This window comes from Arthrobacter arabinosi, assembly GCF_054511115.1.
The window spans coordinates 57,672-115,342 of sequence record NZ_JBTNDF010000006.1 but is presented as its reverse complement, the minus strand read 5'-3'; the positions used below and the strand labels follow the sequence as shown (position 1 = coordinate 115,342).

48 protein-coding genes and 1 tRNA gene (2 of these 49 cut by a window edge) are annotated in these 57,671 nt (G+C 72.0%); 27 read left to right on the top strand and 22 right to left on the bottom strand.

Going from position 1 to position 57,671, the window contains the following annotated elements; genetic code table 11:
* The 3 genes from ACX80P_RS14650 to ACX80P_RS14640 form a co-directional block, all read right to left on the bottom strand.
* On the bottom strand, positions 1-1,484 hold the 5' portion of the coding sequence (locus tag ACX80P_RS14650; RefSeq protein WP_459278841.1) for a DEAD/DEAH box helicase. It extends 298 nt beyond the left edge of the window; 1,484 of the gene's 1,782 nt are visible here — the first part of the coding sequence; its start codon is at positions 1,482-1,484; the stop codon falls past the left edge of the window.
* A 258-nt stretch (positions 1,485-1,742) separates the two neighbouring features.
* Positions 1,743-3,263 carry an RNB domain-containing ribonuclease gene (locus tag ACX80P_RS14645; RefSeq protein WP_459278840.1) on the bottom strand — a complete coding sequence of 507 codons (1,521 nt, stop codon included), beginning with the start codon at positions 3,261-3,263 and terminating at the stop codon, positions 1,743-1,745.
* 67 nt (positions 3,264-3,330) lie between these two features.
* Positions 3,331-3,777, bottom strand: a complete 447-nt coding sequence (locus ACX80P_RS14640; protein ID WP_459278839.1) for a YdeI/OmpD-associated family protein — start codon at positions 3,775-3,777, stop codon at positions 3,331-3,333.
* A gap of 170 nt (positions 3,778-3,947) precedes the next feature.
* Here ACX80P_RS14640 and ACX80P_RS14635 point away from each other — a divergent pair, with 170 nt between their 5' ends.
* Positions 3,948-4,745, top strand: a complete 798-nt coding sequence (locus ACX80P_RS14635; protein WP_459278838.1) for a ferritin-like fold-containing protein — start codon at positions 3,948-3,950, stop codon at positions 4,743-4,745.
* Positions 4,746-4,830: 85 nt separating this feature from the next.
* Here the strand turns inward: ACX80P_RS14635 and ACX80P_RS14630 are convergent, their stop codons facing one another.
* Both ACX80P_RS14630 and ACX80P_RS14625 read right to left on the bottom strand, forming a co-directional pair.
* The gene (locus ACX80P_RS14630) at positions 4,831-5,055 is read right to left on the bottom strand and encodes a DUF3107 domain-containing protein (RefSeq protein WP_459278837.1); all 225 of its coding nucleotides are present in this window, start codon (positions 5,053-5,055) and stop codon (positions 4,831-4,833) included.
* Positions 5,056-5,103: 48 nt separating this feature from the next.
* Entirely contained in the window at positions 5,104-5,724 is a 621-nt protein-coding gene (locus tag ACX80P_RS14625) for a TetR/AcrR family transcriptional regulator (RefSeq protein ID WP_459278836.1), read from the bottom strand.
* A 96-nt stretch (positions 5,725-5,820) separates the two neighbouring features.
* Between ACX80P_RS14625 and moeB the strand changes: the two genes are divergently transcribed.
* Positions 5,821-7,083, top strand: coding sequence for a molybdopterin-synthase adenylyltransferase MoeB (gene moeB / locus ACX80P_RS14620; RefSeq protein WP_459278835.1), 1,263 nt, complete (start codon positions 5,821-5,823; stop codon positions 7,081-7,083).
* Positions 7,084-7,094: 11 nt separating this feature from the next.
* Here moeB and ACX80P_RS14615 read toward each other — a convergent pair whose 3' ends face one another.
* Entirely contained in the window at positions 7,095-8,450 is a 1,356-nt protein-coding gene (locus ACX80P_RS14615) for a glutamyl-tRNA reductase (protein WP_459278834.1), read from the bottom strand.
* A 183-nt stretch (positions 8,451-8,633) separates the two neighbouring features.
* Between ACX80P_RS14615 and hemE the strand changes: the two genes are divergently transcribed.
* The 8 genes from hemE (at position 8,634) to hemL (ending at position 17,383) form a co-directional block, all read left to right on the top strand.
* Positions 8,634-9,695: a uroporphyrinogen decarboxylase gene (hemE, locus tag ACX80P_RS14610; protein ID WP_459278833.1), complete on the top strand. Its 1,062-nt coding sequence runs from the start codon at positions 8,634-8,636 to the stop codon at positions 9,693-9,695.
* A gap of 2 nt (positions 9,696-9,697) precedes the next feature.
* Positions 9,698-11,218, top strand: coding sequence for a protoporphyrinogen oxidase (gene hemG, locus ACX80P_RS14605; RefSeq protein ID WP_459278832.1), 1,521 nt, complete (start codon positions 9,698-9,700; stop codon positions 11,216-11,218).
* Positions 11,219-11,304: 86 nt separating this feature from the next.
* Positions 11,305-12,021: a hydrogen peroxide-dependent heme synthase gene (gene hemQ / locus ACX80P_RS14600; RefSeq protein ID WP_459278831.1), complete on the top strand. Its 717-nt coding sequence runs from the start codon at positions 11,305-11,307 to the stop codon at positions 12,019-12,021.
* A 44-nt stretch (positions 12,022-12,065) separates the two neighbouring features.
* Positions 12,066-13,220, top strand: a complete 1,155-nt coding sequence (locus ACX80P_RS14595) for a ferrochelatase (RefSeq protein ID WP_459278955.1) — start codon at positions 12,066-12,068, stop codon at positions 13,218-13,220.
* 44 nt (positions 13,221-13,264) lie between these two features.
* Positions 13,265-14,167, top strand: coding sequence for a hydroxymethylbilane synthase (hemC, locus tag ACX80P_RS14590; RefSeq protein ID WP_459278830.1), 903 nt, complete (start codon positions 13,265-13,267; stop codon positions 14,165-14,167).
* 6 nt (positions 14,168-14,173) lie between these two features.
* Positions 14,174-15,055: a uroporphyrinogen-III synthase gene (locus ACX80P_RS14585; RefSeq protein WP_459278829.1), complete on the top strand. Its 882-nt coding sequence runs from the start codon at positions 14,174-14,176 to the stop codon at positions 15,053-15,055.
* Entirely contained in the window at positions 15,052-16,035 is a 984-nt protein-coding gene (gene hemB / locus ACX80P_RS14580; protein ID WP_459278828.1) for a porphobilinogen synthase, read from the top strand. The genes ACX80P_RS14585 and hemB overlap by 4 nt, the downstream gene beginning before the upstream one ends.
* A 10-nt stretch (positions 16,036-16,045) precedes the next feature.
* Positions 16,046-17,383, top strand: a complete 1,338-nt coding sequence (gene hemL / locus ACX80P_RS14575) for a glutamate-1-semialdehyde 2,1-aminomutase (protein ID WP_459278827.1) — start codon at positions 16,046-16,048, stop codon at positions 17,381-17,383.
* Between the two features lie 77 nt (positions 17,384-17,460).
* Here the strand turns inward: hemL and ACX80P_RS14570 are convergent, their stop codons facing one another.
* Positions 17,461-18,231, bottom strand: coding sequence for a 3'-5' exonuclease (locus tag ACX80P_RS14570; RefSeq protein WP_459278826.1), 771 nt, complete (start codon positions 18,229-18,231; stop codon positions 17,461-17,463).
* Positions 18,232-18,303: 72 nt separating this feature from the next.
* Between ACX80P_RS14570 and ACX80P_RS14565 the strand changes: the two genes are divergently transcribed.
* From ACX80P_RS14565 to ACX80P_RS14555, 3 genes are read left to right on the top strand one after another with little or no spacing between them, the layout of a single operon-like run.
* Positions 18,304-18,750 carry an MGMT family protein gene (locus tag ACX80P_RS14565; protein WP_459278825.1) on the top strand — a complete coding sequence of 149 codons (447 nt, stop codon included), beginning with the start codon at positions 18,304-18,306 and terminating at the stop codon, positions 18,748-18,750.
* Positions 18,751-18,807: 57 nt separating this feature from the next.
* Positions 18,808-22,185, top strand: coding sequence for an ATP-dependent helicase (locus tag ACX80P_RS14560; protein WP_459278824.1), 3,378 nt, complete (start codon positions 18,808-18,810; stop codon positions 22,183-22,185).
* The gene (locus tag ACX80P_RS14555; protein ID WP_459278823.1) at positions 22,182-25,610 is read left to right on the top strand and encodes an ATP-dependent helicase; all 3,429 of its coding nucleotides are present in this window, start codon (positions 22,182-22,184) and stop codon (positions 25,608-25,610) included. Before ACX80P_RS14560 ends, ACX80P_RS14555 begins: the two co-directional genes overlap by 4 nt.
* Before the next feature lie 72 nt (positions 25,611-25,682).
* On the opposite strand, the gene ACX80P_RS14550 is transcribed toward ACX80P_RS14555, so the two are convergent.
* A complete protein-coding gene (locus ACX80P_RS14550) occupies positions 25,683-27,041 on the bottom strand; it encodes a phosphotransferase (protein WP_459278822.1) in 1,359 nt (452 codons plus the stop codon).
* Positions 27,042-27,203: 162 nt separating this feature from the next.
* On the opposite strand from ACX80P_RS14550, the gene nudC reads away from it, so the two are divergent.
* From nudC to ACX80P_RS14535, 3 genes are all read left to right on the top strand, one after another.
* Entirely contained in the window at positions 27,204-28,160 is a 957-nt protein-coding gene (gene nudC / locus ACX80P_RS14545; protein WP_459278821.1) for an NAD(+) diphosphatase, read from the top strand.
* A complete protein-coding gene (locus ACX80P_RS14540) occupies positions 28,160-30,268 on the top strand; it encodes an ATP-dependent DNA helicase UvrD2 (RefSeq protein ID WP_459278820.1) in 2,109 nt (702 codons plus the stop codon). Before nudC ends, ACX80P_RS14540 begins: the two co-directional genes overlap by 1 nt.
* Before the next feature lie 70 nt (positions 30,269-30,338).
* The gene (locus ACX80P_RS14535) at positions 30,339-30,830 is read left to right on the top strand and encodes a M48 metallopeptidase family protein (RefSeq protein ID WP_459278819.1); all 492 of its coding nucleotides are present in this window, start codon (positions 30,339-30,341) and stop codon (positions 30,828-30,830) included.
* On the opposite strand, the gene ACX80P_RS14530 is transcribed toward ACX80P_RS14535, so the two are convergent.
* Positions 30,827-32,245 carry a zinc-dependent metalloprotease gene (locus ACX80P_RS14530; RefSeq protein WP_459278954.1) on the bottom strand — a complete coding sequence of 473 codons (1,419 nt, stop codon included), beginning with the start codon at positions 32,243-32,245 and terminating at the stop codon, positions 30,827-30,829. The genes ACX80P_RS14535 and ACX80P_RS14530 overlap by 4 nt on opposite strands.
* 359 nt (positions 32,246-32,604) lie before the next feature.
* Here ACX80P_RS14530 and ACX80P_RS14525 point away from each other — a divergent pair, with 359 nt between their 5' ends.
* From ACX80P_RS14525 to ACX80P_RS14515, 3 genes are all read left to right on the top strand, one after another.
* Positions 32,605-33,699: a YlbL family protein gene (locus ACX80P_RS14525; RefSeq protein ID WP_459278818.1), complete on the top strand. Its 1,095-nt coding sequence runs from the start codon at positions 32,605-32,607 to the stop codon at positions 33,697-33,699.
* Between the two features lie 232 nt (positions 33,700-33,931).
* Positions 33,932-36,973, top strand: coding sequence for a UPF0182 family membrane protein (locus ACX80P_RS14520; RefSeq protein ID WP_459278817.1), 3,042 nt, complete (start codon positions 33,932-33,934; stop codon positions 36,971-36,973).
* Positions 36,974-37,019: 46 nt separating this feature from the next.
* Positions 37,020-37,093: transfer RNA gene (locus ACX80P_RS14515), tRNA-Met, on the top strand.
* An 88-nt stretch (positions 37,094-37,181) separates the two neighbouring features.
* Here the strand turns inward: ACX80P_RS14515 and ACX80P_RS14510 are convergent.
* The 6 genes from ACX80P_RS14510 to ACX80P_RS14485 form a co-directional block, all read right to left on the bottom strand.
* Entirely contained in the window at positions 37,182-38,585 is a 1,404-nt protein-coding gene (locus ACX80P_RS14510; protein WP_459278816.1) for a hypothetical protein, read from the bottom strand.
* Between the two features lie 47 nt (positions 38,586-38,632).
* Positions 38,633-38,929 (bottom strand): SHOCT domain-containing protein, encoded by a 297-nt coding sequence (locus tag ACX80P_RS14505; protein ID WP_459278815.1) that lies wholly within the window; start codon positions 38,927-38,929, stop codon positions 38,633-38,635.
* A 12-nt stretch (positions 38,930-38,941) separates the two neighbouring features.
* The gene (locus ACX80P_RS14500) at positions 38,942-39,421 is read right to left on the bottom strand and encodes a DUF6325 family protein (RefSeq protein ID WP_459278814.1); all 480 of its coding nucleotides are present in this window, start codon (positions 39,419-39,421) and stop codon (positions 38,942-38,944) included.
* 100 nt (positions 39,422-39,521) lie between these two features.
* On the bottom strand, positions 39,522-40,913 hold the full coding sequence (locus ACX80P_RS14495; protein WP_459278813.1) for a cryptochrome/photolyase family protein: 1,392 nt from the start codon (positions 40,911-40,913) through the stop codon (positions 39,522-39,524).
* 141 nt (positions 40,914-41,054) lie between these two features.
* A complete protein-coding gene (locus ACX80P_RS14490) occupies positions 41,055-41,852 on the bottom strand; it encodes a PspA/IM30 family protein (protein WP_459278812.1) in 798 nt (265 codons plus the stop codon).
* Positions 41,853-41,911: 59 nt separating this feature from the next.
* The gene (locus ACX80P_RS14485; protein ID WP_459278811.1) at positions 41,912-44,029 is read right to left on the bottom strand and encodes a TPM domain-containing protein; all 2,118 of its coding nucleotides are present in this window, start codon (positions 44,027-44,029) and stop codon (positions 41,912-41,914) included.
* 301 nt (positions 44,030-44,330) lie between these two features.
* On the opposite strand from ACX80P_RS14485, the gene ACX80P_RS14480 reads away from it, so the two are divergent.
* From ACX80P_RS14480 to ACX80P_RS14465, 4 genes are all read left to right on the top strand, one after another.
* Positions 44,331-45,770 carry a S1C family serine protease gene (locus tag ACX80P_RS14480; protein WP_459278810.1) on the top strand — a complete coding sequence of 480 codons (1,440 nt, stop codon included), beginning with the start codon at positions 44,331-44,333 and terminating at the stop codon, positions 45,768-45,770.
* 190 nt (positions 45,771-45,960) lie between these two features.
* Positions 45,961-46,791 carry an electron transfer flavoprotein subunit beta/FixA family protein gene (locus ACX80P_RS14475; protein WP_459278809.1) on the top strand — a complete coding sequence of 277 codons (831 nt, stop codon included), beginning with the start codon at positions 45,961-45,963 and terminating at the stop codon, positions 46,789-46,791.
* Positions 46,792-46,835: 44 nt separating this feature from the next.
* On the top strand, positions 46,836-47,783 hold the full coding sequence (locus ACX80P_RS14470) for an electron transfer flavoprotein subunit alpha/FixB family protein (RefSeq protein WP_459278808.1): 948 nt from the start codon (positions 46,836-46,838) through the stop codon (positions 47,781-47,783).
* 3 nt (positions 47,784-47,786) lie between these two features.
* Entirely contained in the window at positions 47,787-48,539 is a 753-nt protein-coding gene (locus tag ACX80P_RS14465; RefSeq protein ID WP_459278807.1) for a PIG-L deacetylase family protein, read from the top strand.
* A gap of 19 nt (positions 48,540-48,558) precedes the next feature.
* Here ACX80P_RS14465 and ACX80P_RS14460 read toward each other — a convergent pair whose 3' ends face one another.
* The 7 genes from ACX80P_RS14460 to folP all read right to left on the bottom strand — a co-directional run bounded on the left by ACX80P_RS14460 (position 48,559) and on the right by folP (position 54,454).
* Positions 48,559-49,428 (bottom strand): anti-sigma factor, encoded by an 870-nt coding sequence (locus ACX80P_RS14460; protein WP_459278806.1) that lies wholly within the window; start codon positions 49,426-49,428, stop codon positions 48,559-48,561.
* A gap of 16 nt (positions 49,429-49,444) precedes the next feature.
* A complete protein-coding gene (locus tag ACX80P_RS14455; RefSeq protein ID WP_459278805.1) occupies positions 49,445-50,062 on the bottom strand; it encodes an ECF RNA polymerase sigma factor SigK in 618 nt (205 codons plus the stop codon).
* Positions 50,063-50,206: 144 nt separating this feature from the next.
* Complete coding sequence (locus ACX80P_RS14450) at positions 50,207-51,055, bottom strand: class I SAM-dependent methyltransferase (protein WP_459278804.1); 849 nt, start codon at positions 51,053-51,055, stop codon at positions 50,207-50,209.
* Positions 51,056-51,074: 19 nt separating this feature from the next.
* Positions 51,075-51,542 carry a tRNA (cytidine(34)-2'-O)-methyltransferase gene (locus ACX80P_RS14445; protein ID WP_459278803.1) on the bottom strand — a complete coding sequence of 156 codons (468 nt, stop codon included), beginning with the start codon at positions 51,540-51,542 and terminating at the stop codon, positions 51,075-51,077.
* A gap of 9 nt (positions 51,543-51,551) precedes the next feature.
* The gene (locus ACX80P_RS14440) at positions 51,552-52,541 is read right to left on the bottom strand and encodes a J domain-containing protein (protein WP_459278802.1); all 990 of its coding nucleotides are present in this window, start codon (positions 52,539-52,541) and stop codon (positions 51,552-51,554) included.
* Positions 52,542-52,769: 228 nt separating this feature from the next.
* Positions 52,770-53,513 carry a pyrimidine reductase family protein gene (locus ACX80P_RS14435; RefSeq protein ID WP_459278801.1) on the bottom strand — a complete coding sequence of 248 codons (744 nt, stop codon included), beginning with the start codon at positions 53,511-53,513 and terminating at the stop codon, positions 52,770-52,772.
* Entirely contained in the window at positions 53,510-54,454 is a 945-nt protein-coding gene (gene folP, locus ACX80P_RS14430; RefSeq protein WP_459278800.1) for a dihydropteroate synthase, read from the bottom strand. The genes ACX80P_RS14435 and folP overlap by 4 nt, the downstream gene beginning before the upstream one ends.
* Positions 54,455-54,559: 105 nt before the next feature.
* Here folP and ACX80P_RS14425 point away from each other — a divergent pair, with 105 nt between their 5' ends.
* The 4 genes in view from ACX80P_RS14425 to ACX80P_RS14410 are tightly spaced (at most 43 nt apart) and all read left to right on the top strand, a layout consistent with a single transcriptional unit that may run on beyond the window.
* Complete coding sequence (locus ACX80P_RS14425; protein WP_459278799.1) at positions 54,560-55,783, top strand: cysteine desulfurase family protein; 1,224 nt, start codon at positions 54,560-54,562, stop codon at positions 55,781-55,783.
* Positions 55,780-56,916: a tRNA 2-thiouridine(34) synthase MnmA gene (mnmA, locus tag ACX80P_RS14420; RefSeq protein WP_459278798.1), complete on the top strand. Its 1,137-nt coding sequence runs from the start codon at positions 55,780-55,782 to the stop codon at positions 56,914-56,916. Before ACX80P_RS14425 ends, mnmA begins: the two co-directional genes overlap by 4 nt.
* A gap of 43 nt (positions 56,917-56,959) precedes the next feature.
* The gene (locus tag ACX80P_RS14415) at positions 56,960-57,409 is read left to right on the top strand and encodes a chorismate mutase (protein WP_459278797.1); all 450 of its coding nucleotides are present in this window, start codon (positions 56,960-56,962) and stop codon (positions 57,407-57,409) included.
* Positions 57,402-57,671, top strand: partial view of a uroporphyrinogen decarboxylase/cobalamine-independent methonine synthase family protein gene (locus ACX80P_RS14410; RefSeq protein WP_459278796.1) — the start only. 762 nt of this gene lie beyond the right edge of the window; 270 of the gene's 1,032 nt are visible here — the first part of the coding sequence; its start codon is at positions 57,402-57,404; its stop codon lies beyond the right edge, outside the window. The genes ACX80P_RS14415 and ACX80P_RS14410 overlap by 8 nt, the downstream gene beginning before the upstream one ends.

Genomic DNA, 57,671 nt, shown 5'->3' with positions numbered 1-57,671 from the left:
CCGCCGTCGTTCCTGCCGCCGTCGTTCCTGCCGTCCGACCGTCCGTCGGGACGCCCGCCGCGCTTGCCGGTCTCACCGAGGTCCTCGAGCACTTCGGCGTTGATGCCCGCGAGCTTGCGGTCCTTGCGGGGGAGGCGCCCCTTGGTGCCCTCGGGGATGTCGAGTTCCGTGTAGAGGTGCGGCGACGAGGAGTACGTCTCGACGGGCTCGGGGGCGTCGAGTCCGAGGGCCTTGTTGATCAGGCCCCAGCGCGGGAGGTCGTCCCAGTCGACGAACGTCACCGCGGTGCCCTTCTTGCCGGCGCGGCCGGTGCGGCCCACGCGGTGCAGGTAGGCCTTCTCGTCCTCGGGGCACTGGTAGTTGATGACATGCGTGATGTCCTCGACGTCGATGCCGCGCGCGGCCACCTCGGTGGCGACGAGCACGTCGATCTTGTCCCCGCGGAAGGCGCGCAGCGCCTGCTCGCGGGCGCCCTGGCCGAGATCGCCGTGGATGGCACCGGCCGCGAAACCGCGGTCGATCAGTTCCTCGGAGAGCTTGGCGGCGGTGCGCTTGGTCTTGCAGAAGATGATGGTGCGCCCGCGGTGGCGGGACTGCAGGATACGGGCCACGACCTCGGCCTTGTCCAGGTTGTGCGCGCGGTAGATGACCTGACGGATGTCCTTCTTGGTGATGCCCTCGTCCTCGGGATCCGCGGCCCGGATATGCGTGGGCTGCGTCATGTAGCGGCGGGCCATCGCGATGACGGGGCCGGGCATGGTCGCGGAGAAGAGCAGCGTCTGGCGTACCGGGGGCGTCGCGGCGATGAGCGTCTCGACGTCGGGCAGGAAGCCGAGGTCCAGCATCTCGTCGGCCTCGTCCAGCACCACGATCTTCACGTTCTTGAGGACGAGCAGCTTCTGCTTGTACAGGTCGATCAGGCGGCCGGGCGTCCCGACCACGATCTCGACGCCGTTCTTGATGGCCTCGATCTGGGGCTCATACGCGCGTCCGCCGTAGATGGTGACGATGCGCGCGTTGCGCTTCTTCGCCGCCGTCGTGAGGTCGCTCGCGACCTGCACCGCGAGTTCGCGGGTCGGCACGACGACGAGCGCCTGCGGGGCGCCCGGGACAGGGAGCCGGTCGTAGCCCTCGTCCTCGGGGCCGACGACGCGCTGGATCGCAGGGATGCCGAAGCCGAGGGTCTTGCCGGTACCGGTCTTGGCCTGGCCGATGATGTCGTGGCCGCCGAGGGCGATCGACAGGGTCATCGCCTGGATGGGGAAGGGGTGGGTGATGCCCGCATCGGCGAGCGACTCGACGATGTCGGGGCGGACGTTGAAGTCCGCGAAGGTCTCCGCAACGGCCGCGTGCGGCTCCGCGGTGGTGACCAGCGTCTCCTCGACGTCGATGACGTCGGGGGAGTTGTCGGCGACGAGGTGGTGGCCGTCGGCTGCCGCGGTGTGGCCGGCGCCTGGGTTCGTATCGTGGTCTGTGTTCTGCACGTTCTACCGTTCATTCAGGCCGAGCGGCCGCCGAGGCTCGACGCAGCGGATGGGGTTCATCCGCTGCGGAGCGGATCGGCGGGCGCAGGGCGTCCAGTGGAAGCCGATCGCGGGCTTGCGACTGCGTGCGGGCGGCGGAGTGAGACCTGCGCCTGCGGGGGAACTCGGGATCGAGTAGGTACTGCGGGTTATCGAGGGATAACGACCGGGCATCCATGACTACACCGCAAGACTACCCTGCCCGCCCCCTGTGCGGCGTCATCGCGGGCTCCGTGCGGGCGCGTCCGTGGGCTTCACCTCGAAGCGGATGCGCCTGCGTGCGATGTCGGCCTCCAGCAGGACCACCGTGACGCGTTCCCCGGCCAGCAGTTCCCCGTAGCACGTCGCCTCGAGCGCGGGTTCGGTGATCTGCACCGTCCCGGACAGGCGGGGCGCCTGCTTCCCCGGGGCGTCCTCGATTGCCGGCGGCGAGCCCTGCAGCACGACGGCGGAGAAGGCCTCGCCGATCCGGTTGCTCAGCAGCGCGGCCTGCACCGCGTCCATGGCGCCCGAATCGAGCCGGGATGCGGTCTGGTTGGAGGACGCCATGAGCGCGTTCAGGTCCGGTAGGGCCGCCCGGACCCAGCCCGGCACGTCCGTGCCGCTGCAGAGCGATTCGCACGTCACGAGCACGAAACGGTCCACGAGCCGCCGCAGCGGAGCGGTGGCATGCGCGTAGGGCGCAGCGATGGCCGACTGCACGACGGCGTCCGGCACCGCGCCGTCGAACGCCGTGTAACCTGCCCCGCGGAAGAGCGACGCCGCCGCGTGCATCAGGGCGAGCTGCCGGGGGACGGCGACGTCGAGGGTGCGGAGGAAGGCTCCGTAGGGCAGATGCTCCGGCCACGGGTGGTCGAGCGCCTCGGACTGGCGCCGGAACTTCCCGAGCGCGACGTCGTCCGGCGCCGGCATGGTCCGCAGGATGCCGATGCCGCCGTCGATCATCATGCGCGCCGCCGCCATGCCGGTCATGAGCGAGATCTGGGCGTTCCAGTCCTCGCAGGGCAGGGCCGGCTCCGTGAGGATGCCGTAGCTCCCTTCGGCATAGGTGATCTCCTGTCGCGGCAGGTTGAGGCTCGCGCCCCCGCGGTCGAGCTCCTGCTGGATCCGGAGCAGGCCGATCTCCTTGAGGAGCAGGAGCTGCTCGTCGGCGGTGCCGCCGTCGATCTCGGCCTGCACCTGCGCATACGTGAGCTGGCGGCGGCTGCGGATCGTGGCACGGCTGACGGTCGCGGAGCGGACCTCCGCTGCGGCGTCGAGCAGGAAGTGCCACACGAAGGCGGGGCGGTCCCGGTCCGGGAGCAGGCTCGCTGCGTCCTCGGAAACGATCTCCGGATGGAGGGAGATGCGCCCGTCCGGCGCGTAGAGGGTCTGCCCGCGGAGCCTGGCCTCGACGTCGATGGCTCCGCCTGCGCTCACGAACAGCGGTACGTCGGCGATGGCGTACCAGACCTCATACCCTGCGGGGACTCCGGTTGCCCCATCTCCGCCGCCCTGGCGGCGCGTGAGGTGCACGGCCTGGTCGAGGTCGGTGGAGCCGGGCGGGTCGATCGTCAGGAAGGGCAGGGCGCGGAGGTCGGTCGCGGGCAGGGTGTGGGCGGCCACCGAGGCCTCGGCCTCCCGCAGGACGTCCTCGGGGAACTGCTCCCGGACGCCGAGCTCCTCGCGGAGGGATCGCAGCGACTCGGTGAGTCGCTGCTGGGATTCCCGGTTCCTGAGGTCCATATGCTGTGCGGGCACAGGCAATACGGTAGTGCACGTCACAGACATCGGGCAGTCGCAGCGCGGGACCGTCGAGGGAGGAGCGTCAGGGCTCCCGGGGGCGGAGCGATTCCACCGCCCTGGCCACCCGGCGTTGCCGCGTGTCCTGTCCCTTCGCCTGCTCGATCGGCACGACGAGCGCTTTCCGCCGGCTGACGGACAGTGCGCCGAACGCGGCGACGAGCGCCGGATCGGCCGAGAGCGCGACGGCGAGATCCTCCGGCACGTCGACGACGCGCTCCTCGTGGTCCAGGTCGAGGCGCACGGCGACCGTCTGATGGGCAGCGAGCCCCGCTTCCTTCCGGTGCTCAGCGCTGACGGGGATCATGGCGCGCCCGTTCATGGATCCGATGGTGGTGCGGTAGGTGTGGGCACCCAGCGTCACGGTCACGGCGGGTCGCCTGCCCCCACCGAGCGCCGTCAGCACCTCCTCGGGCACCGCGATGCCCGTGGCCGTGCGGCCAGCCAGTTCGAGGACCCCGGAGAACTCCATGCGTTCCTGCCTTCCGTCCGGTCTCCGCCCGACTCGGCGGGGTCCGGCAGTGTGCGCCTGATCCCTCCGGTCGGAGGGCACCGAGCATAGACCCGCGGCGGCGCCGGGCGACAGGCCCCGGCCGGAAGGGGCAGGTTGCCGCGCCCCCCGGAGTGCGTACTCTTAGCAGAATGAACAACGGCTCCTCCGACAGCACGGCCCTCCCGGCGACCGCACGGGATCGCACCGGATCTGTCCGGCCCCCGACGGCCGCGCCCCTGAGCCGGCCTCCCGCGACGGCCCCGGTGGGCGCCGCCCCTGCCCCGGAGGACCCGCTGGCGAACCCCGTCTACGCGCGCTTCGTCACCGATCTGCTCGGCATCGTCGCGTACGGGGAACTGTCGGGATTCGAGCGGCTGTCCTCGGACGCCCGGTTCTCGCCCAGCCTCGCCGATCGAGCGGGTCTGGGCCGGCTTGCGGTGCAGGAATTCGAGCACTTCGAGCTGGTGGCCGCGTTCCTCGTGGACCTCGGCATCACGGTCGAGGACGCCATGGCGCCGTTCCAGGCTTCCATCGACGCCTTCCACGAGCGCACCCGCCCGGGTGACTGGTACGAGTCGCTCATGAAGGCCTACGTCATCGACGCCTTCTCCGGTGACTTCTACCGCTCACTCGCCGACACCCTGGACCCGCGGACGCGGGAGCTCATCAGCACCATCGACTCCGGGGAGGGTGCCGCGCATCTGCACCGCCGCCTGAAGGAGGCGGTCACCGATGATCCCCGCCTCGCGTCGCGCCTCGCCCTCTGGGGGCGCCGGCTCGTGGGCGAGGCGCTGACCCAGGCACAGCGCGTGGGCATCGAGCGCGAATACCTGGCGGGGCTCCTGTTCGCCGACGAGCCGGACCACACGCAGCACACGACGGCGCTCTTCTCCGAACTCACCCGTAATCACTCACGGCGCATGAGCGCGCTGGGCCTCACGGCATAGACCGGTCCCGACACGGCAGGAGGACCCGCGGCCGTGGCCGCGGGTCCTCCTGTCACTGCTCGTCCTGCTGGATACTGCTTCGAGGCTAGAGGGCACCGAATCCGACGCGCCGGGTCTCCTCGGCGCCGATCTCCACGTAGCCGAGGACGGCCGTCGGGACGATCACGAGACGGCCCTTGGAGTCCTTGAGCCGGAGCTCCGTGCCGCCGCCCAGGGCCTGCCCCACGAGCTCGGCGATGGCGTCGGCGCTCTCGGAGGATTCGAGGATGATCTCCCGGTTGACGTTCTGGATACCGATCTTGACTTCCACGGCGCGTTCCTCCTGTTGTGTGAGCCGGTTGCTGCTTCGAAACCTACTCTAGATCTCCTTGGGGAAACGGCTGATTCCGCGCCAAGCTAAACGGTAGATCAGTTCCGCGGCGGCATCGATGTCGAGGCTGCCGTCGGTCTCGAGCCAGTAGCGTGCGCTGATCTGCGCCATGCCGGCGAGGCCGCGGCCGAGCAGCGTCGCCTCCACCATCGACAGCTGCGTGTCGCCGGCGATCACCCCGGCGATCGCGCCCGCGAAGTGGGCGTTGAAGGCTTCCAGCCGGCTGCTGACATCGGGCTCGTTGCTGATGTCCGATTCGAACACGAGCCGGTGCGCCTTGCTGTCCTGGGCAATGAACTGGAAATAGGCACGCATGGTCGCGTGCACGCGCAGCTTGTTGTCGTCGGTGGACCGCAGCGCGTCGACCAGCAGCTGCGTCAGCTCGGCGAGGTGGCTGTCCAGCAGGGCGAGGTAGAGGTCCCGCTTGCCGGGGAAGTGCTGGTAGAGCACGGGCTTGCTCACCCTGGCCGCCACCGCGATGTCGTCCATGGCGGCCCCGTGGTAGCCGTTGCCGACGAAGACCTCCTGCGCTGCGGCCAGCAGTTGGCGACGGCGCTCGTCCCGCGGCAGCCTGACGGCCTTTCCTGCGGCGGTCGGTTCAACACTCACGTGGGCGATCCTCGGTTCTGCGGTCGGGCGGACGCGGTCCAGTGTACCCACGCGCCCCGGCTGGCCCGGCCTCGCCGGGGCGGAATACCCTTGGGCATGACCGCTTCCACTCCGCCCGCGCAGGGCCCCGGCAGCAGCCCGGCCTCAGCGGACGCCCCGCCCGTCGCCCCGGCGGGCCTGCCGCCCCTGGTCGACGCCGTCGGGAGCCTGACCCGGGAGGAGACACTGCGCTACTCCCGGCACCTGATCATCCCCGGCTTCGGGACGGAGGCTCAGCTGCGGCTGAAGAACGCACGCGTCCTCGTGATCGGTGCAGGCGGGCTCGGATCGCCCGCCCTGCTCTACCTGGCGGCGGCGGGCGTCGGCACGCTGGGCATCGTCGACGACGACGACGTCGAGCTCTCCAACCTGCAGCGCCAGGTCATCCACGGCGTCCCGGACCTCGGCCGGCCCAAGGCCGAATCCGCGCGGGACAGCATCCTGGCGCTGAACCCGCTGGTCGAGGTGGTCCTGCACGAGGAGAGGCTCGACGCTTCGAACGCCCTTGCGCTCTTCGCCGGGTACGACCTCATCCTCGACGGCACCGACAACTTCGCCACGCGCTACCTGGTCAACGATGCGGCCGCCATCCTCGGGAAGCCCTACGTCTGGGGGTCCATCCTGCGGTTCGACGGGCAGGTCAGCGTCTTCTGGCAGGACCACGGCCCCACCTACCGCGACCTGTACCCGGAGGCGCCGCCGCCGGGCTCCGTGCCGTCCTGCGCCGAGGGCGGCGTGCTGGGCGTCCTGTGCGCGCAGATCGGATCCGTCATGGTGAACGAGGCCGTCAAGCTCATCACCGGCGTCGGACGGACCCTCCTCGGGCGGGTCCTGGTGTTCGATGCCCTGGACATGAGCTGGCGGGAGGTGCGCGTGAGGCCGGACCCCACCGCCCCGCGCATCACCGGATTGATCGACTACGAGCAGTTCTGCGGGCTGCCGTCGGCGTCCGGTGCAGCGGGGCAGGGTCTCGTGCAGGACACGGAGGAGGTGCCCACGATATCCGTGGGGGACCTGGCGGAGCTCCTCGCCGCGCGGTCGGCAGGCTCGGCCGACTTCGACCTGCTGGACGTCCGGAACCCGGAGGAGTACGCGATCGTGAGCATCGACGGCGCGGTGCTGGTGCCGAAGCCGCTGATCCTCGACGGCACCGCAGCCGTGGACAGCGACAGGACGGTCTACGTGCACTGCAAGTCCGGCGTCCGCTCGGCCGACGTCGTGCGCCATCTCCGGAGCAGCGGCCACCGGGACGTCTGGTCGGTCGAGGGCGGCATCCTCGAATGGGTGCGGACCGTCGAACCGCAGAAGATGACGTACTAGGAGCCGGACGGTCAGGCGCTCTGCGCGGGCCGCTCGTGGTCCACGGGGCAGACGGCGCCCGCGGGGTGCACGTGGTCGGTGTGCGGTGCTGCCTCGGGTGCTCCCGCGGCCGCCGGAGCGACGTCGATGCCGTAGAGGGCCTCGAGGGCCGCGGTGTAGTCGTCCTGGCGTCCCTCGGCGGCGAGCTCCCGGGCCCGCACGGTGGGGACGTGAAGGAGCTGGCGCACCATGCGGCGGAGCGCGAACTCGACCTCTTCCGCGGCGGCCGTGCAGCCGTGCTGGGCGCGGACGCGCTCCATCTCGGCATCGAGGACGGTCTGCGTGTGCTCGCGGAGGGCCACGATGGCCGCGTTCATCGCCCGGGTGGCCTGCTGTTCCTCGAAGGCGCGGGCGGATTCGCGGACGAGGTCGCCGGCCCGGGCCAGGGCATCGGCCTGCTCCTCGGGAGCGGCCGCACGCACCGATTCGAGGGTGATCAGCTCGACGCCGTCGAGGGTGCCGACGGCGGGGTCGAAGTCGTGGCTGAGGGCGAGATCGATGATGACGAGCGGGCGGTCGCTGCCCTCGCGGACCCGTCCGATGTCGGCGGCGTCGATACGTGCATCGCTTCCGCTGCAGCCGATGACGACGTCCGCCCGGCGCATGGCGTCGGGCAGGTCGGTGGCACGCAGGGCCGTCCCCCCGCGGGTGGCGACGAACGCCCCGGCCCGCCCGGAGGAGGAGAAGACCGAGATGTCGGTGCACCCCTTGTCCTTGAGGGCTGCCATCGTGGCGCCGGCGTAGGCACCCGTGCCGAACAGCACCACGGTCTTGGCCGACCAGCCGGGATCCTCGGAGAGGTCGCCGGCGAGGTCGAGGGCCACGGACACGATGGACCGGCCCCGGCTGCCGAGCGCCGTCTGCGCGCCGACGTCTTTCGCGGTCCGGGAGGCTGCCTGGAAGAGACGGACGAGACCGCCGCTGGCAGATCCTGAGCCCTGGGCCTCGATGAGCGCCCGCCGCACCTGGCCGGCGATCTCCCGTTCGCCGATGACGGCGGAGTCGAGGCCGGCGCCGACGGCGAAGAGGTGCTCGGCCACGTCCTGGCCGGTGTGCGTCTCGAAGGACGAGGACACGGAGTGCTCGGAGATGCCTGAGTACTCGCTGACGGTGGCCACGATCGCCGACCGGGCGGCTTCGACGTCGTCCTCCGACGGAGCCTCGGCGTAGATCTCGAAGCGGTTGCAGGTGGCGAGGACCACGGCACCCGACACGGACCGGTCCTGGGCGAGCGCGACCGAAGGGACCTGGGGGGCCCCGACGCTGAGTCGGGCCACGGTTTCCAGGTCGGCGTTCGAATGGGTCGCGACAAGCGATAGAAGTACCACAGCCCTCCGATCATAGCGAGGACCGGGCCCATCCGGAGAATAGGCGAGGCTTACCGGGAGCGTGCGTTCCGTGCAATCCTGCGGAAGTACGCCCGCTACGCGGGGGGTGATGTTGGCCACGCCCGGTCCGGCGCGGCCGGTTCCGGTTATCCATCCGCACGGATCTTCGGCAGAATCGGCCGTATGGACCTTGGAGCATCGCACCCGCTGGTCGACGGACGCACGTCCGGATCGGCCCTCATCTCCGCCTACCGCGGGCAGGCTCCGCACCGGCGGCCCGTCTGGTTCATGCGCCAGGCCGGGCGGTCGCTGCCGGAGTACCGCGCCCTGCGCGAGGGCACCGACATGCTCGAATCCTGCCTCGACCCCGAGATGGCGTCGGAGATCACCCTGCAGCCCGTGCGGCGGCACGACGTCGACGCCGGGATCTTCTTCTCGGACATCGTCATCCCGCTCAAGCTGGCCGGGGTCGACGTCGACATCGTGCCCGGCGTCGGGCCGGTCCTCGGCGCGCCCATCCGGTCCGCCGCCGACGTCGCCGCGCTGCCCACCCTGACGGACGAGGCGCTGGAGCCGATCCGCAAGGCCGTCGCCCTCACCGTGGAGCAGCTGGGATCCACGCCGCTGATCGGCTTCGCCGGCGCGCCGTTCACGCTCGCCGCCTACATGGTCGAGGGGAAGCCGTCCCGGGACCACCTCGGCCCCCGCACCATGATGCACGCCGACCCGACGACGTGGCGCGCCCTGACCGAGTGGGCCGCGGACGCCTCCGGCATGTTCCTGCGCGCCCAGCTCGAGGCCGGCGCCAGTGCCGCCCAGCTGTTCGACTCGTGGGCCGGCTCCCTCGGCCTCGCCGACTACCGCCGCCACGTCGCGCCCGCCTCGCGCAGGGCCCTGGACCATGTCCGGGGCCTCGGCGCGCCGCTGATCCACTTCGGCACGGGCACCTCGGAACTGCTCGTCGCGATGCACGAGGTCGGGGTGGACGTCATCGGTGTCGACTACCGGCTGCCCCTCGACGAGGCGAACCGCCGCCTCGGTGGGACGGTGCCCCTCCAGGGCAACATCGACCCGGCCCTGCTGCCGGCCCCGTGGCCCGTGCTCGAGCAGCATGTCCGCGAGGTGCTCGCCGCCGGGGCCTCGGCGCCGGGGCACGTCGTGAACCTCGGGCACGGCGTCCCGCCCGGGACGGACCCCGACGTCCTGACGCGCGTCGTCGACCTCATCCATTCCGTGGAGTTGTAGCCGTGACCAGGGCCGCGCGGCCGGACGGCGTGCCGGCGGAACCGGAGGGGACGTCAACCCTGTCCGCCCCGTCCGAGCGCGACCGCCCCCGGACGGTCGTCGTGGTCGGCGGCGGCATGGCGGGCCTCGTCGCGGCGCGGACGCTCCTGGCGAGGGGGCTGCGCGTCACCCTGCTCGAGCGGTCGGACCGTTTCGGCGGCACGGTGGACGGCCGCATGCTCGGCGGGTTCCAGCTCGACAGCGGAGCCGAATCCTTCTCCACGCGGTCCGCCACCGTGCCCGCGCTCGCCGGGGAACTCGGGCTGGGCGGCCGGATCGTCGCCCCCGACGCCACCGGCGCGTGGGTGCAGCTGCCCGGCAAGGACCTCCGTGCAGCCGCGCAGCCCCTGCCCAACTCCGGTGTCCTCGGCATCCCCGCAGACCCCTCCGAGCCGTCGATCAGTGCCATCATCGGCCGCGCGGGCTCCCTGCGCGCCGGACTGGACAGGGTCCTCCCGGTCGGCCCCCTCGCGACACGCCCCGGCGTCAGCCTCGGCGAACTGGTCCGGACGAGGATGGGGGAGGACGTCCTGACCCGCCTGGTGGCGCCCGTCGCCGGAGGGGTCTTCTCCGCCGATCCCGACGACCTCGACGTCGACTCCGTCGCGCCGGGCCTGCGCGCGACCATGGGCCGCCTCGGCTCGCTCGGAGCCGCGGCGGGCGCCCTGCGGAAGGCCGCTCCCGCAGGCGCCGCCGTCGGCGGCCTCGTCGGCGGGATCGCCCAGCTCCGCGACGCCCTCGTGCAGCAGCTCCGGGAGGACGGCGCGGACCTGCGGTCGGGCGAGCAGGTCCGCGGCCTCGCCCGCTCGGGGGGCGGATGGATCGTGACGACCGAACACTCGTCCCTCTCGCGCCGCATCCCCGCCGACGCCGTGCTCGTGGCCACGGAGGGCCGCGGCGCCGTCGATCTCCTCACGCCGGCCCTTCCCGCGCTGGCGGGGGAGCGACCCGACCCGGCGCCCGGCGTCGCCCTCGTCACCCTGGTCGTCGACGTCCCGGAGCTCGATGCCCGGCCGCGCGGCACCGGCGTGCTCGTCGCCCGCGGGGTCGAGGGCGTCGCCGCGAAGGCGCTCACCCATTCCACGGCCAAGTGGGCGTGGCTGCGGGACCAGGCCGGGCCGGGCTCCCACGTCCTCCGGCTGTCCTTCGGGCGGGTGGGGGACGCCCCCACCGCCGTCGGACTCGCGACGCCCGACGGCGACCTCTACCGCCACGCCCTCGCCGACGCCTCGACGCTCCTCGGCGTCCCTGTCGGGGAGGCCGACGTGCTCGACTGGGACGTGGTGCGCTGGGCCGGCGCCCTGCCGCACGCCTCCGTGGGCCACCGGGAGCGGGTCGCACGCATCCGCGCCCTCGTCGCGGAGCAGTCCGCGTCGCTCGCCGTGACCGGTGGGTGGCTCGCCGGGACGGGGCTCGTCGCCGTCATCGATGACGCCCGGGCCCGCGCCGACGCGCTCGCCGATGCCCTCGCCGGCGGCGCCTGAGCACCCGGGATGTGACGTTGATCTCTTCTACCATTCGTAGAAGAAAACGATTTCGGTTCGTCTGCGGGCAGGGGCAGACTAGTACCATGACTGAGCCCACCGGTACACCCGTCCACGCTCCACAGCCGACCGGGGAGGGCGCCGACGCCCCCGGAGAGCTGTTCTACACCCTCTGGACCGTCTTCAAGCGGGACGCGGCGACCACGGATTCGGGTGCCCACGCCCTGGAGGACGTGCTCGCCGGCCTGGAGGAGGACGGCATCGTCCTCCGCGGGTTCTACGATGTCTCCGGCATGCGCGCCGACGCCGACGTGATGGTCTGGCTGCACGGGCCCCGCCCGGAGGCACTCCAGGCCGCCGTGCGCAAGCTGCGCCGCACCGACCTCCTCGCGGCGACGACCGTCGCGTGGTCGGCCATGGGCGTCCACCGGGACGCCGAGTTCTCCAAGTCCCACAGCCCCGCCTTCTCCCGCGGCGTCGCCCCGGCCGAGTGGGTCTGCGTGTACCCGTTCGTGCGCTCCTACGACTGGTACATCCTCCCCTCGGACGAGCGCCGCGACATGCTCATGGATCACGGCCTGAAGGGACGCAGGTACCCGCAGGTCATCGCCAACACGGTCTCATCCTTCGCCCTCAACGACTACGAATGGATCCTGGCACTCGAAGCTCCCGAGCTCGTGGACCTCGTGGACCTCATGCGTCACCTGCGGGAGACCGAAGCGCGGCGCCATGTCCGCGAGGAAGTGCCGTTCTACACCGGCCGGCGAATCGGCCACGACGAGATTGCAGAGGTGCTCCAGTGACGCAGGCATTCAACCCCCTCGACGGGGTCGACGAGAACGGCCGGATGGCACCGAAGGCGTACGACGCCGTCGTGCTCGCCTCCTTCGGCGGACCGGAAGGGCAGGACGACGTCATCCCCTTCCTCAGGAACGTCACCCGCGGCCGCGGCATCCCCGACGAACGGCTCGAGGAGGTCTCGCACCACTACCGCGCGTTCGGCGGCGTGAGCCCCATCAACAGCCAGAACCGCGCCCTCCGCGCGGCCATGGAGGCCGAGCTCCGCCGCCGCGGCATCGGCCTGCCCGTCTTCTGGGGCAACCGCAACTGGGAGCCCTTCATCGCCGACACCCTGCAGGAGGCGTACGACGCCGGGCACCGCAGGGTGCTCGCCGTGACCACGAGCGCCTACTCCTGCTACTCGAGCTGCCGCCAGTACCGCGAGGACCTCGGCATGGCACTCGTGAAGACCGGCCTCGAGGGCCGGTTGGAAGTGGACAAGGTCCGCCAGTACTTCGACCACCCGGGCTTCGTGGAACCCTTCGTCGAGGGCGTCACCGACGGCCTCGCCACGGTCCGAGCCGGGCTCGCGGAACAGGGCACCCCGGACGCGCCCGTCCACATCATGTTCTCCACCCACTCCATCCCGATGGGCGACGCCGAAGCAGCGGGGCCCCGCACCGCGGACGGCGGCCCGGCCTACGAGGAGGGCGCCTACGTGGCGCAGCACCTCGCCACCGCACAGGCCGTCCTGGACCGCATCCCCGAGGCCGCCGGCGTCGAGTGGTCGCTGGTCTACCAGTCCCGCTCGGGTGCCCCGCACATCCCGTGGCTCGAACCGGACATCAGCGACGCCCTCCGCGACCGCTACGAGAACGGCACGCGCGGCGTCGTGATCGTCCCCCTGGGGTTCGTCTCCGACCACATGGAGGTCGCCTGGGACCTCGACACCGAGGCCATGGAGACCTGCGGCGAGCTCGGGATCGTCGCGGACCGCGTGCCGACACCGGGTACCCACCGGAAGTTCGTGGAGGGACTGGTGGACCTCATCCTCGAACGCACCGTCGACGGCAACATCGCGGACCGCCCCTCCGCGACGGCGCTCGGGCCCTGGTACGACGTGTGCCGCCCGAACTGCTGCGCCAACCGCCGCGGGGAGAAGCCGACCGTCGCCGCCGTCGACTCCACCGTGGGCACGCCCCTGCCCAACCCCGGTACGTAGTGGGCGCACACATCAGGGTGGGCACGCGGGGCAGCGCGCTCGCCATGACACAGACCACGACCGTCGCGGAGAGCGTCTCCGCGCTCGCCGGCCTGCCCTACGACCTCGTGCGGGTCCGGACCGAGGGGGACATCCTCAAGGGTTCGCTCTCGCAGATCGGCGGGACCGGGGTCTTCGTCGCGGCCCTCCGCGACGCCCTCCTCGAGGAGCGGTGCGACGTCGCCGTGCACTCGCTGAAGGACCTCCCCACGCTGCCCGCCCCCGGCCTGACGGTGGCGTCCGTGCCCGAGCGCGAGGACGTCCGGGACGCCCTCTGCGCCCGGGACGGCCTCACCCTGGCCACGCTCCCCGACGGCGCCCGCGTGGGCACCGGGTCCCCCCGGCGGGCCGCGCAGCTGCGGTCGGCGCGGCCCGGGCTCGACGTCGTGGACATCCGCGGCAACGTTGACACCCGCCTCGGGCGGGTCGCCGGCCTCGTCCCCGGGGCGCCCGGTGACCTCGACGCCGTCGTCCTCGCCGCTGCGGGACTGCGGCGGCTCGGGCGCGAGGAGACGATCACCGAGCTGATCGACACGGACGTCATGCTGCCCGCCGCCGGGCAGGGCGCCCTCGCCGTCGAGTGCCGCGAGAGCGAGGGCACCCCCGGGGTGCGCGAGGCCCTCGCCGCCTACGACCACCTGCCGACCCGGCTCGCCGTGACCGCGGAGCGCGCCGTCCTCCTGCAGCTCGAGGCAGGCTGCGCCGCGCCGATCGGCGCCCTGGCCCGGCTGCAGGGGGACGCGCTCTCCCTCGAGGCCGTGGTGTGCAGCCTGGACGGGCGGTCGATGATCCGCCTGACGCGTTCCGCACCGGCCTCGGACGCCGTCGCCGCCGCGCGGCTCGGCCTCGAGCTCGCGGAGGAACTGCTCGCCGCCGGCGCAGCCGACATCGCGCCCCTGAACAGCTAGGTGCGCGTGGCCGGCGATGGCGGGGTCCGTCCGGTGGTCGTCCTCCGGCATCCGGCGCGGACGGTCCTGATCGCCGGCGCCCTCCGGTCCGGCGGCATGACGGCCTACGCCCTGCCGCTCACCGACACCGAACTTCCCGCGGACGTCGGCGCCGTCACTCAGGCGCTGGAGGCTCTCGGGCGGGGCGGGTACGCGTGGCTGGTCGTGACGAGCGCCAACACCGTCCAGGCCCTCGGGATGCTCGCGGGCACCGACGCGCTCGCAGCCCTCGTCCGCCGTGGGGGAGCGCGGGTCGCCGCGGTCGGCTCCGCCACCGCGCGCTCCCTCGCCGCCGCGGGCGTCGTCGTCGACCTGGTGCCCGGGGAGGCGTCCTCGGCCGGGCTCCTGCGGGAGTTCCCGCACGATGACGGCGCGGTCCTCCTGCCCCAGGCGGACCTGGCCCCGGACGACCTCCGGGCGGGACTCGCGGCCTCGGGACGCACCGTCCGCCGGATCGAGGCCTACCGCACCGTGCCCTACCCCGCGGAGCCGGCGCGGCGCGTGCCCGGCGTCGAGGAGGACGGGCCCCGGCCGCCCGAGCTGTCCCTCCGCGATCTCCGGGGACTCGCGGCAGGCGGTGTCCAGCCCGCCGTCGTCTTCACCGCACCGAGCGCGGTCCGGCAGTTCCGTGACAGGCTGGAGGCCGGGCCGCTGTCCTTCCGCGCCGTCGCCATCGGGCGCACGACGGCGGACGCGCTGCGGTCCGCAGGATGGGACCCGGCAGCGACGGCCGCCGACCCCACGCCGCAGGGGATCGCCCGCGCGGCCGCGGATGCCTTCGCGCAGGACCACAGCCCTTCCTCCCCGTCTCTTTCCCAGACCGCACCACCGAACGGAGATCAGCCATGAGTTTCCCCCAGCACCGGCCGCGGAGGCTGCGCTCGACGCCGGCCCTGCGTCGCATGGTGGCCGAACACCGGGTGCACCCGTCCGAACTGATCCTGCCGGCCTTCATCCGGGAGGGTCTCACCGAGCCCTCGCCCATCCTCTCCATGCCCGGCGTCGTGCAGCACACCACGGACTCGCTGAGGCGGGCGGCCGCGGAAGCCGTCGAGCGCGGCGTGGGCGGCATCATGCTGTTCGGCATCCCCGAACACCGCGACGCGACCGGCAGCGCGGGCATCGACCCCGACGGCGTCCTCAACCGTGCCATCGCCGCCGTCCGCTCCGAGGTCGGCGACTCCCTCGTCGTCATGAGCGACGTCTGCCTGGACGAGTTCACCGACCACGGGCACTGCGGGGTCCTCGCGGCCGACGGCTCCGTGGACAACGATGCGACGCTGGAGCTGTATGCGCGGATGGCCGTCGAGCAGGCCCGGGCCGGTGCGCACGTCCTCGGTCCCTCCGGGATGATGGACGGCCAGGTCGCCGTCATCCGCCAGGCCCTGGACGCGGCGGGACACCAGGACACCGTGGTGCTCGCCTACGCCGCCAAGTACGCCTCCGCGTTCTACGGCCCCTTCCGCGAGGCCGTCGACTCCCAGCTCGTCGGCGACCGCCGCACCTACCAGATGGACGCCGCGAACCGCCGCGAGGCGATCCTCGAGGTCGAACTCGACATCGAGGAGGGCGCCGACATGGTGATGGTCAAGCCCGCCATGAGCTACCTCGACGTCCTCGCCGACGTCGCCGCCATGTCCCCCGTACCCGTCGCGGCGTACCAGATCTCGGGGGAGTACGCGATGATCGAGGCCGCCGCCGCGAACGGCTGGATCGACCGCCGCCGCGCCATCGAGGAGTCCGTGCTCGGCATCAAGCGGGCCGGCGCGCAGATGATCCTGACCTACTGGGCCTCCGAGCTTGCGCTCTGGCTCGACGAGACGAACTGAGGAACCCTCCATGACACCATCCCCGACGACCTCGGACACCCTGTACGAACGCGCCCGCGCCCTCATGCCCGGCGGCGTCAATTCGCCCGTACGCGCCTTCGGGTCGGTCGGCGGGACCCCGCGCTTCCTCGTCGACGCACACGGCGCCTACGTCACCGACGCCGACGGCAAGCGGTACGTCGACCTCGTCTGCTCCTGGGGTCCGGCACTGCTCGGTCACTCCCACTCCGACGTCATCGCGGCCGTGCACCGCGCCGTGGACCACGGGCTGACCTTCGGCGCCTCCACACCGGCCGAGGCCGACCTCGCGCAGCTCGTCAGGGATCGCGTGCCCGCCGTCGAGCTGCTGCGCATGGTGTCCACCGGCACCGAGGCGACCATGACCGCGGTCCGGCTCGCGCGCGGCTTCACGTCCCGGAACCTGATCGTCAAGTTCGCCGGCTGCTACCACGGGCACGTGGACAGCCTCCTCGCGTCCGCCGGATCGGGTGTCGCCACCCTGGCACTGCCCGGTTCCGCGGGTGTCACCGAGGCGACGACGGCGGAGACGCTCGTGCTGCCGTACAACGACGTCGAGGCCGTCGAGGAGGCCTTCCGCACGCACGGCGAGCACATCGCCGCCGTCATCACCGAAGCGGCGCCCGCGAACATGGGGGTCGTGACGCCGGCGCCCGGCTTCAACGCCTTCCTCAGCCGCATCACCTCCGAGCACGGTGCCCTGTTCATCGTGGACGAGGTCATGACCGGGTTCCGCACCCACCCGGGCGGGTACTGGAAGCTCACGGGCGGCGCCGACGACGCAGAGCACCCGTGGACGCCCGACCTGCTGACCTTCGGGAAGGTCATCGGCGGCGGGATCCCCGCAGCGGCCCTCGGCGGCCGCGCCGACGTCATGAACTACCTCGCCCCGATCGGGCCTGTCTACCAGGCGGGCACGCTGTCAGGGAACCCGATCGCCATGGCCGCGGGCGTCGCCACCCTGACGGCGGCGACGGACGACGTCTACCGGCACGTCGACGCGCGCTCGCTCGAGGTCGGCGACGCCCTCAGCGCTGAACTCGCGAAGGCGGGCGTCGACCACTCGATCCAGCGGGCAGGGAACCTCTTCAGCGTCGCGTTCGGCACCGCCGAGCACGGCGTCCGGAACTACGCCGACGCCCAGGGGCAGGAGGCGTTCCGCTACGGGCCGTTCTTCCACTCCATGCTCGATTCCGGTGTGTACCTCCCGCCATCCGTGTACGAGGCCTGGTTCCTCTCCGCGGCGCACGACGACGCCGCGATGGAGCGCATCCACGCCGCCCTTCCGGCGGCGGCGAGGGCGGCAGCCGCGGCCGTACCGGTCGACTAGGCTGCGTGCCGGTCGCCCAGCCGCGCTGCTGGGCGGCGCCGGGCACGGAGGGGGGTGGTGCGCCGTCGTGCCGGGCCTCAGCGCACCGTCGCGACCGGGCGCAGCGCGACGTCGTCCTGCGGCGGTGCCCCGTCTTCCGGGCCCGGCGGGGCGGCATGCCCGTCGCAGCCGACGACGGGCCAGGCCCGCTCGATGACGGCGGCGGGCTCGGTCCGGCGGAGGTACTCCTCGAAGTTCGCGGCCTGGCGGTCGGCCCACACGACGAGCGAGGCATGCAGGTCGGTGGCGGGGCGCCGGAGGAAGGCGAACCGCTCGGCGAGGACCGTCCCTACCCGCAGCGTCGCGAGGACGTCCGCCGCGGAGGTGTGGGCGTTCTCGAACGGGATGGCGTAGTGCTCGCACATCGCCGTCAGGGTCCGCTTGCCGCGCCGGTACCGGTCCGCCTGCTTGTCCATGATGTAGGGGTCGATCACGGGGAACGGCACCGGGATCCGGGCAACATGGCGTCGTCCCTCCTGCGCCAGCACCGTGAAGTCGTACCGGGCGTTGAACGCGAGCACGGGAACCCCGGCGCCGAAGAGCCGCGCCAGGACGGCTCCGATCCCATGGACGACCTCCGCGGCGGGCAGGCCGTGCGCCCGGGCGTGCGCCGTCGTGATCCCGTGGATGGCTGCAGCGCCCTCGGGGATGTCGACGCCCGGATCGGCCAGCCACTCGTGGTGCTCGAGCACCTCGCCGTCGTCGCCGACGAGGACGATCGTCGCGGTGACGATGCGCGCGGTCAGCGGATCGCGCCCCGTCGTCTCGAGGTCGAACGCGGCCCTCGGACCCTCATGCCAGCTCTTCATGGCACCACCGTACGGGCGCGCTCCGACCAAATAGGCGCCGTCCGCAGGTCCCGCCCGGCTAGGGTGGAGCGCATGCATCGACGAGCCGCCGCCGGGGAGGACCCCGGTCCCCGGCGGCCGGGACCGGACGCCGCCGCGCGCACCGATCCGCACGACTACCGCGACGCGGTCCTCGCCGTCACGAAGCTGATCCCCGCCGGTCGGGTGCTGACCTACGGGGACGTCGCCGAACTCCTCGACCGCGGGGGGCCCCGCCAGGTCGGCCGCGCCCTGTCCCGCAGCGCCGGGGACGTCCCGTGGTGGCGCGTCCTGCGTGCCGGCGGGCACCCGCCGCACGGCCTGGCCGTGCGCGCGCGGGCGCATTACGACGTCGAGGCCACACCGCTCTCCGTGCCGCGCGGGAGCACCGACCCGGGCGTGTACCGGGTGGATCTGCGTTCCGCCCGCTGGTGGCCCACCCCCGAGGAACACGCCCTCCTCGACGGGGTCGGCGCGTCCCTGCGACGCGCCGGTCCCTAGCGCCCGGCGCCCGTTGCGATGCCGCTGATTGTCCGTGGCGTGTGATGGTCTTGACCCATGACCAGCACCCTCCCCGACGCCCCGCCGGCATCCCCCGGTGAGGCCACCGCCACGTCCCCCGCGGAGGCGTACGACGCCGCGGTCCGTTCCCTGGCGGGCGTGACCGGGCAGGCGCTGGTCCTGGGTGCGCCCGGCAGCGGCAAGTCGTCGCTGCTCACGGACCTCGCCGTCGCCCGCATCACGGCGGGAACCGTGGCACCCGAAGGGCTGCTCCTCCTCGCTCCCACCCGCGCGGCCGCGACGCGGCTCCGGGACGAGCTCACCGCCAAACTGGACCGCAGCATCAGCACGGCTCCCGCCCGCACCTGGGCCTCCTACGCGTTCGACCTCATCCGCCGGGCCCGGGCCGAGGGACGGACTCCCGCCATCACGCGCGCGCCGAGACTGCTGTCCGGTGCCGAACAGGACCTCATCATCAAGGAACTCCTGGCCGGGCACGGACGCGACGGCGCCCCGGGTCCCGACTGGCCGTCGACCCTCACCCTCGCCCTGCCGACGCGCGGCTTCCGGCAGGAGATCCGGGACCTCTTCGACCGGGTCAGCGAATACGGGGTGTCCGCCGGGGAGCTGGCGGCCTGGGGGGAGCGGTTCGACCGTCCGGACTGGGTCGCCGCTGCCACGCTCTACCGCGAATACCGCGACGTGCTCGACCTCCGCATGCCCGAGGCCTTCGACCCCGCCGGGATCCTCACGGCCGCCCGCGAGATCCTCGAGACGGACCGCGACTTCCTCGACAGGGAGCGGGGGCGCCTCCAGCTCGTCCTCGTCGACGACTACCAGGAGGCGAACCCCGCCATCCACGCCCTCCTGGGGCTCATCGGAGCAGGCAACGACGTCGTCGTCACGTCCTGCCCCGACGTGGTCGCGCAGGGCTTCCGGGGGGCTCGGCCCGAACTCACCGGACGCCTGTCCACCCTCTTCAGCCGCGGCGGCGGCCTGACCACGGTCACCCTGCCCGGGTCGCTGACCCTGCAGGGCCCCCTCGCCGGGGCATGGAGCAACGTCGCCGCCCGCATCGCGACCACCGGCGTCAGCACGGCCTACCGGAACATGGACGGCGGTCCCGGCCGTCCCGCGTCCGGCGGACGGCCCGAGGACGGTCGGCCCGAGCGACGAGCAGGCGGCACGACGACGAACGGGCCGGCCGTCTCCGCCCACGTCCTCGACAGTGCCTTCCACGAGCAGCGGTTCATCACCCAGCGCATCCTCGAGGCGCACCTGTTCGGGGAGCGCAGCCTCGACGACATCGCCGTGATCGTCCGCAACGGGACGCAGGTGTCCGCGGTGCAGCGCTTCCTGACCGCCCAGGGCATCGCCGTGAACGTCCCGGCGGCGGAGACCGCCATCCGGGAGGAACCGGCCGTACGCCCCCTGCTCGAGCTGTACGCCGTCGTCGTGGGCCGCGCGGACCTGGACACCGAGCTGTGCATCTCGCTGCTCACGTCGCGGATCGGCGGGGCGGGGAGCCTCGATCTCCGGCGACTGCGACAGATCCTGCGCCGCACCGAGCTGCAGCAGGGCGGGGGGAGGACCAGCGACGAGCTCCTCACCGCCCTCTTCACGGCACCCGAGCAGATCGCCGCCCTGCCGTCCGAGGGGGCACCGGTGCGGCGGCTCGCCCGCATGCTGGACGCCGGACGTTCCGCGGCCGCCGACCCGACACGCGACCCCGAGACCGTCCTGTGGGCGCTCTGGTCCGCGTCGGGACTCGCGCAGCAGTGGTCCGCGGCGGCCCTGTCCGAGGGGCCGTCCTCGACCCGCGCGGACCGGGACCTGGACGCGATGATGGCGCTCTTCACCACCGCGGAACGATTCGTCGAACAGATGCCCGGCGCGGACCCGGAACTGTTCCTGGACTACATCCTCAGCCAGGACATCCCCATGGACACGCTGACGACGCGCGTCGCCCGCCAGGCGTCGGTGTCGGTGCTGACGCCGGCCAGCGCCGCCGGCAGGCACTGGCCGCTCGTGCTCGTGGCGGGCGTGCAGGACGGCGTCTGGCCGAACCTCCGGCTGCGCGGAGAGCTCCTCGGGTCGGGCGAACTGCGTGCATTGCTGGACTACGGGGAGTCGTTCCGCAGCAACCGCGACCCCGTGTCCCTGCTGCAGGACATCCGCTTCGACGAGCTGCGGACGTTCTCGCTGGCCGTCTCCCGCGCCACGCAGGAGCTGGTGTGCTGCGCCGTCTCCTCCCAGGACGAGCAGCCCTCCCCGTTCCTCGATGTGCTCGATCCCCTGCCGACCGGCACCGCGGTCCGGCCGCGCACCGAGGTGCTGCGCCCCGTCACCCTCCGCGCCCTCGTGGCCGAGCTGCGGAAGTTCGCCCAGGACCCGCAGGCGAGCCCCTCCCTGTCCCGGGAGGCGGTCCGGCACCTCGGGCACATGGCCGTCCTGGAGCCGCCCGTGCCGGGAGCGCATCCGGCCCAGTGGTGGGGTGTCCTCGGCCTGACCCGCGAGGACCCCGTGGTGCCCCCGGACCAGCCGATCCCGGTATCGCCGTCCAAGGTCGAGTCCGTGCTCACCTCGCCCCTGAGCTGGTTCGTCTCCGCAGCGGGCGGGGAGCGGACCACCGACTTCGCCCGTTCCCTCGGGACCCTCGTCCACCAGATCGCCCAGGACCTGCCCGAGGCCACCGGGAACGAGTACGTGAAGGAGCTCGAGCGGCGCTGGCCGCAGCTCGGGATCAAGGACACGTGGGAAGGCCGGTCCGACTTCCGGCGTGCCGAGACCATGGTGCGGAAACTCGCCGCCTACGTGCTGTCCATGCGGAAGGACGGACGGAGCCTGGTGGCCACCGAGGTCGACTTCGCCGTCGACCTCGACCTCCGTCTCGCCGACGCCGAGCGGCTCGTGCGCCTGCGCGGGCAGATCGACCGGCTGGAGGTCGACGCGGAGGGCCGCTTCGTCGTCGTCGACCTCAAGACGGGCAAGAGTTCGCCCGCCGGAGCGGACATCCCGCGCCACCCGCAGCTCGCCGCCTACCAGACCGCCCTCGCCTCGGGTGCGCAGCTCGGCCCCTCGGACGGTGAGGGCGCCGCAGGGGGGGAACCCGCACCGGAGGCGCACGGGGACGCACCGGACACACCGGACGCCCCGGGCGCCCCGGGCGCGCCGGAGGTCGAGCCGGCCGCCCCGGGCGGTGCGGCGCTGGTCCAGCTGGGCACGAAGGCCAAGGGGGTGGCGGTGCAGGTGCAGCCGCCCGTGGGTCCGGAGGACACCTGGGCGAGGACGATGATCGAGGACGCCGCCGCCCTGATGTCCGCGGCGACCTTCGACACCATCCACGACCCGCGCAGGTCGGGCTTCGGTGGCAGCGGGTGCCGGCTGCCCGAGGTCTGCCCCCTGTGCGAAGAAGGCAAGCAGGTGACGCAGTGACGGCCGCCGCGCGACCGGCGGCACGGCTCTCGGCCCGGCGACTGGCCGAACTCCTGCACACGGACCCCGACGCCCCCGTCCAGTACCCGACGGACGATCAGGTACGCGTCATCGAAGCGCCCCTCGAACCCCTGCTGGTCATCGCCGGCGCCGGCTCGGGAAAGACCAAGACCATGGCCGACAGGGTCGTATGGCTCGTGGCCAACGATCTCGTCCGGCCCGAACAGGTCCTCGGGGTCACGTTCACCCGCAAGGCTGCGGGGGAGCTGGCATCCCGCGTCCGGCAGCGGCTGGTCCAGCTCTACGCCGCGCTCGCACAGGACGCCCCGGCCTCGGCCGGCGGGGACGCGTTCGACCGGCTCGACCCCGCCATCTCCACCTACCACTCCTTCGCCAACGGGATCGTCCAGGACTACGGGCTGCGGATCGGCGTGGAGCGTGACTCGGTGATGCTCGGCACCGCGCAGTCGTGGCAGCTCGCGCACTCCGTCGTCGAAGCCTACGACGGCGACTGGGAGCACTTCACGGCCGCGAAGAGCACGCTCGTGAAGGCGGTGCTCGACATGGCGGGGGAGTGCGCCGAACACCTGGTCAGCCCGGCGACGGTCCGGGACGACCTGCGCCGCCACATCGAGCACGTGACCTCGCGACCCTACGTCGCAGGGTCCGGCAGGGCTGCCACGCAGAAGGTCCAGGAGATGATCGACAAGCTCCGGACCCGCATCACCGTCACCGAGCTGGCCGAGGACTACGCCGCGGCGAAGCTCGCGCGCAGGCAGCTCGACTTCGGCGACCTCGTCTCGCTCGCCGCACGGATCGCCCGTGACATCCCGGAGGCGGGGGCGATGGAACGCGAGAAGTACAAGGTGGTGCTGCTCGACGAGTTCCAGGACACCTCGCACGCCCAGATGGTCCTCTTCTCGCGGCTGTTCGCCGACGGACGTTCCGTCACCGCGGTCGGGGACCCACACCAGTCCATCTACGGGTTCAGGGGAGCGTCCGCCGGTCAGCTCGCGACCTTCCGCACCGCCTTCCCGAGGGTGGCGCCTGACGGCCGCGCGCCGTCGCAGGTGGCGCACCTGTCGGTCGCGTGGCGGAACGCGACCTCCATCCTCGAAGCCGCGAACACCGTCTCGGCGCCCCTCAACGTGCCGGCGCCCTGGCTCCGCGACACCGCGGTCCAGCAGGTCCCCGGCCTCGTGGCCCGGCCCGGAGCGCCCCTCGGTGACGTCCTGCTCGGGCGGTTCCTCACGGATGCCCCCGCGGCCGGGCGCGAGGACGGGGCGCCGGCCGGGCCCGACGCCGCGCTCAGCGAGGCCGAGGCCGTCGTCCGCCAGGTCCTGCTGCAGCGTCGGCGCAGCTTCGAGACGGACGACGACGGGAGCCCGCTCCGGCCGACCATGGCGGTGCTGTGTCGCGGCCGCAAGCAGTTCGAGCCGATCCGGCGTGAACTGGACCGCGCGGGTGTCCCGGTGCAGGTGGTGGGTCTCGGCGGCCTGCTGCGCACCCCCGAGATCGTCGACCTGCTCGCCACCCTGCGGGTCCTCGGCGACCCGGACCGCTCGGATTCGATGCTGCGGCTGCTCTCCGGCGCACGATGGCGGCTCGGCCCGGCGGACCTCATGGCCCTCGGGGACTGGTCGCGGCAGCTCGCCCGGACGCGCGAGGCCATGTTCCGCCGGGGCAGCCGGGACGACGACGGGCTCGAGGGCGAACTCGACCGCGGGCAGGGCAGGGACGCCGTCGTGGCCCCCGACCTGGCGGAGGCCGGAAGCCTGGTCGAGGCCGTCGACTACCTCCCGCCCGGGGACTGGGTGTCGTCGGCCGGCAGGACCCTGAGCGAGACCGCACGGCAGCGGCTCGAGCTGCTGCGCCATGAGCTCCGCGGACTCCGCGGGTTCGTGGGCGATGATCTCGGCAGCATGATCGGCGAGGTCGAACGCACGATCCTGCTGGACATCGAGGTGGCAGCGAAGCCCGGCGTGAGCATCCATGAGGCGCGCCGCAACCTCGATGCCTTCACGGAGGCGGTCGCCGGCTTCGTGTCCACCGCCGAGCGCGTCGACCTCCCCGCGTTCCTCGCCTGGCTCGAAGCCGCCGACCAGGAGGAGGACGGCCTGCCGGTGACACAGCTCGAGGCGAGCAGGGACGCCGTCCAGCTCCTGACCGTGCACGCGTCGAAAGGCCTGGAATGGGACGTGGTCTTCGTGCCGGGCCTCAACGACGGATCCTTCCCGAGCGGCAAGGATTCCCGCTGGAGCAGCGGGGACTCGGCCATCCCCTGGCCCCTGCGCGGTGACGCACCCGAACTGCCGCACTGGGACTGGGAGCAGCAGGACCAGAAGGAGTGGCTTGCCAGCGAGAAGGAGTTCACGGACGAGGCGCGGGCACATGCGGAGCGCGAGGAACGCAGGCTCGCCTACGTCGCCTTCACCCGGGCGAAGCACACCCTCGTATGCACGTCCTCGGCCTGGGGTGGCGGGCGGTCGAAACCGTCGGCGCCGTCGTCGTACCTGACGGACCTCGTCGGGCTCGCCGACGCGGCCGCGGCAGGTTTCGTCCTGCCGCATTGGCTACCGGAAGGGGAGGAGGGGGGCGAGAACCCGGCCAACGCGAGCCCGGAGCGGGCGCTCTGGCCCTTCGATCCGCTCGGTGCCCGGCGGTCGTCCATGGAGGGTGCAGCCCGGGCCGTCCTCGAGCAGGCCGCTGCCCCCGCCCCCGAGGCGGACCAGGACCAGGACCAGGACGAGGGCCGCTGGGGCCGGGAGGTCCGGCTCGCCCTGGCACGTCAGGCCCGGGAACGCGAACGCATGCCCCTCGCCCTGCCGTCGCACATCTCCGCCTCCACCCTGGTGGAGCTGCGCGAGGACGCCGCGGCGGTCATGCAGCAGCTGCGTCGGCCGCTGCCCCGGCAGCCGGGGTCGGCAGCCCGCAAGGGCACCGCGTTCCATGCGTGGATCGAGGAGTACTACGGGGCCGGAGGGATGCTCGACCTCGGCGAGTACCCGGGCGGTGCGGACGCGCACGTCGACGAGACGCTGGGGCTGACGGACATGGCGGCCATCTTCGAGCGGTCCGAGTGGGCGCTGCGGGAGCCCGCGGCGATCGAGGCGCCCATCGAGACGAAGATCGGCGGCATCGTGGTGCGCGGCCGGATCGACGCGGTGTTCCGCGACGCCGACGGCGGGTGGGACCTCATCGACTGGAAGACCGGGCGTCCCCCGTCGCCGGACCGGCGCGCCGCGAAGGCCGTCCAGCTCGCCCTCTACCGGCTTGCCTGGTCGCGCCTGAAGGAGGTGCCGCTCGAGACGGTGCGCGCGGCGTTCTTCTACGTGGCCGACAACCTCGTGGTCCGTCCCCACGACCTCGCGGACGCCGAGGAACTCGAGGGGATCATCCGGGCAGCCGGCGCGTCCGGCGCCTGATCGCCTGGGCGGTGCCTCGCGTGCCTCGCGTGCCTCGCGTGCCCGATCGCCGGCGCCGTGCGGCGGGGCGGGTCAGCGGCCCGACGGGACGATCGGCAGGGCGGACGTGGCGACGTCGTCGGCGGAGACTGCACCCGGTTCGGGCCCCCCGAGTACCGTGACCTTCGACGACGTCGTCACCGGCCGCTGGCGACCCGCCGTGAGGCGCGCGTGCGCGAGCGAGGACCCGGAGGGCGCGTGGTGCCGGTCGTCGTCGTCGGCCTGGGCCGGGCGGTGGTGCACCCGGTTCGCCGTGGCCTTCGGATCGTAGAGATGGCTGCCGGTGCGAGCAGGACCCGCTGCGCCGTCGTGGGCAGCGGTGTGCGTACCGTCGCCGGTGCCGTCCGGATCGCCGGGTGCGTCCCGGGGCGCCTCGTCGGACGCGTGCCCGTGGCCCGGTGTGACGGGGTGGTCGTCCGTGCCCAGTTCGTCGCCCCATTCGAGGCGCTGCTCGTGCTCGTGCCGGGCGCGCTCCGCCGCCTCCTGCTGCTCGCGTTCGATCGCCTCCACGTCGGCTTCGAGCGTGGCGAGCATGTCCTCGGCCTCGTCGATCATGACGGCGTCGTCGAGGGCCACCCCCCGGACGAGCCACTGGGCGAGGGCGAACTCCGCCGCCAGCGCGGCCCGGCGCGACAGATGGGGGTCGACGGCGGTCGTGGCGGCCGCGTAGGCGGCGTACACGGCGTCGACGAAGGCGGTGTCCTCGGCGGCGGCGAGCCAGGCGAAGTCCTCGGCGGGGTCGCCGACGCACAGATCGGTCCAGCCGGTGACGGCCGAGACCCGCCCGGCGGAGATCAGCAGGTGGTCCTCATGGAGGTCTCCGTGGACCACGGTGGGGCTGAACCGCCAGAGGGAGACATCCTCGAGGGCGTGTTCCCAGCGGCGCAGCAGGACGGAGGGGATCTTCCCGGTGGTCGCGGCCTGGTCCAGTTCGTTCAGTTTGCGCTGACGGTACTCGTCGGCCTCGTAGGTCGGCAGGTCCGCCCGCTGCACCATCTCCTCGGGCAGTGCGTGGATCGCGGCGATGACGCGGCCGAGTTCCTGCGCCATGGTGTGCCCGCCGGCGGTGAGCGCATCGAGCGGGCGGGTGGTGCCGGCCAGATGGGAGTACACGAACGTGCTGAGCTCCCCCTGACGGACGCTGCCGGCCATGTGGGGGATGAGGAACGGGAGCTCGGCCTTGACGGCGGGGGTGAAGGCTCGCAGGGCCTGCAACTCGGTCTCGAGGCGCATGCTGGCTTCCGCATGCCGGGGCGACCGCACCCTCCACTGCTTCCCCGCATCGTCGACGAGCAGGGCGGAGTCGAAATCCGCGGCGTCGTCGGGGGCACCGGCGACGCCGGTCGGAGCGAGGCCAGGTACTGCGGCGCTGGCGATGGCTGCAAGTTCCATGGGTGTCCGTTTCACAAGATCAACCGTAGGGCGTTCCTGCTCCCGCCGCTCGCAGCAACCCGGCGAGTCGTCGGATGCACCCCTCGTGTAGGGCTCCCCACCAGTCCTCCACCCGGCTTCCGGTGAATGGGTTTTGGGAGTGCGAGACCGTACCGTAGAACCATGACCGATCCCCTCCGGACCCTCGTGCTCCCTCCCCTCGGATCGCTGCCGCTCTCGCGTGCCGCATCCGACCGGGACGGCGATGCCAGGACCGCCGAGCACTTCCTCGACGACCTCTGGGGGTCCGGGGAGACACGGGTGCTGCCGATCGCCCGAGGGAAGGCCCCGGTCCACGGAGGCGCCCTCCGCCTCCTCGCTCCCGCAGACCTGGCGCGCCCCGACCTGGTCGTCTACCTCGGCCGCGTCGACGAGGGCTTCGCCGACGCAGGGCGGCGCGTCGTCCTCGCCGTCCTCGAGGAGGCGGATGCCGCCGTCGCACCCCTCGACCAGTGGTTCGGCCTCCGCGAGATCGCGGCGTCGCTCGACGCCCGCGACACCGGGTTCTTCGTGGCGGGAGCGGCGATCGCCAACTGGCACGCGGTCCACACCCACTGCCCGCGCTGCGGCGCCGGTACGGTCCCGAGCCACGCCGGGTGGGTGCGCGTGTGCCCGCGGGACGGGTCCGAGCACTACCCGCGCACCGACCCCGCCGTCATCGTCTCCGTCATCGACGACGACGACAGGATCCTCCTCGGCTCGGCCGTGGCGTGGCCCGAGGACCGCTACTCGACGTTCGCCGGCTTCGTCGAACCCGGCGAATCCCTCGAGGCCGCCGTCGTCCGCGAGGTGGGGGAGGAGTCCGGGATCGAGGTCCGGTCGCCGGAGTACCTGGGCTCGCAGCCCTGGCCGTTCCCGGCGTCCCTGATGCTCGGCTTCACTGCGCGGGCCGCGAACACCGATGCCGTACCCGACCGCGAGGAGATGCGGTCCGTGCGGTGGTTCACGCGGGAGCAGCTCTTCGCGGAGGTGCGCGACGAGAAGATCGTCGTCGCGGGCGGGGTCTCCATCGCCCGGGCCATGATCGAGCGCTGGTACGGCGGGCCGCTGGACGAGGAGCCGTCGGAGGCGCGTCCCTGATGTCAGGACTACTGCTCGAGGACAGCATCCTCGAGGGGCTCGACGACGAACAGCGGACGGTCGCGAGCACCCTGTCCGGGCCGCTGTGCGTGCTCGCCGGAGCCGGTACCGGCAAGACGCGCGCCATCACCCATCGGATCGCGTACGGCGTCCACACCGGGGTGTACAAGCCGCAGCAGGTCCTGGCCGTGACCTTCACCGCGCGGGCTGCGGCAGAGATGCGCACGCGGCTCCGCGATCTCGGGGCCGGCGGGGTCCAGGCCCGGACCTTCCACGCAGCAGCCCTGCGGCAGCTGCAGTACTTCTGGCCGCAGGCTGTCGGCGGCCCGCTGCCCGCCCTCGTGGACCACAAGGCCCAACTCATCGCGGAGTCCGCCCGCCGCCTGCGCCTGTCGACCGACCGCGCCGCGATCCGCGACGTGGCCGCGGAGATCGAGTGGGCCAAGGTCTCGATGCTCACACCGGACGCCTACGCGGCGGCGGCCGCAGGCCGGGCGGAACCAGCGGGCATGGACCTCATCACGGTGTCCCGGATCTTCTCGGCCTACGAGGACCTGAAGATCGACCGCAACCTCATCGACTTCGAGGACGTCCTGCTGACCACGGTCGCCATCCTCGAGGAGGACGAGAAGGTCGCGGCGACGGTGCGGGCCCAGTACCGGCAGTTCGTGGTCGACGAGTACCAGGACGTCTCCCCGCTCCAGCAGCGGCTCCTCGATCTCTGGCTGGGCGAGCGTCGCGACCTGTGCGTCGTGGGTGACGCCAGCCAGACCATCTACTCCTTCACCGGAGCCACCTCACGGCACCTCCTCGACTTCACCACGCGCTACGAGGGCGCACAGGTGGTCAGGCTGGTGCGCGACTACCGCTCCACACCCCAGGTGGTGCGTGCCGCCAATACGCTGCTCGCCGCGCGCGGCACCGAGGTGGACCGGCGATCAGGGGACACGACCTGGTCGGCTCCGCTCGAACTCGTCGCGCAGCGCCCTGCCGGCCCCGAACCAATCTTCACGGAATGCACCGACGACGACGCCGAGGCCGCGGAATGCGCGCGGCGCATCGGCGTCCTGCTGGACCAGGGGGTCAAGGCGAGTGAGATCGCCATCCTCTACCGCACCAACGGACAGTCTGAGGCCTACGAGCAGGCGCTCGCCAGCGCCGGCATCGGCTACCAGCTGCGGGGCGGCGAGCGGTTCTTCCAGCGGCGCGAGGTCCGTGACGCGCTGCTGCAGCTCCGGGCCGCGGCGCGCACCCAGGGCGACGAGGACGTCCCGCAGCAGGTGCGCGACGTCCTCGCGTCCCTCGGCTACACGTCGGTCGCCCCGCAGAACTCGGGCGCCGTCCGTGAGAAGTGGGAATCGCTCGCCGCCCTCGTCGGCCTGGCCGACGAACTCAACCGGGTCCGCGGCCCCGAGGCCTTCACCCTTCAGGCGTTCGTCGCCGAGCTCGAGGAGCGGGCCGCGTCCCAGCACGCCCCCACGGTGCAGGGCGTCACGCTGGCGTCCCTGCACTCCGCGAAGGGCCTCGAATGGGATGCGGTCTTCCTCGTGGGCCTGAGTGAGGGGCTCATGCCGATCTCCTTCGCGGACACCCAGGAGGGGATCGACGAGGAGCGGCGGCTGCTGTACGTGGGGATCACGCGCGCCCGCATCCACCTGGCCCTGTCCTGGTCCACGTCGCGGTCCCCCGGAGGGCGCGCCACCCGGAAGCCCTCGCGCTTCCTCGACCCCCTCCGGCCCGCCACGGCCGGCCAGGCGTCGTTCCGCCAGCCGCGGGCGAGGACAGGCCGCAAGGCGTCGGCCCCCGCCGTCTGCCGGGTGTGCAAACGGCCCCTCCTCACCGGCGCCGAGCGCAAGATGGGTCGGTGCAGCGACTGCCCGGCCACCTACCAGGAGGAGACCTTCGAGGCGCTGCGCGCATGGCGGCTCACCGAGGCCAGGGAGAAGGACGTGCCCGCGTTCGTGGTGTTCACGGATGCGACCCTCGTGGCCATCGCCGAGGCACGACCGCAGACGCTGGAGGAACTCGGGGACCTCGCCGGCATCGGCTCCGCCAAGCTCGAACGGTACGGCGAAGCCGTCCTGGACATCATCAGTGACCACGCCTGAGGCGGGCGGGCCGTCCCCTGCAGCGCGGCTTCCGGTCGAGGTCCGGCGGTCGGCGCGGCGGAAACGGACGGTGAGCGCCGACATCCGCGACGGAGTGCTCCGCGTCTCGATCCCGGGGCACTTCTCACCCGGTCAGGAGCGCCAGTGGGTGGAGCGCATGGTGGAGCGGATGTCCGCGAAGTACCTCGCGCGGCCCGCGGTCGACGACGACGACGCCGCCCGGGCGCTGCTGCGACGGGCCGAGGAACTGGCGGAGCGGTACCTCGGTGGCAGGGGAGTGCCGATCACGATCGGGTGGGTCACCAACCAGAACTCGCGCTGGGCCTCCGCCACCCCCGCCCACCGCTCCATCCGCCTCTCCCACAGGCTGGGGGGCATGCCGGAGTGGGTCGTCGACTACGTGATCCTGCACGAGATGGCGCACCTGATCGAGCCCTCCCACAACGCACGGTTCTGGGAACTGCTGACCGCCTACCCCAGGACCGAGACCGCCAAGGCCTTCCTCGACGGCGCCGCGTTCGCCGCGCACCGCAACCTCATGGGAGCACCCGAGGAGCTCTAGGAGCGGGGATCGCCCGGCGACCCGCCGTCGGACTCCGGTCCGCCGTCGGATTCCGGTCCGCCGTCGGACCCGTCGCCCGACCCGCCGTCGGGCGCACCCCCGTCGGACCCGGCCGCCCCGTCGCCGTCGTCCTCGAAGCCCCCGGAGAGGAGCCGCTGGAGGGCGGCATCGACATCGGCGTCGGAGGACTCGATCAGCCTGCGGCGCTCCGTGAAGCCGGCAGGGTCGTCGAGGTCCTCCGCGGTGGGCAGGAGGTCGGGGTGCTGCCAGAGGGCGTCACGTCCCTCGATGCCGCGCTCCTCGGTGAGGTGGGACCACAGGGCTGCGGCGTCGCGCAGCCTGCGCGGCCTCAGTTCGAGTCCGACCAGCGAGGCGAAGGCGTGCTCGGCCGGGCCACCGGTCGCCCGACGCCGCCGGAGCATCTCGCGAAGGGCCCCCGCGGACGGCAGGTTCGCAGCCGCGGCGGCGGTCATCTCGTCCACCCAGCCCTCCACGAGGGCGAGGGTGGTCTCGAGCCGCACGAGGGCGGCGTCCTGCTCGGGTGTCCGCTCGGGCATGAACACACCCTGGGACAGGGCGCCCTGCAGGCTCTCCGGGTTCGTCGGATCGATATCGCGGGCGGCTTCCTCGATCTTGCCCATGTCGATGTGGATGCCGCGGGCGTACCGCTCGATGCTGCCGAGGAGGTGGCCGGTGAGCCAGGGGATGTGCGTGAAGAGCCGGACGTGCGCCGCCTCGCGCACCGCGAGGAACAGCAGCACCTCCTGCTCTGGGATGTCGAGCCCCGCGCCGAACGCGGCGACGTTCGCGGGGAGGAGGGCCATCCGGCCGTCGGCGAGGGGGACACCGATGTCCGTCGAGCCGACCACGTCCTTCGAGAGACCCCCGACGGCCTGCCCCAGCTGCATCCCGAACATCGCACCGCCGACGTTCTGCAGCATCGAGGCGGGACCGCCCATCATGCCCATCATCGACTTCATCTCGTCGGGGAGCTGGTCGCTGATGGCGTCGGAGAGGGCCTTCGCGATGCTCGTCGCCACGGGCTCCGTGAGCCGCCGCCAGGTGGGCATGGTCGCCTCGACCCATTCGGCGCGCGACCACGCGCGGCCCAGCTGTCCGGTGCTCGGGAACTCGGTCACGGGGTCGAGCCACAGCTCGGCGACCTTCAGGGCCTCGTCGACGCTACGGCGCTGGAGGGAGGTGACCGAGGGGTCGTTGTCCGAGGCCGCCACCCGCCGTGCCTGCTCATGGGCCATCTGCCAGTTCACGGGCCCTTCGCTCGGTGCGGAGAACATCGCCTGGACCTGCTGCATCATCATGGCCATCGTCGCAGGATCGGAGGGGAGCCCGGCCGCCTTCGCGATCTCCTGGGGATCGAAACCGCCGGCTCCGCCGCCGAACATCTTCGCCAGCATCTCCGACAGCGGGTCCTGGGGCGTGTCGTCGTCGCCGTTCGAGGGGTTGGATGGGTTGGTCACTGATACCACCGGTCCTGGGGAGTCGCTCGGGGTCCGGGCAGGAGGGTGGTCCCGCTCCCGCCGGCTGTTGAAGACACGCTACCGGCCCGGGCTTGCCGCTGTCCCTCGTGCCGTCGGCCGTTCGCTGAGGGCAAAGCCTGCACGGGACCCGACGGCGGTCCGTGCCGCCGGGAACGCGAGGGCCCCCGCATGCCCGGCATCCTCCGGGTCCGGCGTCGGCCGGAGCGTCTACTCTGGGTAAGCCGGGAGGCGCTGACCGCGCCGTCGCACGGCACGCACCTACAGAGAGAAGCACAGTGACGCAGCCTGTCCACTTCGAGACGTACAGCCCCGAGGAGCCCACCCGGCCCCGGGACCCGCGATTCCGTGCCATGGCCGTCTCCGGGGGGCTCGCCGTCGTCCTGTGTGCGGCCGCAGTGCTGCTGCCGTCGCCCTACATCATCGAAGCGCCCGGCCCGACCTTCAACACCATCGGGGAGGTCGATGGCCAGCCGCTCATCCAGGTGGACGGCCGGCAGAGCTTCACCCCGGAGGGCGAGCTCGACCTCACCACCGTCTTCGTCAGCGGCGGTCCCAACGGCCGGGTCAACATCCTCGACACCTTCCGGGCCTGGGTGGATCCGCACCAGAACGTCCTGCCGGAGCAGCTCGTCTACCCCGAGGGCACCACGTCCTCCGACATCCGGAAGCAGAACGCCGTCGCGATGACGTCGTCCCAGGAGTCGGCGATCGCCGCCGCGCTCTCCCATGAGGGGATCGCCTACACGGAGGAGCTGTCCGTCGCGGGCCTGGCGGACGGTTCCGCGTCGACGGGCATCCTGCAGGAGGGGGACATCCTGCGTTCCATCGACGGGCGGACGATCGAGAACATCGAGACCCTCCGCGGCGTGCTGGCCGACGCAGGGGGTGCTGCCGCGACCCTGCGGATCGTCCGGGACGGGGCCGAGACCGAGGTCACGGTCACGCCGAAGGAATCGGCGGACGGGGAGTTCCAGTTGGGCATCCTGCTCGCCTCCACGTTCGACTTCCCCTTCGACGTGACCATCCAGCTCGACAACGTGGGCGGCCCCTCGGCCGGCAGCATGTTCGCCCTCGGGATCATCGACACCCTGACGGAGGGGGACCTCACCGGCGGAAGACACTTCGCCGGCACCGGCACGATCGATTCCAGCGGCGCCGTGGGGCCCATCGGCGGTATCGCCCAGAAGCTCGTCGGAGCACGCTCCGGTGGTGCGGACTTCTTCCTCGCGCCTGCCGCGAACTGCGACGAGGTGGTCGGCAACATCCCGGACGGCCTGACGGTCGTCAGCGTCAGGACGCTCGACGACGCAGCCGACGCCGTCGAGATCCTGGGCGCCGGCGGTGATGCGTCCGGACTGCCTGCCTGCTGACCCTCGACGCCACGTCGGGGTCCCCGACCGCCGGTGCACACAACACGGTTCGGTGACGATCGTTCCCGCCCGGGGCAGGGGCGGGAACCTAATTGGTCCGGCCAAGCGTGGACAGTGCAGAATGAACTCACGAAGGGCGTGACTGCGCGCTCTCTCCTTCCCTTGCCCGGGTCGGGGGAGCGACGCGGAAGACCGGTCGGCGTGACCCGCAGCAGCTAACGATGAGGTGGATGTGACATCCGGACCAGACCGTCCGTTCGGCAGTAGGCCGAGCCCAGCACGTGGAACGATCGGCAGACGTCGAAGTCCGCTGATACCCACCATCATCGTGGTGGCGGTGATCGTGATCGCCTTCGTCTACCTGTCCCAGGTCTACGCGGACGTCCTCTGGTACAGCCAGCTCGGGTTCCTCGAAGTCTTCGTGACCGAGAACCTGTCGCGCATCGTCCTCTTCGTCGTCGCGTTCGTCATCATGGCGGCGGCGGTGTACTTCAGCCTGCGCATCGCCTTCCGCAACCGGCCGATCTACGCGCCGGACAGCGCCATCCAGGACAACCTGAACAGGTACCAGGCCCAGCTGGAGCCGATCCGCCGCCTGCTGATGTTCGGGATCCCCGTGGTCCTCGGCGCGTTCGCCGGCACCGCAGCCTCCTCGCAGTGGCAGGAGGTGCTGCTGTTCATCAACCAGGAGCCCTTCAACCGGCAGGATCCCCAGTTCGGCCTGGACTACGCCTTCTACATGTTCACGCTGCCGTTCCTGAACTTCCTCACGGGGTTCCTGATCAGCGTCGTCATCATCAGTGCCATCGCGACGGTCCTCACGCACTACCTCTACGGCGGCATCCGCCTCGAGGAGAAGGGCCTGTTCACGACCAGGTCGGCCCGGGTGCAGATCGCCGTCGTCGCGGCCCTCTTCCTGGTGCTGCAGGGCATCAACTACTGGCTCGACCGGTACGACACCCTCCTCAAGCAGGGGACGTGGGCCGGCGCGCTCTACACGGACGTCAACGCCGTCATCCCCACCAAGGCCATCCTCGCTGTCGCCGCGATCATCGTCGCCGCCCTGTTCGCCGCCTCGGCGTTCATCGGACGCTGGCGCCTGCCGCTGATCGGCACCGCGATGCTCATCATCACCGCCCTGCTCGCGGGCGGCGTGTACCCCTCGGTGGTGCAGCGCTTCCAGGTGCGTCCCTCGGAGCTCAGCCTCGAGGAGCAGTACATCGACCGGAACATCACGCTCACCCGCGAGGCCTACGGGCTGGACCGGGTGGAGGTCGAGCCCTACTCGCCGGAAGCGATCCCGGCGGCCGGCGCCCTGGGCGACGACGGCGAGACCACCGCCAACATCCGGCTGCTCGACCCGAACCTGGTGTCGGACGCCTTCAGCCAGCTCCAGCAGTTCCGCCAGTACTACCAGTTCCCCGAGACCCTCAACGTGGACCGCTACGAGATCGACGGCGAGGTCCAGGACACGGTGATCGCGGTGCGTGAACTCGACACGAACGGTGTGCCCGACGGCTGGGTCAACGAGCACGTCTTCTACACCCACGGCTACGGCGTCGTGGCCGCGGCCGGTTCGACCGTGCAGCCCGACGGCCGCCCGTCCTTCCTGCAGTCCGGCATCCCCTCGACCGGCGTGCTGGGCGACGAGTCGACCTACGAACCCCGCATCTACTTCGGGGAGGAATCCCCCGAGTACTCGGTCGTGGGAGCCCCTGAGGGCCAGGCCCCGGCCGAGATCGACCGGCCGCAGAACGAGAACTCCGACGCCGAGTCCCGCACGACCTTCGACGGCGACGGCGGACCGAACGTCGGCAACACGTTCAACCGCCTCGTCTACGCCCTGAAGTTCCAGTCCACCGATCTGCTGCTGTCCAACCAGGTCAACAGCGACTCGCAGATCCTGTACGACCGCGAGCCCGTGGACCGGGTCCGCAAGGTGGCCCCCTACCTGACGCTGGACGGCAACAGCTACCCCGCGATCGTCGACGGCCGGGTCAAGTGGATCATCGACGGCTACACCACGAGCGCCAGCTTCCCCTACTCGATGCAGCAGGAACTCGAGCAGGCGACGCAGGATTCGCAGACGGCCGAGGGCCTCGCCACCGCGCTGCCCGCGGAGCGCGTCAACTACATCCGCAACGCCGTGAAAGCCACCGTCGACGCCTACGACGGCTCCGTGACCCTGTATGCGTGGGACGACCAGGACCCGATCATGAAGTCGTGGCAGAACGTCTACCCGTCCTCGCTCAAGCCCTACAGCGACATGTCCGCCGACCTCCTGGCGCATGTCCGCTACCCGGAGGACCTGTTCAAGGTCCAGCGGGAGCTCCTCGCGCGCTATCACGTCACCGACACGGACGCCTTCTACAACAACAGCGAGGCGTGGAGCGTGCCGGCGGACCCGGGCGCGGCGTCGGACAGCGCGACGACGGCGTCCACGCCCCGGCAGCCCCCGTTCTACCTGACCCTGCAGATGCCGAACCAGGAGAAGGCGGCGTTCTCCCTGACCACGCCGTACATCCCCTACGTGCCCGTGGGCCAGACGCCGAGGAACGTGCTGTACGGCTTCCTCGCCGCCAACGGCGACGCCGGTACGGGCGAGGACGGCGAGAAGAACGAGAACTACGGCCGCCTGACCCTGCTCGACAGCTCCGGCCAGGATTCCGTGGTCGGTCCGGGACAGGCCCAGAATCTCTTCAACTCGGACACGACCGTGTCGCAGGAGCTGAACCTGCTGCGGCAGGGTGCCTCCGAGGTCATCAACGGGAACCTGCTGACGCTGCCGATCGGCGGCGGCATCGCCTACGTGCAGCCCGTCTACGTGCAGTCCTCGGGAAGCTCGTCCTTCCCGGTCCTGCGGCGGGTGCTGGTCAGCTTCGGGGAGACCGTCGGCTTCGCGCCGACCCTCGCCGAGGCGCTGGACCAGGTGTTCGGCGGCAACTCGGGAGCCACCACCGGTGACCAGGAGAATGTCGGCGAGACGCCGACCGACCCGGCGGCGCCTCCGGCCGAGGGTGAAGGGACGCCGGCGCCGTCGCCCGGTCCCACACCGTCGCCCTCCGAGGGCGGCACACCGGGCGGGGCGACCGGCGACCCGGCCGCGGACCTGCGGGCCGCACTGGATGACGCGAACACCGCGATCCAGGACGGCAACGCAGCCCTCGAGGCGGGGGACTTCGCGGCCTACGGTGAGGCGCAGGACCGCCTGCAGGAGGCCATCCAGCGGGCGCTCGACGCCGAGGAGCGCGGCGCCGCGGCCGGCGGGCAGTAGGCCGATTTGCTTCTCCTCCCCGTGGCCGGTAACGTTAGTTACACGCCGCGGGGTGGAGCAGTTCGGTAGCTCGCTGGGCTCATAACCCAGAGGTCACAGGTTCAAATCCTGTCCCCGCAACGGAAAAGAAGTCCGGTCCACCATCTGGTGGGCCGGACTTCTTGCTGTCCCCCGACAGCGTGGTCCTCCCGCGACTGTCTGCCTTCCCTCAGACACGTTCCGTGAGTGTCGCCGCTGTGACGACGACCCCGCTGTCGCCCCGGAGTGCGGACTCTGCACCCCGCGGTGCAGCCTCTGCGGCCGGCGGCCGCTGCAGCAGTTCGAGCAGCAGGACGGCGGTCAGCGCCCCGACCGCGGTCCACAGGATCATCCCCGGCGTCAGGGGCCTCACGAACAATAGGACAGCCGCGCCGATGACGGCGATCGTGATCCTGAGGTACCGGCGGGAGCGGTACAGGAACGCGCCGAACCGGCCGGTGGTCACCCCGGTGCCCTCCGCCGCCGCACGCGCCCGTCCGGCCAGGGAGACCGTCCCGAGGCGTACCGCCCTCGCGCCGCGGAACGGCCCCGCGAGATAGGCGACGACCGCGGTGGTGAGGCCGGCCACGCCCACGGCGAGGGCCGTCGAGGAGAGCAGCGGCACCAGGGCGTCGTAGATCGCCCCGGCCGCGTCCGACGGCAGGTACAGCGGCGAGAGCGCGGTGACGGTGACGATGCGACCGACGGCGACGCCGAGGGCGAGGAACGCCATCGCGACCGCCAGGCCGACTCCCACCCGGATCAGCGCCCTCGCCCTCCTCCTCGCGACGAGGACACCGCCGGCGAGCAGGGCGATGCTGACCCAGGGGAGCCCGAAGCCGACCGCGTCGACCACCAGGTAGGCCGTGCGCGCCCGGACGAGCTGGTCCGACCGGGCGACGACGACGGTGCGGTCGACGGCGGGGATGCGGTCGGCCAGCGCGAATCCCCGGTCCGCCAGCTGCCCCTTGACCGCCGCGATGACCGGTCCCAGCTGAATGCCCACCTCGCCGGTGTCGCTGATCACGACGGAACCCGAGGTGTCGCCCCTGATCGCGGCGGTCAGCCCGGCGTGGCTGCTCCGCAGTGCCTGGTCCCACACCTGGTCGAAGCCGTCGGAGGCGAGGAGGTCCTCGGTCGTGGAGCGGATCAGCTCCCGGGAACCCTCCACGGCCGGCCGTTCGAGGAATTGGAGCGCTTCCGCCACCCGGGGTGGGAGGTCGAGGGTCGCGAGGCCGTCGAACAGGTCCGAGGTGATCGTCTCGAGGTCGACGTCCTCCTCCACGGCGACGGTGATCTCGTCGACCAGGAAGGCCCGGACGGCGGGGTCGTCGAGGATCGGCGCCACGGTGGCGACGAACCGGTCGGTGTCCGTGACCTCGGCCTTCGTCCACACGGCGACGACGGCGAGCGGGGCGAGGAGCACCCCGAGCACGATCAGCAGCGCGGCGAGGACGGCGCGTCCGCGTCCGGTCCCGCGCCCGCGTACCGGCGGGGGAGTCGCGGCCGGATCGGCCTGGAGCTGCGACTGCAGCCGGGCGACCTCCGCCGACAGCCGGGCGACTTCCTGGTCCCTCGGCCGGGTGACATCCATCTGCGCTGCGCCTCTCGGGTCGGAGGATGGGGGAAGGCTCCCCGGGGTCAGGCGAGGAGCCTGGCCTTCTGGGCGGCGAATTCCTCCTCCGTCAGGACCCCGTCGTCCCTCAGGGACGCGAGCTCCCTGAGCCGGCCGATCAGATCCTCGGCCTCGGCCCCGGACGTGGGCGCCGGAGCCTGCGCGGCCGTCTCCTGGTCATGGGCCCGGCTGCGGTCGGCAGCGATCTGAGCATCGCGGCCGGCGAACCTGGCGGCCTGCCGGCGCTGCACCCGCCCGCTCACGGCGGTGGCGGTGCCGGCGACGACGGCGGTGCGGGCGACCCCGCGAAGTAGACCTGGCATGTCCTCGTCTCCTCAGTCTGTCGCGTCGAGCGCGTCGAGCGCCTCGATGATGTCGGTGGCGGGAATCCGTGCGCTGGCGATCAGCTCTCCACCGCTCTGGCGGACCGCGGCGACGAACCGCGCGGCCCACGTGTTCTCGTAGACGATGAGTGCGGCCACCGTCCCGGGGGCCATGGCGTCCGTCGCCTGGCGTATGTCGTCGACGCCGAGGATCCCGGAGGATGCCCCCGCGAAGGTGGAGAACCCGCCCTTCGCGGCGAGGGGATCCGTGATGTCCACGACCTGGACGGTCCCGTCCTCCGCCTTCCGGACGATCCGCAGGTCGAAGAGGCGGATGACTCCCCGCTCGACGAGGTCCATGAGCGCGGGGGCGGCCTCGCCGGTCAGGCGGTCGGGCGAGAACTCGAGGAGGACGAAGTCGATGGGGGCGACGATGGCCTCGTCGTCGATCACCGGCGTTCCTGTGCTGGTCCCTGCGGTCCCTTCTGGCATGGTGACTCCTCCTGTGTCGCGTCCGGGCGGACGCTGCGTACACAGAGAGTGCCGCACAGCAGCGGTGCGCGCATCACCCCTAGGTGATGATGCGGGGATGTCAGCCCTGCGAGAGGGCCTTGAAGGCGCTCAGGGCCCGCTCCCGGCTCTCCTTCAGATCGACGATCGGCTCAGGGTAGCCGGGGGCCTCGCCCTTCCACGGCTCGTGCAGGTTGTCGGCGTCTGCGAGTTCGGGGACGAAGCGGAGGAGGTACCGGCCGTCGCGGTCGAACTTCTTGCTCTGCAGCACCGGGTTGAAGATCCTGAAGTAGGGGCTGGCGTCCGCCCCGGATCCCGCCACCCACTGCCAGCTCGCGGCGTTGCTCGCGGCGTCGGCGTCGACGAGGCAGTCCCAGAACCACTGTTCGCCCACGCGCCAGTCGATCAGGAGGTTCTTGATGAGGAACGACGCCGTCGCCATGCGCACCCGGTTGTGCATCCAGCCGATCTCCCACATCTGGCGCATCCCGGCGTCGATCAGTGGATAGCCCGTGCGTCCCCGCTGCCAGGCCTCCAGCTCGGCAGGCGTGGAGCTCTCCCAGGCGAAGGCATTGAACTCGGGCCGGTAGTTGACGGTGGCGAGCTCGGGGTTGAAGTACAGGAGCTGCCAGCTGAACTCACGCCAGCCGAGCTCGGACCCGAACACGCGGATGTCCTCGGCCGTCGAACTGTCCTTGTGGTCCTGCGCGGCGTGCCAGACCTCGAACGGACTGATCTCGCCGAACCGCAGGTGGGGGGAGAGCATGCTGGTGCCCTGGACGGCGGGCAGGTTGCGCTTGTCCTTGTAGCCGTGGGCGGCGCCGTCGAGGAAGTCGTCCAGGCGGGCGTGGGCGCCGGCCTCACCCGGCGTCCAGGTCGCCCGCAGGCCCTGCGCCCAATCGGGCGTGGTCGGGAGCAGGTCCCAGTCGCCGAGGTCCTCGGACGCCAGCTGCGGGCCGCTGAGGGACGCGGGAGCGGGCAGGGGGGTGCGAGGGGTGCGGAAGGTGAGGCAGGCCCGCCAGAAGGGGGTGAACACCTTGTAGGCCTCGCCGGAGCCGGACGTCACCTCCCACGGTTCGTACAGGAGGTTCGCCTGGAAGCTCGTCGCCTCGACGCCCCGCTCCAGCAGCGACGCCTTGAGCGCCGCATCCGCGGTGCGTTCGGCCAGGCCGTAGCGCCGGTTCCAGAGGACCGACTGCGCCGAGCACTCCCCGACGAGCTGCGGGAGGACCTCCGCCGCGGCGCCGCGCCGCAGGACGAGCGGGATGCCGAGTTCGGCGAGGGACTCGCCCAGCGCTGCGAGCGAGTGGTGGAGCCACCAGCGCGATGCGCCCCCCAGCGGCCGGAGGCCCTCGGTCTGCTCGTCGAGGACATAGCAGGCGACGACGTCGTCTCCCGTCTCCGCGGCCCGGGCGAGCGCGGGGTTGTCGGAGATCCGAAGGTCATCGCGGAACCACACCAGAGTCACGGCCATGCCCTCAATCTACCGGCGGGGTCCGACACTCCGGACGGCGGACACAGCAGGGGACCGCAGCCGGTCGGCTGCGGTCCCCTGTGCGCCGGCTCCTCGACGACCCGCCGGCCCGGAGCTGGTCCTCCGCGGGTCAGGAGTGGATCAGTACGTGGTCTCGCTCTTCGTCGACGACGTGCCGGCGTCCGCGACGTCGCTCTCGGAGCCCTGGCCGATCGCGGACCGCGTTCCCGCGCCGGACTTCAGCGCCGCGAGGCGGGCTTCGATCTCGGTCTGCTCCCCGAGGTCCTCGAGGCTCTCGAACTGGGCGTCCAGGCTCGACGACGCGAGCTCCTGCTGCCCGCGGACCTTGGCCTCCTCACGGCGGATCTTCTCCTCGAACCGGCCCACCTCACTCGTCGGGTCCATGAAGTCGATGCTCTTGACGGCGTCGTGCACCTGCTGCTGGGCCTGCGCGGTGCGGGAGCGCGCGATCAGCTGGTCGCGCTTGACGGTCAGCTCGTTGAGCTTGCCCCGCATCTGGTTGAGGCCGTCCTTGAGCTTCTCGACGATCTCCGTCTGGGAGGCGATCGTCGGCTCGGCGCCCTTCGCCTCGTTCTCCGCCGACATCTGGCGCTGGATGGCGACCTTGGCGAGGTTGTCGAACTTCTGGGCGTCGGCGGTGTCGCCGGACGCGCGGTACTCATCGGCCTTGCGGGACGCGGCGACGGCCTTGTTGCCCCAGCTGCGGGCGTTCTCGACGTCCTCGTTGTAGTCGTCCTGCATCATCCGCAGGTTGCCGATGGTCTGCGCGACGGCACTCTCGGCCTCGGCGATGCTGTTGGTGAAGTCGCGGACCATCTGGTCGAGCATCTTCTGCGGATCCTCCGCCTGGTCGAGCAACGCGTTGATGTTGGCTCGGGTGAGCTGAGCCATCCTGCCGAATATCGACTGCTTTACCATTGATTTCCCTTTCGATTCTGCGAATGGTCCTTGTGTGCTGCCCTCACGGGGCGGGTCGGCTAGAAGTCGCCGCCGCCGCCGCCGAAGTCTCCGAAACCGCCTCCGCCTCCGCCGAAGCCGCCGAAGCCGCCGCCGCCGAAGCTCCCGCCGTCGCCCCCGAAACCGCCACCACCGAAGCCGCCGCCACCGTCGTGGTGGCCGCCGCCGAACCCGCCGCCGTTGAGGAGGCCGCCGAGGAGGATGCCGCCCAGCAGGGCGCCCCCCATCCCGTCGCCGCCGCGGCCGCCGTATCCGCGGCCTCCGTACCCGCCGCCCATGCCGCCGCCGAAGCCGTCGACGTCCTGCTCGGCGAGCTGGGCGGCCTGTTCGGCGAGCATCGTCGCCTGCTGGGCGTGGGCGAGCGCGGTCACGGGGTCCGAGCGCTGGAGATCCACGGCGTAGTCGAGGTTGCGCTCCGCCTCGGCGAGGCGGGTGCGGGCTTCGCTGCCCACGCCTCCGCGGCGGGCACGGATGTAGTCGGCCGTCCCGGAGATGCTGGACTGGGCCGTGATCAGCGCGTGCTGGAGGGAGTCCAGGGCGCGCCGGTTGTTCTCGGCCTGGTCACGCACACCCCCGAGGGCGGCGTCGAGCTGCGCGTGTGCCGCCTCCAGTCGCTGCAGCAGGGCCAGGGGGTTGCTGCGGCCGTTCTGCCGTTCCTGCCGCACGGTCGCGACGGCGGCCTGGAGGTCCGCGATCGGGCCTGCGAGGTCACGGTACTGCCCGGTGCGGTCCATGGCCTGCGCCTGGGCGAGGTCCTGCTCGCTGTCGGGGAGTGCCCGCTCGAGCTCGCGCTCCGCGGCGCCCAGTTCCTCTGCACGCTTGTCGATGGCGTCCAGCAGGACCGCGCTCTGGTGCACCGATTCCTCGGCTGCGCGGACGGCGACGACGGCACGCCCGGTGTCGCCCTGCGCCATGCGGGACTGTGCTTCCGTGGCCGCGCTGCCGACGAAGTCCAGGCGTTCGCGGGCCTGCTCGATGTTGTCCGAGACCTGGGTGGTGGCCGTCTCGAGGTATCGGCCCTGCAGCGTCCGCAGGGTCTGCTCGGCGGTGGAGAAGCGCCGGCGGGCTTCGTCCGCGGCGGCCTGCGCGCGGCGCAGGGCGTCGGGTGCGTTCCGCTCGAGCTCGCGCAGCGCGTCGAAGTCCTCCTTGTGTTCCTGCAGGGAGGCGTTGACGTCCTCGCAGCGCCGGATGATCTCACCGAGCCACTGGCGCTGCTGCTGCTCGGTGTCCGGGATGTGGTCGTCGAGCTGCTGCTGGAGCTTGAACGACTCGCCCATGTGCTGCTTCGCGGCCGCGATGTCCTGGGAGAACGTGGCGATGGCCTCGGACCCGTACTGGGCCTCCGCGAAACCGAGCTCCTGCTCGCTGGACTTGATGGCGTCGTCGGCGGCGACCAGGAGGCTCCCCGCGCGCTTCCGCAGGTCCTCCACGCTCAGTGCCGCGAGCGGGTCCACGACCTCGCCGTCCTCGGACGGCACCGGTCCGTAACCGTACTCCTCGCGCTTCCGCTGGGCGCTGCCGCCGCCGCGGTTCTTGAGCAGCATGTACCCGCCGGCCCCGGCGACGGCCACGAGACCGCCGACGAGGACGAGCCCGCCGAGGCCGCTGCCGCCGCCGTCCGGGGCGGTGCCGCCACCCGCGGGGCCGCCGGTCCCGCCGACGAGCGCCTGGTCGATCCCCTCGACCGCAGCCAGGCCGCCGCCGAGCCAGTCATCGGCCTGGAGTTCCGGGATGACATAGCTCGTACGGATCTCCTGCACGGACGGGTAGATGCCCGAGCGCTGTCCGGCGACGAGTCCCACTTCACGCTGGTCCACCGCGACCGCGAGGACGGCTTCCTCGGCCGACGCCGCGTTGGTGACGGCGACCTCCTCGGCCCACTGCTCGGCGCCGCTCGGGTTCTCGAACGCGTCCACGTAGGCCACGCGGACGGTGAAATCCCGGGAGGACCGCAGGTCCGCGATCGCGGCCTCGAGCTCGTCCTCCTCCTCCGGGCTGAGGACCCCGGCGTTGTCGATCACGTAGTCCCCGGACGGGAAGGTGAGAGGCTCGTCGGCGACGGCCGCCGCAGCCGAGACCAACGGGATGGCCACGACGGCACCCAGGACAGCAGAGACGCGGGCGCGCCTGCTCATCATTCGCATTTTCGACCCTTCAGCACGTCCTCCGGCCGGTCCGGTCCCAGGACTGAGGCCGGCGGATGCCGGAGGCTCCCTGTCTTCCCGATTCTATGGTCGGTCCGGAAGAGCGTCCACCACCGTCACCTATGCCGCTAGCGAAAGCCGCCGGGCATACCGGGGGATACTGGACACGACCTCCCGGGGGCGGCGTGCCGTGCCCACACATTTCCAGCGACTTCTCAGATTCCGCCCAGTGAACGCATGCTGAAGGCTCAGAGAAGGTTGCCATGATGTGGTCAACAGCAACGAAAGGACCCCCATGAACGAGCAGCCGGGCAACTCCGACCGACCCCTGCCCCCCAAGCCGCAGGCCCCGCCGTCGTGGGGAGCGGGCTGGAACGGCCGGCAGGCGGACCAGCCCGCGAGCCCGCCCACGGCACCCCTGGACGCGCCGCGGACGGGATCCTCCCACGCCGCGTATGCGGGACATCGGCCCTTCTACGGCGAGCAGAGCCACGGCATCGGTCCGGCCGCGGCCGGCGGTCGCACCGGCACCGGGGGACGCCGGCGCGTGGGCCTGGCCACCTTCGCGGCAGGCGTACTCGCTGCCGGCCTGATCGGTGGAGGGGCCGCCGCGGCGGGCCTCAACGCTCTCGACGACAGCCCCGCGGCGGGGACGTCCCAGGCGGCACCCGAGTCGATCGTCGTGAACGACACCGATGACGTCAACACCATCACCGGGGCCGCCGTCAAGGCCTCACCCAGTGTGGTCACCCTCGCGGTCAGTGGGGGCACCGCCGGCGGCTCGGGATCCGGCATCATCCTCGACACCGATGGACACATCCTCACCAACACGCATGTCGTGACCCTCGGCGGCCAGGTCTCGGACCCGACCGTGGAGGTCAAGCTCAACGACGGGCGGGTCTTCCCGGCGACGGTGGTCGGAACGGATCCGCTGAGTGATCTCGCCGTCGTCAAGATCGACGCCCCCGACCTCACCGCCGCGACCCTCGGCAATTCCGACGAACTGAACGTCGGGGACACGGCGATCGCCATCGGCGCGCCGCTGGGCCTCAGCGGCACGGTGACGGACGGCATCGTCTCGACGCTGAACAGGACCATCAGCGTGGCGTCCTCCGCCGTGCCGGAGGAGCAGCCGGACAGCTCGCCGTCCGACGACGGCGAAGGCTTCAACTTCCTCCCCCCGGGCGGCTCGGGCGGACAGCAGCCGCAGTCGCAGGGATCCATCTACCTGAACGTCATCCAGACGGACGCCGCCATCAACCAGGGCAACTCGGGAGGCGCGCTCGTCGACGCCGACGGCCGGATCATCGGCGTCAACGTCGCGATCGCCTCGGGGGGCTCGGGGGAGTCCACCGGGAACATCGGGGTCGGTTTCTCCATCCCCATCAACTACGCGGACCGCATCGCCCAGGAGATCATCGCCGACGGCGAAGCGGCGCACGGCTTCCTCGGGGTCAGCGTCACGGCGGCCGGGAACGACGGGGCCCAGAGCACGTCGACCTTCTCCTCCGGGGCGCTCGTCGAGTCCGTCGAGCCGGGATCACCGGCCGCGGACGCCGACCTGCAGGTGGGCGACGTGATCACCAAGGTGGGCAACTACACCATCAGCGACCCCCAGTCCCTCACGGCGGCGGTCCGCATCCAGGCGGTCGGACAGCAGGTGCCGGTCGAACTGATCCGCGGCGGCGAAGCGCAGACGGTGGACGTCACGCCGGCCCAGGCACCCACGCCGTAGCTGCACCGGCAGCGTCGGCGGGCCGAGCAGCCGACGAGTCCAGGAGGCACCAGGAGGCGGTCCCGGATCGGGGACCGCCTCCCGTTCGTTGACGGTACGGTGCGCGAGCAGCAGCGGGCACCGCCACCCCGTGTCGGCTCCCTGTGGTTAGCTAGTCGATGGGAAGATCCCCGGACGAGGAAGGTCATCAATGGACGAGGCCACAGCAGGCGGACTGCGCATCGCAGTCCTGGTGAAGCATGTTCCGGACGCTCAGTTCGACCGCCACATCGGCGGCGACGACCTGACGACCGTCCGTTCCGAGAGCATCCTCTCCGAACTCGACGAGTACGCCCTCGAGGCAGCCCTCCAGCTCGTCGAGGGCCACGGGGGAGCAGCAGCGGGGCACCGCGTCACGGCGATCACGATGGGCCCCGCGGCCGCCGTGAACGCCGTGAAGAAGTCACTCCAGATCGGTGCGGACGACGGCGTCCACCTCACCGACGACGCCCTCACCGGCTCCGACGCCTCCGCCACCTCCCGGGCCCTGGCAGCCCTCGTGCAGCACGTCGGGCCGTTCGACCTCGTGCTCACCGGGATGGCGTCCACGGACGGCGAGACCTCCCTCGTGCCGGCGCAGCTCGCCGAACGGCTCGACCTCCCGCAGGTGACGTTCGCGGCGTCGCTCGATCTGACCCCGGTCGACGGCGGCTGGACGCTCGCCGCGCGGCGGGACAACGACACGTACGCGGAGACCATCGAGTCCTCGCTGCCGGCGCTCGTGTCGGTGACCGACCAGATCAACGATCCCCGCTACCCGAACTTCAAGGGCATCATGGCGGCGAAGAAGAAGCAGATCCGGGTCCTGTCCCTCGCCGAGATCGGCCTGCAGCCCGACGAGGTGGGATTCGCCGGATCGTGGACGACGGTGGAGGCGGCCGCCCCGCGGCCGCCGCGCAGCCAGGGCATCGTCATCACCGATGACGACGGCGACGCCGGGATCAGGCTCGTCGACTTCCTCGCCGGACAGAAGCTCCTCTAGCCGGTGCCCGCCCGCTCGTCCGTTCCTTCCAGGAGGGTTCCCTCATGACCTCGGTCCTCGTATTCCTCGACCACCCCGCCGCCAGCCTCGCCAAGAGCGAGCGCGAACTCCTGTCCCTCGGGGCTTCGCTCGGCGAGGTCGCCGTCGCCCTCGCCGGCGAGGCGGGGCAGGCCTATCTGGACGGCGTCGGATCCTACGGCGTGCAGCGGTACTACCGGCCGGAGGACGCCGCCGTCTCGGACGTGCTCGTGGCGGGGAAGGCCGCGTTCCTCGCCGAGGCCGTGCGCGCATCCGGCGCGCGGATCGTGCTGCTCGGCAACTCCTACGAGGCGAAGGAGATCGCCGCCCGCGTGGGGATCAAGCTCGACGCCGGGGTCATCACGGACGTCGTATCGCTCGACGGCGACCTGACCGCGACGAAATCGGATTTCGCCGGTTCCTACACCGTCGAGTGCCGGGTGACCACGGGCACCACCATCCTCACCGTCAAGCCGAACAGCTTCGAGGCCGTGGAGGCGGGCCTCCCCTCCTCCCCGGAGGAGGTCCGGGTCGCGGTCGGGCTTCCCCGCGCCGCCGCACGGGTCACGGGCCGGGTCGAGAAGCCGGCCAGCGGCCGGCCCGAGCTCACCGAGGCCCGCGTGATCGTCGCGGGGGGTCGCGGCGTGGACGGCGACTTCGGTCCGCTCGAGGACCTGGCGGACGCACTCGGCGGCGCCGTCGGAGCGTCGCGGGCGGCCACCGATGCCGGCTGGATCGAGCATTCGGCGCAGATCGGCCAGACCGGCAAGACCGTCTCCCCCCAGCTGTACATCTCAGCGGGCATCTCGGGGGCCATCCAGCAGAAGGCGGGGATGCAGACGTCCAAGGTGATCGTCGCCATCAACAAGGACCCCGATTCGCCGATCTTCGAGATCGCCGATTTCGGGATCGTCGGGGACCTGACCACGGTGCTGCCGCAGGCCACCGAGGAGATCCGGAAGCGCGGGCTGTAGGGCGTGCCGATCGACCCGGAGGCCGCCCCTCCCGGACGCGTCCTCGTGTTCGCCGCCCACCCCGACGACATCGACTTCGGCGCGTCCGCAACGATCGCCCGGTGGACGGCCGCCGGCGCAGAGGTCAGCTACTGCATCCTCACGGACGGCGACGCCGGCGGCTTCTCGGACGAGGACCGGCCGGGACTCGCCGCGCTCCGGCGGGAGGAGCAGATCGATGCGGCACGGCTCGTCGGGGTCACCGACGTCAGCTTCCTGGGCGAGGCGGACGGCTACCTCCAACCGACGGACGGCGTGATCCGTGAGATCGTCCGGCGGATGCGGGAGGTCCGGCCCGACATCGTGCTGTCCATGCATCCGGAACGCAGCTGGGACCGGATCCAGAAGAGCCACCCGGACCACCTCGCGTGCGGGGAGGCCGTGACGCGCGCCATCTATCCGGCGGTCGAGAACCCGTTCGCCTACCCCGAGCTCGAGGCGGCCGGGCTCCGGAGCTTCCGGGTGCCCTGGCTGTGGTTCTACGGGGGGCCGGCGCACCTCGAGAACCGCTTCGTCGACGTCACGGGGTCCGAGGACACCAAGATCGCCGCGATCAGCGCCCACCGTAGCCAGCATCCCGATGTCGAGCGGATGCAGACCCGGGTCCGGCACATCCTCCTCGGCAACGCGCGTCGCGCCGGGCTGCCGGAGGGTCGCAGCGCCGAGTCCTTCCACGTGGTGGGCATCAACACCGACGAGACGATCGCGGGCTTCTAGCGGCGCTTCCTGCTGCTGCTCAGGCCCCGAGCGGGATCTGGGCGACGATCGGCAGGGTCGGCGTCGTCGAACCGCCCTCGGGCTCGACGGTGAGCGCGAGGGCGCTGAATCCGCCGATGTCCGTGAGTTCGGTGACCTTCGTCCCGGCGACGTCCTCACCGGTCATCGTGCCGACCGAGACCGGGTCCGTGCCGTCGGCCGGGATCCGCCACATCTGGTAGACGTACCCGGGAGCCGGCGACGGCACCCCGCTGAGCGTGACCACGGCCGCATTCTCCTCCCCGGAGACCGCGAGATCCGCCGTTCCTCCCGCCGCGAGGCGCAGCTCGGTCGTCCTGACGTCCGACGCCTGCAGGACCTGCTCCTGGAGGGTGGTCTGCTGGAGGTTCTGGGCGATCGTCACACCGCCGACGGCGAGCACGGCCGCCGCGGCGGCAGCGACCACCCAGCGGGCGGCACGCGACGACATCGAGGCCCTTGCCGTGCGGCGCTTCGACAGTTCGTCCTGGCCGCCGTCCCGGGCAGGATCCTGGTGCGCGTCGGGAGCGGACGGGTGACCGGTCGCCGCTCCTGCGGACGAGCCGGCCTGCACGGCCGCCGGTCCTGCGGGCTCCTGCGTAACGGCGGGGAGCCTGGCGACGATGCGGTCGAAGAGATCGGCCGGCGGGTCGACCTGTTCGGACGCGTAGGCCATCGTCACCGTCTCACGGTTCGCGCGGACGCGTTCCGCGAACGTCGCGCTGACGGCCGGGCCGGCATCCGCCACGAACGCTTCGATGACACGGCGTTCGTCCGCGCTGATGGCGTCGAGCGCATAGAGTTCTGCCCACTCGAGGACGTGGCCCCGGGCGAGATCCGTGCCGAGGTCGTCGGCGAATCGTCTGTTCATATCCTTGTCCTGCATCTCAGTTCACCCCCAGGCATGTCTTCAGTCGGATCAGTCCGTCACGGATCCTCGATTTGATCGTCGGTACCGCGACGCCGAGCTTCTCGGCCACCTCGCGGTAGGTGAGGCCCCCGTAGTAGGCGAGTCTCACCGATTCCTGCTGCGTCTCCGTCAGCGTGTCGAGGCACCGCACGACGCCCTCCGCCTCGAGGCGCTGCGTCACGGTGTCGACGACGTCGTCGTGGTCCACCGTCTGGGTGGCGGCCCCGTACCGTGCCTCACGGTCCGTCGCGCTCTGTTCGGAGCGCACCTTGTCCACGGCCCGGCGGTGCGCCAGGGTCATCAGCCAGGCCATGGGGCTGCCGAGTGCCGGGTTGAAGCGGTCCGCGGTGTTCCAGACCTGGAGATACACCTCCTGCGTGGCGTCCTCGCTGAGGTCCGGATCGATGAGGACGCGCCGGGCGAGCCCGTAGACGCGTCTCGACGTCTGCTCGTAGAACAGGGCGAAGGCGGTGCGATCCTGACGGGCGATCCTCGTCAGCAGGTCGGTCAGGGTGGGGCCGGCATCGGGGTCGGCGGCGGACCCGTCGGATGCGGGAGCGACTGGGCTGACCCGGCTTACTCGTGGCGTTTCCATAGGGCTCCAGCATAAAGCGCTGCCGGCGCCCCGCCGAACTCCCACGGCACCCGCGCGCCGGGGGAGTGGACGAGCTTCATGGACAAGCCCCATTCCAGGCCCCCTGCCGGTGTTGAGTTTTACGCTGACATGGGCTATTCGGAGCTACCGGGCCGCCGGATGGTCCGTGCGGGGCGCCTCCTCCGCGGGCTCGTACGTCGCGACCGCGATCAGGGAGTCGGCGTTCAGGACGAAGGCGTCGCCGAGGCGCTCCACGAAGGCCGCGCGCACGCGCTGCAGCGCCTCGGGCTCGTCCGGCAGCAACCAGCGGTACCCGGTGCCCAGCACCAGCGACCAGGCGTAGTCCGGTTCGAGCGGGACGGTCAGCCCGAACTGCTCGACCTGCACGTCGGACAGCCCGCGCGCGTGCAGCCAGTCGGTCAGCTGGCGGACCGAGGCCAGCTTCCCGCAGTTCTCCACGAAGACCAGACCGGGCCGCCGGCCCGCCGCGCCAGCCTCGTCCGCGTGGAGGACGTCGAGCAGGATGCGCCCGAATGCCTCCAGGGCGCCGTCGTCCCACGTGCTCAGGGCGATCCTCCCGCCGGGCCGGAGCATGCGGACGATCCGGTCCATGTCGGCGTCCATGTTCTCCAGGAGGAGGACGCCGTAGCAGCTCACGACGGCGTCGTACGGCGCCTCGGGCGCCCACCGTGCCGGATCCACGGGGTGGAAGAGGACGCCGTCGAGTCCGAGTGCCTCCGCCTTCGCCTTCGCCAGGTCCAGCATCGCCGAGGAGCGGTCGACGGCGTCGACGCGTCCGTCCGGTCCGGTGAGCTGCGCGGCGGGGATGGTCCCCGTGCCCGTCGCGGCGAACACGTCGAGCACACGCTCACCGACGAGGATGTCGGCGGCGGCGACCACGGCGTTGCTCACCGGGTTCCAGACCGCGGGAGCGAGGCGGTCGTGGTCCTCCGCCCCGCCGTCGGGCAGTGTTGCGGCATGGCGAGCAGGCATGGGGGCTCCTAGGCGTGGATCATCGCTGGGCCCCTGCGAAGCCCTGCTGGCGCCAGGCTTCGTAGAGGACGATGGATGCGGTGTTGGCGAGGTTGAGCGATCGGCGCGAGGGCAGCATGGGGACGCGCACGCGGGACGTGACGTGCCGGTCCTGCTTCACGGCGGCAGGCAGCCCGTCGGATTCGCGCCCGAACAGCAGCACGTCCCCGGGCTCGTAGGCGATGTCCGTGTAGGAGACGTCTCCCTCGGAGGTGAACGCGAACACCCGGACGGGCTGCAGGGCGGCCCACGCGTCCTCCAGGCTGCTGTGCACGTGCAGCACCGTGAGGTCGTGGTAGTCGAGCCCCGCCCGCTTCAGCTTCGAGTCCTCCAGGCTGAATCCCAGCGGTTCGACGAGGTGCAGTTCGGCACCGGCCACGGCCGCGAGTCGGATGGCGGCCCCGGTGTTGCCGGGGATCTCGGGCGTGTGGAAGAGGATGCGGAACACGCTTTCATCCTAGCTTCCGGCCGCGGCCAGCAGGCGCGCGAGGACGGGCAGCTGCACGACGTTCGGAGTGGGCCCCGAGGCAAGGAACGAACGGAGGGTGCGGACGGCGGTGCCCGCATTCACCACCTGCACGAGCGTCGGCGACGCGCGGTCGAAGCCGGGCGGGACGTCGATCACGGGGGTGAAGGGATTGTCCGGCGCCCCGTGGACCACCACCCAGCCGGCGACGTTGCACTCGGGGAAGAGGTCCTGCACGGCACGCACCGTCGCCGGTAGCCCGAGTTCCACCGGCCGCCCCTGGTGGCGGAGGGACCGGCCGTCCCAGGAGAAGTTGCCGGGGGGAGCGGTGAAGGAGTCGATCACCGCCATCCGGTAGCCGGCCAGCAGGACGTGGCCGGCCGTCGTCCGGCCCCGGTCGCCGAACTCGACGCCGTTGACCAGCCGTGCGGCCGGGTAGGTCGGCAGCAGTGCCCTCTCGAGCAGCGCCGCGGTCCGGAGCTCGCCGTCGATCCTCGCGCGCACACCGGACGAGAGCCGCGCGAACATGCCGGGCTGCCGGGGAGCGCCGTGGAGCTGCCGGCCGGCGAGGATCAGGGGGACGGCGGGCGGGGACGACGGCGAGAACGGGGGCAGGTAGTCCGGGGCGGACCTCGCTGCCTCCTCGTCCTCCACGCTCGTGCGCGTGGAGCCACGCGGCGGCTGCGCGCCGTGGGTGCGCCCGGCCGCCGGACCCCGGGTGCGGGCGGCGCCGGCTCCTCCTGCGGCACCGCCGGTCGAGGGCCGACCGCGTCCGGTCTCGGCGTCGTAGCGCTCCCGGCGCCGGGGGTCGCCCAGCGTCTCGTACGCGACGGCGACGTCGTGGAACCGTTCGGCGCTGCCGCCGAGGTCGGGATGGGCGGTACGGGCCGCCCGTCGGTAGGCGTCCTTGATGTCCTTGGCGTCGGCGTCGGAGCGCACTCCGAGGATGTCGTAGTACGACTTCCGTCCTGCCTCTGCCATCGATGGGCCCTCTCTGGTGTCCGTCGGGTCCCTGCGGACGCCAGGGCCGCCGTCGGAGCCGCCCCGCGTCCCGGCCCGCCGCCTGCGCTTCCCCCGACACTAGAGGCATGCAGGGGACCGGACCAAGGCGGCGTCCCGCCGGCCTCCTCCGTGTGCAGGCGCTGGTACAACGTGGCAGCGGGCCGGGAAGTTCGCCGCCGAGTCCCGGCCGTCCGCAGAGGTCGCGTCTCAGCCCGCGCGCCGGTACAGGGTGTAGAGGGCGGAGTCCTCGGTGAGCAGGGAGGAGAGCGTCAGCGCGAGCGCGTCCGCTGGGCTCTGTCCCACCGCTATCCGCGGTCCGTCGCCGCCGACCAGGAGCGGGCTGACGGACAGGCACAGCTCGTCCACGGCCCCGGACCGGGTGAAGTCGCCGAGCACAGCCGGGCCTCCTTCGCAGAGGACCCTCAGCAGTCCGCGCCGGCCGAGCTCGGCGAGCGCGGTCGGCGCCTCCACGGTGTCGGCGCCGCAGTCGACGACGTCGGCCACCTCCTCGAGGGCGGCACGCCGGTCCGCCGGCGCCCCGGCGCTGGTGAGGACGACCGGGCGGACGGGCGCCCGGCGGAAGAAGTCGGAGACCGGGTCCAGGGCGAGGCTGCCCGAGATCACCGCGACGGCGGGGTGTGCGGCGAGCCCGTGGGCCGAGCGCCAGGACCGGGCGTCGCAGTCGACGAGTTCACCGCCGTAGCCTTCCGCGCGGATCGTGCCCGCTCCCACCAGCACCACGTCGGCGAGCCGCCGCAGGACCGCGAAGATGCGCTGGTCGCCGTCGTTCCCGAGGCCCGCGGAGAAGCCGCCGCTCGTGGCGGCGCCGTCGGCGGCGGCGATGAAGTTGAAGCGCACGTAGGGCCTGTCGGTGGCCGGGTAGGCGTAGATGCGGTGCAGGGCGTCGTCGTCGACCGGCGCGCCGGTGGGCGGGAGGAGCGAGGTGATCATCGGGCAGCCGGCTCGTTGAACTCGCCCATGTTGTGCTTCAGGTAGGCGGGTCGCCGCCACCCCAGGACGGCCTCGGTGAGGTTGATCGCGGCCCGGGACGCCGCCACGTTGTGCATACGGACCACGCGGGCGCCCCCGAGGATGCAGATCACGGCGGCGGCGAGCGACCCCTCCACGCGCTCGCCCTTCGGGCGGTCGAGTGTCTCGCCGATGAAGTCCTTGTTGGACACCGCGGCGAGGGTGGGGAAGCCCAGCCCGGCGATCTCGGGGAAGCGGCGCGTGATCTCGAGCGAGTGCAGGGTGTTCTTGTTGAGGTCGTGTCCGGGGTCGAGGAGGATGCGGTCCTCCGGGATACCGAGCCGCACGGCGTCGTCGACCCTCCGGAGGAGGAAGTCGGCGATCTCGCCCACCACGTCGCCGTAGGTCGGCCGTGCGTACACGGTCCGCGGTGCGGCGAGGCTGTGGGTGATGACCAGGTGCGCGCCGGCCTCGGCGACCACCGCGGCCATGTCCGGGTCCCGCAGCCCCGTGGTGTCGTTGACCACGGTGGCGCCGGCGGCCAGCGCCTGGCGGGCGACCTCCGGCAGGAACGTGTCGGCGGAGATGATGACGTCGGACGCCGCACGCACGGCGGTGATCACCGGGACGATCCGGTCGATCTCCTCCGACGCCGGGATGGGGTCGCCCGGAGCGAAGGGCGCGCCGCCGATGTCCACCCAGTCGGCTCCGTCGTCGACGGCCCGGAGGGACGCCTCGACGGCCGCCTGGAGCGCGAACGTCGCCCCGCCGTCGTAGAACGAGTCCGGGGTCCGGTTGATCACGGCCATGAGCGCGACCTGCCGGTCGAAGTCCAGGGTGCGCGTACCGAACGTGTGCACCGCGTGCCGGAAGCCGGGGCGGTACGGGCTGGAGGCGGAGGGCGCCGCTGCGTGACTGTCCACCCAGTCTTTCTACCACTGCGGGCTGGGAGGGCGTCGGGGCGGCGTCGGGAGGTGATGCGTGCCACCGGAATCGTCGGCCCGGCCGGGCGCCCGTAGAATCGGAGGATGCCCGTGTATGTCGATCACGCGGCGACCACGCCGATCTCGGCGCCCGCGCTCGCCGCACTCACCCGCGAACTCGGCCGGAGCGGGAACCCGTCCTCCCTCCACGGCTCGGGCCGGCGCGCCCGGCGGTCGGTCGAGGAGGCCCGCGAGACGATCGCTGCCGCGGCCGGGGCCCACGCCTCGGAGGTGATCTTCACCTCCGGCGGGACCGAGGCCGACAACCTCGCCATCAAGGGACTCTTCTGGGCCCGGCGCGACGCCGACCCGGCGCGCACCCTGATCCTCTGCAGTGCCGTGGAACACCACGCCGTGCAGGACACCGTCGAGTGGCTCGAGCGCCACGAGGGCGCCGAGGTGGTGTGGCTCCCGGTCGACGCCACCGGCCTCGTCTCCCTCGACGCGCTCCGGACCGCGCTCGCCGACGCCCCGGACAGGATCTCGCTCGTGACGGTCATGTGGGCCAACAACGAGGTCGGCACCGTCCAGCCCGTCCGGGCCATCACGGCGGAGGCCGCCCGGTACGGCGTCCCCGTCCACAGCGACGCCGTCCAGGCGTTCGGTTCCCTCCCGCTGTCCTTCGCCGACTCGGGGCTCGCGACCATGGCGGTGAGCGCCCACAAGATCGGCGGCCCCGTGGGCGTCGGGGCCCTGTTCGTGGGGCGCGCGGTGACGCTCACCCCGGTGCAGCACGGCGGCGGGCAGGAGCGCGACATCCGCTCGGGCACGCTCGACGGCGCGGGCATCGCCGCGTTCGCCGCTGCGGCCGACGACGCCGTCGCCCGCCTCGGCGACGAGGCGCCCCGCCTGGCCGCGCTGCGGGATCGCCTCATCGACGGCATCCGCCGGGAGGTCCCCGAGGCGGTGCTGCGCGGGGTCGCGCATCCGGCCACCGAGGGCGCACGGCTCCCCGGCAACGTGCACTTCACCTTCCCCGGCTGCGAGGGCGATTCCCTGCTGTTCCTCCTCGACCTCGCGGGCATCGAGTCCTCCACGGGCTCCGCGTGCACCGCCGGTGTCCCGAGGCCCTCCCACGTGCTTCTCGCCATGGGCCTGACGGAGGACGAGGCGCGCGGCGCCCAGCGGTTCAGCCTGGGGCATACATCCACGGCCGACGACGTTGACGCCGTGGTGGGCGCCATCGGGGAGGCCTACGCGCGCGCCCGTAGGGCGGGCATGGCAGGGCACGCATCGACCATCCGGACGGCAGGAACAGGGTTCTCATGAGGGTACTGGCAGCGATGAGCGGCGGCGTCGACTCCGCAGTGGCGGCGGCGCGTGCCGTGGAGGCGGGTCACGACGTCGTCGGCGTCCACCTCGCGCTCTCCCGCATGCCCGGCACGCTCCGGACGGGCAGCCGCGGCTGCTGCACCATCGAGGACTCGCGCGACGCCTGGCGCGCCTGCGACATCCTCGGGATCCCGTACTACGTCTGGGACTTCTCCGAGCGGTTCAAGGAGGACGTCGTCGACGACTTCGTCGCCGAGTACGCCGCCGGCCGCACCCCCAACCCCTGCATGCGCTGCAACGAGCGCATCAAGTTCGCAGCCCTGCTGGAGAAGGCGCTCGCGCTCGGCTTCGACGCCGTGTGCACCGGCCACTACGCGAAGGTCATCGAGGACGCCGACGGCAATCCCGAACTGCACCGCGCGGCCGACTGGGCGAAGGACCAGTCCTACGTGCTCGGCGTCCTGACCCACGAGCAGCTGCGGCACTCCATGTTCCCGCTGGCGGAGACACCCTCGAAGGCCGAGGTGCGCGCCGAGGCCGAACGCCGCGGCCTGTCCGTCGCGAACAAACCGGACAGCCACGACATCTGCTTCATCCCCGACGGCGACACGCGCGGCTGGCTCGAGGAGCGCATCGACATGACGGAGGGGGACATCCTCGACGTCGACGGCGGGAAGATCGGCAGCCACCCCGGCGCGAACGCGTTCACGGTCGGCCAGCGGCGCGGCCTCAAGCTCGGCACCCCGGCCGCGGACGGCAAGCCCCGGTTCGTGCTGGAGATCCGGCCGAAGCAGAACGAGGTCGTCGTCGGGCCCGAGCACCTGCTCGCCATCGACGAGATGCGGGGCATCAAGGTGTCCTGGGCGGGCGTGCCCATCGACGCCGTCCGGACGGGCGACGAGTTCGACTGCATGGCCCAGGTCCGGGCGCACGGCGATCCCGTCGCCGCCCGCGCGCGGGTCGGCGGCGACGGCGGTGTCCAGGTGCTCGACGTGCGGCTCGTCGAACCGATGCGCGGCGTCGCGCCCGGGCAGACCGTGGTGCTGTACCAGGGCACCCGCGTGCTCGGCCAGGCGACCATCGACTCCGCACGCTCCGCGCTCCGCCCCGAACCGGCCGCAGCGGGCTAGTCGCAGTTCACGGACGCCCGCGGGCGTCTGCTTGACTGGAGTCATGACGCACCCACGCAGTGGTTTCGACCCGGCCGCCAGTTCCCTCGCAGGGGATGTCGCCCCCGAGGTGATGGCCGAGCTGCTCTCGGTGAGGAGCTCGATCGACAACATCGACGCGACCCTCGTGTATCTCCTGGCCGAGCGCTTCAAGGCGACACAGCGGGTGGGCCACCTGAAGGCCGAACACGACCTGCCTGCCGGCGACCCCCAGCGCGAGGCCGCCCAGATCGCCCGCCTCCGCATGCTCGCCGAGGAGGCGCAGCTCGATCCGGCGTTCGCCGAGAAGTTCCTGAACTTCATCATCTCGGAGGTGATCCGCCACCACCAGGCCATCTCCGAGAACCGCAGGCCCGCCGCCCCCGCGCCGGAGGTCCCGGCGCCCGGTCCATCCGCGCCCGGGGCATCCGCGCCCGGGGCTTCCGCCCCCGACGCACAGGGTCCGCATGCCTGAGGGGGCCGGGACCTCCGCCGTCGGGGCGACGGCCTCCGGCGACTGGCCGGGGACGGACCCGCTCGAGGCGAACCGTGCCGTGCGGGGCGAGCTCGGGGGAGCGAACCTCCCCTTCCTGCCGTCCCTGCAGGCGCGCGGACCGGGAAGCGACGCCGTCGGGCGCACCCTCGGGGTGCTCGTCGAGCTGCCCTTCGACCTCCAGCCGCACGGGTGGCGCCTCGTCCAGCGGCCCGGCAGGGACCAGCGCCGCGCGGAATCCGCC

Excerpts from the sequence above, each read along its gene's own strand:
- ACX80P_RS14510 (WP_459278816.1), bottom strand. The coding sequence starts at position 38,585 with ATGGATGTCACCCGGCCGAGGGACCAGGAAGTCGCCCGGCTGTCGGCG.
- ACX80P_RS14635 (WP_459278838.1), top strand. The coding sequence starts at position 3,948 with ATGAACAACGGCTCCTCCGACAGCACGGCCCTCCCGGCGACCGCACGG.
- ACX80P_RS14570 (WP_459278826.1), bottom strand. The coding sequence starts at position 18,231 with ATGAAGAGCTGGCATGAGGGTCCGAGGGCCGCGTTCGACCTCGAGACG.
- ACX80P_RS14435 (WP_459278801.1), bottom strand. The coding sequence starts at position 53,513 with ATGATCACCTCGCTCCTCCCGCCCACCGGCGCGCCGGTCGACGACGAC.
- ACX80P_RS14490 (WP_459278812.1), bottom strand. The coding sequence starts at position 41,852 with ATGGTAAAGCAGTCGATATTCGGCAGGATGGCTCAGCTCACCCGAGCC.
- ACX80P_RS14500 (WP_459278814.1), bottom strand. The coding sequence starts at position 39,421 with ATGCCAGAAGGGACCGCAGGGACCAGCACAGGAACGCCGGTGATCGAC.
- ACX80P_RS14460 (WP_459278806.1), bottom strand. The coding sequence starts at position 49,428 with ATGAACAGACGATTCGCCGACGACCTCGGCACGGATCTCGCCCGGGGC.
- ACX80P_RS14565 (WP_459278825.1), top strand. The coding sequence starts at position 18,304 with ATGCATCGACGAGCCGCCGCCGGGGAGGACCCCGGTCCCCGGCGGCCG.
- ACX80P_RS14495 (WP_459278813.1), bottom strand. The coding sequence starts at position 40,913 with ATGGCCGTGACTCTGGTGTGGTTCCGCGATGACCTTCGGATCTCCGAC.
- ACX80P_RS14550 (WP_459278822.1), bottom strand. The coding sequence starts at position 27,041 with ATGGAACTTGCAGCCATCGCCAGCGCCGCAGTACCTGGCCTCGCTCCG.
- ACX80P_RS14415 (WP_459278797.1), top strand. The coding sequence starts at position 56,960 with ATGACGCACCCACGCAGTGGTTTCGACCCGGCCGCCAGTTCCCTCGCA.
- hemE (WP_459278833.1), top strand. The coding sequence starts at position 8,634 with ATGGACCTTGGAGCATCGCACCCGCTGGTCGACGGACGCACGTCCGGA.
- hemB (WP_459278828.1), top strand. The coding sequence starts at position 15,052 with ATGAGTTTCCCCCAGCACCGGCCGCGGAGGCTGCGCTCGACGCCGGCC.
- ACX80P_RS14560 (WP_459278824.1), top strand. The coding sequence starts at position 18,808 with ATGACCAGCACCCTCCCCGACGCCCCGCCGGCATCCCCCGGTGAGGCC.
- ACX80P_RS14595 (WP_459278955.1), top strand. The coding sequence starts at position 12,066 with ATGGCACCGAAGGCGTACGACGCCGTCGTGCTCGCCTCCTTCGGCGGA.
- hemQ (WP_459278831.1), top strand. The coding sequence starts at position 11,305 with ATGACTGAGCCCACCGGTACACCCGTCCACGCTCCACAGCCGACCGGG.
- ACX80P_RS14425 (WP_459278799.1), top strand. The coding sequence starts at position 54,560 with ATGCCCGTGTATGTCGATCACGCGGCGACCACGCCGATCTCGGCGCCC.
- hemL (WP_459278827.1), top strand. The coding sequence starts at position 16,046 with ATGACACCATCCCCGACGACCTCGGACACCCTGTACGAACGCGCCCGC.
- ACX80P_RS14470 (WP_459278808.1), top strand. The coding sequence starts at position 46,836 with ATGACCTCGGTCCTCGTATTCCTCGACCACCCCGCCGCCAGCCTCGCC.
- mnmA (WP_459278798.1), top strand. The coding sequence starts at position 55,780 with ATGAGGGTACTGGCAGCGATGAGCGGCGGCGTCGACTCCGCAGTGGCG.
- ACX80P_RS14480 (WP_459278810.1), top strand. The coding sequence starts at position 44,331 with ATGAACGAGCAGCCGGGCAACTCCGACCGACCCCTGCCCCCCAAGCCG.
- ACX80P_RS14540 (WP_459278820.1), top strand. The coding sequence starts at position 28,160 with ATGTCAGGACTACTGCTCGAGGACAGCATCCTCGAGGGGCTCGACGAC.
- ACX80P_RS14640 (WP_459278839.1), bottom strand. The coding sequence starts at position 3,777 with ATGGAGTTCTCCGGGGTCCTCGAACTGGCTGGCCGCACGGCCACGGGC.
- ACX80P_RS14475 (WP_459278809.1), top strand. The coding sequence starts at position 45,961 with ATGGACGAGGCCACAGCAGGCGGACTGCGCATCGCAGTCCTGGTGAAG.
- ACX80P_RS14450 (WP_459278804.1), bottom strand. The coding sequence starts at position 51,055 with ATGCCTGCTCGCCATGCCGCAACACTGCCCGACGGCGGGGCGGAGGAC.
- ACX80P_RS14440 (WP_459278802.1), bottom strand. The coding sequence starts at position 52,541 with ATGGCAGAGGCAGGACGGAAGTCGTACTACGACATCCTCGGAGTGCGC.
- ACX80P_RS14530 (WP_459278954.1), bottom strand. The coding sequence starts at position 32,245 with ATGCTGGCGAAGATGTTCGGCGGCGGAGCCGGCGGTTTCGATCCCCAG.
- nudC (WP_459278821.1), top strand. The coding sequence starts at position 27,204 with ATGACCGATCCCCTCCGGACCCTCGTGCTCCCTCCCCTCGGATCGCTG.
- ACX80P_RS14455 (WP_459278805.1), bottom strand. The coding sequence starts at position 50,062 with ATGGAAACGCCACGAGTAAGCCGGGTCAGCCCAGTCGCTCCCGCATCC.
- ACX80P_RS14485 (WP_459278811.1), bottom strand. The coding sequence starts at position 44,029 with ATGATGAGCAGGCGCGCCCGCGTCTCTGCTGTCCTGGGTGCCGTCGTG.
- ACX80P_RS14505 (WP_459278815.1), bottom strand. The coding sequence starts at position 38,929 with ATGCCAGGTCTACTTCGCGGGGTCGCCCGCACCGCCGTCGTCGCCGGC.
- moeB (WP_459278835.1), top strand. The coding sequence starts at position 5,821 with ATGACCGCTTCCACTCCGCCCGCGCAGGGCCCCGGCAGCAGCCCGGCC.
- hemC (WP_459278830.1), top strand. The coding sequence starts at position 13,265 with ATGACACAGACCACGACCGTCGCGGAGAGCGTCTCCGCGCTCGCCGGC.